At 56.5% G+C, this 57,671-nt stretch carries 38 protein-coding genes (1 of these 38 only partly in view); 4 read left to right on the forward strand and 34 right to left on the reverse strand.

Annotated features, from left to right (window positions below):
- Window positions 1–40: 40 nt before the first annotated feature.
- The 3 genes from ACFPOF_RS29805 to ACFPOF_RS29815 are packed head-to-tail and all read right to left on the reverse strand — an operon-like array spanning window position 41 to window position 6,424.
- Complete coding sequence (locus ACFPOF_RS29805) at window positions 41–3,088, reverse strand: HEAT repeat domain-containing protein (RefSeq protein WP_378139167.1); 3,048 nt, start codon at window positions 3,086–3,088, stop codon at window positions 41–43.
- 58 nt (window positions 3,089–3,146) lie between these two features.
- On the reverse strand, window positions 3,147–3,644 hold the full coding sequence (locus ACFPOF_RS29810; protein WP_378139169.1) for a GNAT family N-acetyltransferase: 498 nt from the start codon (window positions 3,642–3,644) through the stop codon (window positions 3,147–3,149).
- Window positions 3,645–3,676: 32 nt separating this feature from the next.
- Window positions 3,677–6,424 (reverse strand): HAMP domain-containing protein, encoded by a 2,748-nt coding sequence (locus ACFPOF_RS29815; protein WP_378139171.1) that lies wholly within the window; start codon window positions 6,422–6,424, stop codon window positions 3,677–3,679.
- A gap of 233 nt (window positions 6,425–6,657) precedes the next feature.
- Here ACFPOF_RS29815 and ACFPOF_RS29820 point away from each other — a divergent pair, with 233 nt between their 5' ends.
- The 3 genes from ACFPOF_RS29820 (at window position 6,658) to ACFPOF_RS29830 (ending at window position 9,550) form a co-directional block, all read left to right on the forward strand.
- On the forward strand, window positions 6,658–7,044 hold the full coding sequence (locus tag ACFPOF_RS29820; RefSeq protein WP_378139173.1) for a DUF4280 domain-containing protein: 387 nt from the start codon (window positions 6,658–6,660) through the stop codon (window positions 7,042–7,044).
- Window positions 7,045–8,883, forward strand: coding sequence for an MORN repeat-containing protein (locus ACFPOF_RS29825; protein WP_378139174.1), 1,839 nt, complete (start codon window positions 7,045–7,047; stop codon window positions 8,881–8,883).
- Window positions 8,884–9,232: 349 nt separating this feature from the next.
- Window positions 9,233–9,550: a hypothetical protein gene (locus tag ACFPOF_RS29830; RefSeq protein ID WP_378139176.1), complete on the forward strand. Its 318-nt coding sequence runs from the start codon at window positions 9,233–9,235 to the stop codon at window positions 9,548–9,550.
- A 95-nt stretch (window positions 9,551–9,645) separates the two neighbouring features.
- Here the strand turns inward: ACFPOF_RS29830 and ACFPOF_RS29835 are convergent, their stop codons facing one another.
- The 8 genes from ACFPOF_RS29835 to ACFPOF_RS29870 are packed head-to-tail and all read right to left on the reverse strand — an operon-like array spanning window position 9,646 to window position 21,829.
- Complete coding sequence (locus ACFPOF_RS29835) at window positions 9,646–11,316, reverse strand: hypothetical protein (RefSeq protein WP_378139178.1); 1,671 nt, start codon at window positions 11,314–11,316, stop codon at window positions 9,646–9,648.
- A 57-nt stretch (window positions 11,317–11,373) separates the two neighbouring features.
- Complete coding sequence (locus tag ACFPOF_RS29840) at window positions 11,374–13,497, reverse strand: phage tail protein (RefSeq protein WP_378139180.1); 2,124 nt, start codon at window positions 13,495–13,497, stop codon at window positions 11,374–11,376.
- Window positions 13,498–13,519: 22 nt separating this feature from the next.
- The gene (locus ACFPOF_RS29845) at window positions 13,520–15,754 is read right to left on the reverse strand and encodes a putative baseplate assembly protein (protein WP_378139182.1); all 2,235 of its coding nucleotides are present in this window, start codon (window positions 15,752–15,754) and stop codon (window positions 13,520–13,522) included.
- A gap of 52 nt (window positions 15,755–15,806) precedes the next feature.
- Window positions 15,807–18,905 (reverse strand): baseplate J/gp47 family protein, encoded by a 3,099-nt coding sequence (locus tag ACFPOF_RS29850; protein WP_378139184.1) that lies wholly within the window; start codon window positions 18,903–18,905, stop codon window positions 15,807–15,809.
- Window positions 18,906–18,922: 17 nt separating this feature from the next.
- Window positions 18,923–19,324, reverse strand: a complete 402-nt coding sequence (locus tag ACFPOF_RS29855; protein ID WP_378139186.1) for a GPW/gp25 family protein — start codon at window positions 19,322–19,324, stop codon at window positions 18,923–18,925.
- Between the two features lie 37 nt (window positions 19,325–19,361).
- Window positions 19,362–20,099, reverse strand: coding sequence for a phage baseplate assembly protein V (locus ACFPOF_RS29860; protein WP_378139188.1), 738 nt, complete (start codon window positions 20,097–20,099; stop codon window positions 19,362–19,364).
- A complete protein-coding gene (locus ACFPOF_RS29865) occupies window positions 20,099–21,199 on the reverse strand; it encodes a phage late control D family protein (protein WP_378139190.1) in 1,101 nt (366 codons plus the stop codon). The genes ACFPOF_RS29860 and ACFPOF_RS29865 overlap by 1 nt, the downstream gene beginning before the upstream one ends.
- A 6-nt stretch (window positions 21,200–21,205) precedes the next feature.
- On the reverse strand, window positions 21,206–21,829 hold the full coding sequence (locus tag ACFPOF_RS29870) for a CIS tube protein (protein WP_378139192.1): 624 nt from the start codon (window positions 21,827–21,829) through the stop codon (window positions 21,206–21,208).
- A 41-nt stretch (window positions 21,830–21,870) separates the two neighbouring features.
- On the opposite strand from ACFPOF_RS29870, the gene ACFPOF_RS29875 reads away from it, so the two are divergent.
- Window positions 21,871–22,299 (forward strand): hypothetical protein, encoded by a 429-nt coding sequence (locus ACFPOF_RS29875; protein ID WP_378139194.1) that lies wholly within the window; start codon window positions 21,871–21,873, stop codon window positions 22,297–22,299.
- A 179-nt stretch (window positions 22,300–22,478) separates the two neighbouring features.
- Here ACFPOF_RS29875 and ACFPOF_RS29880 read toward each other — a convergent pair whose 3' ends face one another.
- The 23 genes from ACFPOF_RS29880 to ACFPOF_RS29990 form a co-directional block, all read right to left on the reverse strand.
- On the reverse strand, window positions 22,479–26,231 hold the full coding sequence (locus ACFPOF_RS29880; protein WP_378139196.1) for a hypothetical protein: 3,753 nt from the start codon (window positions 26,229–26,231) through the stop codon (window positions 22,479–22,481).
- A 56-nt stretch (window positions 26,232–26,287) separates the two neighbouring features.
- A complete protein-coding gene (locus ACFPOF_RS29885) occupies window positions 26,288–26,734 on the reverse strand; it encodes a phage tail protein (RefSeq protein ID WP_378139198.1) in 447 nt (148 codons plus the stop codon).
- 9 nt (window positions 26,735–26,743) lie between these two features.
- The gene (locus ACFPOF_RS29890; protein WP_378139200.1) at window positions 26,744–27,004 is read right to left on the reverse strand and encodes a DUF6760 family protein; all 261 of its coding nucleotides are present in this window, start codon (window positions 27,002–27,004) and stop codon (window positions 26,744–26,746) included.
- Complete coding sequence (locus ACFPOF_RS29895) at window positions 26,935–27,315, reverse strand: phage tail assembly protein (RefSeq protein WP_378139202.1); 381 nt, start codon at window positions 27,313–27,315, stop codon at window positions 26,935–26,937. Before ACFPOF_RS29895 ends, ACFPOF_RS29890 begins: the two co-directional genes overlap by 70 nt.
- 278 nt (window positions 27,316–27,593) lie before the next feature.
- Window positions 27,594–28,028 carry a phage tail protein gene (locus tag ACFPOF_RS29900; protein WP_378139204.1) on the reverse strand — a complete coding sequence of 145 codons (435 nt, stop codon included), beginning with the start codon at window positions 28,026–28,028 and terminating at the stop codon, window positions 27,594–27,596.
- Window positions 28,029–28,148: 120 nt separating this feature from the next.
- Entirely contained in the window at window positions 28,149–29,861 is a 1,713-nt protein-coding gene (locus ACFPOF_RS29905) for a phage tail sheath family protein (protein WP_378140441.1), read from the reverse strand.
- 153 nt (window positions 29,862–30,014) lie between these two features.
- Complete coding sequence (locus ACFPOF_RS29910) at window positions 30,015–30,836, reverse strand: hypothetical protein (protein WP_378139206.1); 822 nt, start codon at window positions 30,834–30,836, stop codon at window positions 30,015–30,017.
- 5 nt (window positions 30,837–30,841) lie between these two features.
- Window positions 30,842–31,378, reverse strand: coding sequence for a Pvc16 family protein (locus tag ACFPOF_RS29915; protein WP_378139208.1), 537 nt, complete (start codon window positions 31,376–31,378; stop codon window positions 30,842–30,844).
- Window positions 31,379–31,511: 133 nt separating this feature from the next.
- Window positions 31,512–33,734, reverse strand: coding sequence for an ATP-binding protein (locus ACFPOF_RS29920; RefSeq protein WP_378139210.1), 2,223 nt, complete (start codon window positions 33,732–33,734; stop codon window positions 31,512–31,514).
- A 47-nt stretch (window positions 33,735–33,781) separates the two neighbouring features.
- Window positions 33,782–35,146: a PP2C family protein-serine/threonine phosphatase gene (locus ACFPOF_RS29925; RefSeq protein WP_378139211.1), complete on the reverse strand. Its 1,365-nt coding sequence runs from the start codon at window positions 35,144–35,146 to the stop codon at window positions 33,782–33,784.
- A 45-nt stretch (window positions 35,147–35,191) separates the two neighbouring features.
- Window positions 35,192–35,530, reverse strand: coding sequence for an STAS domain-containing protein (locus tag ACFPOF_RS29930; protein ID WP_378139213.1), 339 nt, complete (start codon window positions 35,528–35,530; stop codon window positions 35,192–35,194).
- Window positions 35,531–35,569: 39 nt separating this feature from the next.
- The gene (locus ACFPOF_RS29935; RefSeq protein ID WP_378139215.1) at window positions 35,570–36,010 is read right to left on the reverse strand and encodes an ATP-binding protein; all 441 of its coding nucleotides are present in this window, start codon (window positions 36,008–36,010) and stop codon (window positions 35,570–35,572) included.
- Between the two features lie 799 nt (window positions 36,011–36,809).
- The gene (hrpB, locus tag ACFPOF_RS29940; RefSeq protein ID WP_378139217.1) at window positions 36,810–39,353 is read right to left on the reverse strand and encodes an ATP-dependent helicase HrpB; all 2,544 of its coding nucleotides are present in this window, start codon (window positions 39,351–39,353) and stop codon (window positions 36,810–36,812) included.
- Between the two features lie 919 nt (window positions 39,354–40,272).
- Entirely contained in the window at window positions 40,273–41,160 is an 888-nt protein-coding gene (locus tag ACFPOF_RS29945; RefSeq protein WP_378139219.1) for an ABC transporter ATP-binding protein, read from the reverse strand.
- 3 nt (window positions 41,161–41,163) lie between these two features.
- Window positions 41,164–44,031: an ABC transporter permease gene (locus ACFPOF_RS29950; RefSeq protein ID WP_378139221.1), complete on the reverse strand. Its 2,868-nt coding sequence runs from the start codon at window positions 44,029–44,031 to the stop codon at window positions 41,164–41,166.
- A gap of 44 nt (window positions 44,032–44,075) precedes the next feature.
- Window positions 44,076–45,098 carry an efflux RND transporter periplasmic adaptor subunit gene (locus ACFPOF_RS29955; protein ID WP_465251476.1) on the reverse strand — a complete coding sequence of 341 codons (1,023 nt, stop codon included), beginning with the start codon at window positions 45,096–45,098 and terminating at the stop codon, window positions 44,076–44,078.
- Window positions 45,082–45,807 (reverse strand): ABC transporter ATP-binding protein, encoded by a 726-nt coding sequence (locus ACFPOF_RS29960; RefSeq protein ID WP_378139223.1) that lies wholly within the window; start codon window positions 45,805–45,807, stop codon window positions 45,082–45,084. Before ACFPOF_RS29960 ends, ACFPOF_RS29955 begins: the two co-directional genes overlap by 17 nt.
- A 34-nt stretch (window positions 45,808–45,841) precedes the next feature.
- The gene (locus tag ACFPOF_RS29965) at window positions 45,842–46,888 is read right to left on the reverse strand and encodes a LacI family DNA-binding transcriptional regulator (RefSeq protein WP_378139224.1); all 1,047 of its coding nucleotides are present in this window, start codon (window positions 46,886–46,888) and stop codon (window positions 45,842–45,844) included.
- Between the two features lie 303 nt (window positions 46,889–47,191).
- The gene (locus tag ACFPOF_RS29970) at window positions 47,192–49,609 is read right to left on the reverse strand and encodes an alpha-galactosidase (RefSeq protein WP_378139226.1); all 2,418 of its coding nucleotides are present in this window, start codon (window positions 49,607–49,609) and stop codon (window positions 47,192–47,194) included.
- A 27-nt stretch (window positions 49,610–49,636) separates the two neighbouring features.
- The gene (locus ACFPOF_RS29975; protein WP_378139228.1) at window positions 49,637–51,382 is read right to left on the reverse strand and encodes a DUF5107 domain-containing protein; all 1,746 of its coding nucleotides are present in this window, start codon (window positions 51,380–51,382) and stop codon (window positions 49,637–49,639) included.
- A 34-nt stretch (window positions 51,383–51,416) separates the two neighbouring features.
- Window positions 51,417–53,957, reverse strand: coding sequence for a glycoside hydrolase family 2 protein (locus tag ACFPOF_RS29980; protein ID WP_378139230.1), 2,541 nt, complete (start codon window positions 53,955–53,957; stop codon window positions 51,417–51,419).
- A gap of 93 nt (window positions 53,958–54,050) precedes the next feature.
- Window positions 54,051–57,608, reverse strand: a complete 3,558-nt coding sequence (locus ACFPOF_RS29985) for a hypothetical protein (protein ID WP_378139232.1) — start codon at window positions 57,606–57,608, stop codon at window positions 54,051–54,053.
- Between the two features lie 21 nt (window positions 57,609–57,629).
- Window positions 57,630–57,671 carry the end of a carbohydrate ABC transporter permease gene (locus ACFPOF_RS29990; protein WP_378139234.1) on the reverse strand. 780 nt of this gene lie beyond the right edge of the window, so the window shows 42 of its 822 coding nt (coding positions 781–822); the start codon falls outside the window, past its right edge; its stop codon occupies window positions 57,630–57,632.

The following is a 57,671-nucleotide window of genomic DNA, read 5'->3' on the forward strand; positions in this document are numbered from 1 at the left end:
CGTGCCTCCTCGCCTGCTCCGCTGTCCCAACCCCGACCAGCTACGAATCAAACTTCATCATCATCTCTTCGAGGAGACGTATGCGCGCCAGAGATGCGCGCAGCAGACCGATGCCGATCTCCGGGTATAGACGAACGAGCCGAGTGACGTCTTCGCATTGCAATGCCAGCGCTCGTACGTCGCCGAAAAACGCCTGCGCCGTCACGGACGAGGGCGACTCGTCGAGCGCCGAAGTCGCACCGCATACTTCGCCCGGACCCAGCACGCCAAGCGTCGCTTCCCACCCGGCCGCGGATACGCTCGTCAATTCCACATTCCCTTCGATGACGACAAACAACGCCGGATTCGATTCTCCCCGCTTTAGCAAGTAACTGCCGTCCGGGAACGCTTCTTCTGTCGCCGCACCCGCGATCAAGCCAAGCTCTTCGAGCGACAGGTCGGCGAAGAACGGCACTTTTTTCAAGAAAACAACTTTGTTAAGCCTGCCTAACATTCCGTGTTCTTCGATCATCGCCGTTCTCCTTTCGCCATTCGCAAGCTCAGCCGCCATCTCGCCCCACCAGTCATCCTGCGAAGAAGCGGCTGCTTCGACGGAAGCCCGCGCCGACTCCCACGTCAACCCGAACGTCCGGCCAGCCTCCGCTTGAAGTGCGGCTGCAAGTTTGTGAGACAGCTTGCGTTCGCCAACGCCTTCCGCCAGCACCTCCAAGCCGCCGCTTCTTGTCTCTTCGTCTTCGTCCGCGACCGTCTTGCGGATCGCCCCGACGACTTGTTCGTCGGTCAGCCGTTCAAGCATCGGCCATACGCCGGCGTACACCGTCGATTGAACATCCTTCTGCCTAAGCTCCGCGAGATCGGCGAGATCGGGGCGCCTCAGCAAGCGGAACGCCTCCGGCAGCTTCGCCGTCTCCTCGAGCTCGGCCAGCTTCGCGGCGCCTTGCTCGGCCAGCCAGCCACGAACTTCTTCGTCCGGCAACAAGTGAGCAAGTGCTTGAGCGATCGCGCTCCAGCTTTTGGGCGGAGCGACCGGCATCGTCTCTTTCAGCAAGCTGATGATGCCCTCTCCCATGTCTCTCAACGCCTGCGCTGTCACGCTGTGCAGTTCTTGATCGGCGGCAGGCAGACGCGAGAGCAGCACCGGCGCGACCGAAAGCTGCTTTAGAGCACCCAAGCTGACCGTCGCAGCGACGCGAACGGCCGGCCGCGAATCTTCCAGCAGCGCCTCGACCTGTTTCGCGAATCTGTCCAGACCTAGCTCCGCTACGACCCGACAGATATGGACGGCTTGCTCCCCGCCTTCCGTCAATATGCGCTCGATCACCTCATAACAAGCTTCGTAGCTTTGAGCGCTTTCCAGCAAGTACATCGCCTTCACCGCTTCCGCGACAACCATAGGAGAGCGATCAAGCAGTTTCATACGCAAAAAGAAAAACGCTTGAGATGGCATATGTTTCATCTGAGCAAGCTTGTGAACAACTTCCTTGCGCACGTCCGGTTCCGGATCTTCAAGCAACGCCGCGAGCTTCGCCATTGCTTCCAAATCCGCACCAGACAAGTTCATAGCTCGTAATGCGGCGATTTTCACCCTGACGCTGTCATCATCGAGCAAACGCAACAACAAAGGCAAATATTTCGCATCTTTACTGTTTCCGAGAATCGTAGCCCCGATTTCTCGGGCTTCTTCGCTGCCGCTTTTGAGAAGTGCCTGAACGGCCCCCATCGTACGAGCGTTGCGATAAAATTCCCGATAAGACTCCGCAAGCTCTCTGTCTCCGGAAAGTCCTAACAGCTGAACGCTTTGGACGAGCTCTTTCATATACGATTGCCTGACGAACCAGGACAGTACCAACAATAAGACAGCGCCAGCCGTTCCGATCGCTGCAAGATCAGGGAACCCCCACCCGAAGCCGGTATGCAGAAATTGCAGACCGGCACCGAGCACGATCCCCATGAATGATGCGATGCCTTGGGCAACGTATCTGAACCCGTCCCGCTGGGCCAGCGGCAACGTTTTATAGAAGAGTTGGTATGACGGCTCCGCCGAATAATAAATAAAAAGATAAGTGAGCATATACCCGCCAGACACCGCGGCCAGTGCCACAGGCGAATCAAGCAGCATCCACGACAGCGCGAACGAAAGCACATATACAGCCGATATGCCTGTCAACATGCCGCTTGCGCCTAGCCAAGCCATCAATTTGCCGGAAACAAGCTGCAAGAGAAACGCGAACGTGAACAGCAGCGTCGTCACAACCCCGAACATACGGCCGAATTCGGCCTCGTTCGGATAAGCCCCATGCGCAGTGTTCAAGAACACGTATTCCATCAGAAAGTAAAGCGCAGGCATCACCGTCATCATGCCGAGGACACCAAGCAGGAACGGCGACTTTAACGTCCGGCGGAAATACGCCATCGAGGAGAGCGGCTCCACTTGTCCGGCCGCGTCTCCCGTCCACTTGAGGGCAAGCGGTACGAGGTATACGGCGATCGCTTTGCGGTAGTTAACGGATGCTACGAGCAGGAACAAAGGTCCGATCACATACACAATATCAGGCCCGAACATAGGGCTGATGAGTTGCGTCAACAAACCGGCGACGACGCCCCCGAGCGTCGCTGCGGCGACGAAAGTCGGCATTAGCCTTTTGGCTTGCTGTGTCGGGCATAAGTCAACCGCGAGACTCCATAACAGAATCGTCTGCTGCCTTACGACGAAGCTCGATGATAGAAATAAAATCGGATAATAGAAACGAAAATCGACGTCGGCGACCCGCATTCCGATCAGAATAGCCGCATTCACCAGCACGATAGCCGTCATGATCGCGTACATCGCACGCATGAGGCCGGGTTTCGTCAGACGTCCTGCAAGCCATGCCATAAACCAAGCTTCAATCGGAAGAATGATTGCTTCCCCGATATAGATGTAAGGCAAATAAGCGCTGCCGAATCGTTGATTAAACAAAGTCATGAATCCGTTGTAATTCAGCGCCTCGGCAATGCCGCATAAAAGGAAAACCGGCGCCATCAGCCAAAGCTTGCGCCGGTCCTCCGATTTGATTCCGAGCCTGCGCATCCATTGTTGTAGGTCCATGGATTCTCTCTTTCTTGGAAAGGAAGTTCAAAAAGTTCGCTTTTGATCACGATGGTTTTCAGGAAATTTTGCGCCAGTAGATTAAGCGGTCTTCTCCGTCGAAGTAAAAGTCGGGAATTTGTCCGACCAGTTCAAACTGATTCCGCTCGAACAGCCTGCGAATGGTCTGATATTCCGGCAAGCTGCAGGTGTAAGTGATCAAGTATCTCGCGGATGCACCGCGCAGAAAGTCGATTAGCGTCTCGAGGAAGTACGCGGCAATGCCGCATCTCCTGTAATCGCGATGAACGACGATGTAATCCCAGCTGTAACCGCCCGTTCCCTGATCGTTCTCCGCGACGCAGCTCGCGCCGATAATATCGCCGGTTTCGTTGGTCGCGTACCAGAGGGCGACTTCGCCCACCAGCGCTCGATATGGCAAGCTTCGCAGCTGTTCCTCTTCACCCGGCGTAAAGCGCGTATCGTCGAACGACTGGCCGGAGAAGAAAAACGCGACCACTTCGCGAGCCCGCACGGCCGTATCCAGTCTGTGAATGGAAAAAGTGCCGATCTTCATCCCGTTTTCTTCCTCCCCTGTCGATCGAGGCACTATACCGCGAGCGTACCGTTCCAACCTGTTGAAGTTCCTTTTTGGTAATACTCATCGCATAAGTAGAAATAAAGCTTGGCCGCCTTATCCAGCCGATTCTGCTTGATGACTTCAACGAAAGTCTCTCTGGCGTCGAAGAAGCGACCTTCCTGGCATAACTGCAGCCCGCGTTGGAACAACGCTTTCGTACGTTCCTTCGCTTGACGCAAGTGCTCGGAATCGCCGTCGTAGACGTCGATCAGCTCGATCGAGACGTCCTGGCCTTCCGGTGTAATTCGTCCCAACGAACGATGGCGGAACCTCTCGGGGTCTCTCATTTGTTCGAAAAAATCTTTCGTTACGAGCACCGATGCGCCGAGTTCCTCCGACATTCTCTCCAGCATCGACGTCAAGTGCACATCGTCCGAAATAACGTTGCCTTCCCAGCGGCGTTCTTCGCCGATAATCCCCATCATCAGCGGCCCGCGATGAATCGCGATCCCTACGTCGACCGGCACGTACCCTGCACGGCGACGGCCTGCGTTATATTCATTCAATTCTTGGCGAATGGCGATCGCGGCGCGAAGCGCCTCTTCGGCATACCCCGGGAACAACGCCATGAAGCCGGCTCCCAAATATTTGCTAATAAGTCCGTCTTCCTTGCGTACGAGCGGACCGAACCTTTTCAGGAACGAGTTCATGAAATTAAAGTTTTCCATCGGCGTCAAAGACTGCGACAGCTTGCGGAATTCCCTCAAGTTCACGACCATAACCGACATGTTCTTCTGTACCTGGTCGCCGAGCCGGATGTCCAGAATCCCTTTCTTGCCTAACGAGTTGAAAATTTGCTGCGGAACGAATCGATAGGAAGCTTCGGAAAATTGCGTAATGTCCGCGATGTATTGGCGAATGTAACGAGCCATCCGATTGAACTGCTCGCCAAGATCGCCGACTTCGTCGCGGCTTTTGACGCGTACTTCCACGTCCCAATTGCCGTCCGCCATCTCCATAACGCTGCGGCGAAGCTTGCGCACCGTCGACAGCATAAAGAACGTACCGATGATAATGACGACAAGCAATATCGCCGTAATGATCGCGATGTCTTTCAGAACGGTGACGTATATTTTGTGATTCGCTTGATAGAGTACGCTCAAGTCGCGGCCCGTCTCGTAAATGCCGACGACCTCGTGCTTGCTGTTGTACACCGGGCCGATCGCGTACATCCATTTGCCGTTCGCATCTTCCCATTGGCCCGTTTGTATGAGTCCTTGCTTATGTACCTTTTCATTTTCCTCGTTCATTTCAAACGGTTTAAACATGTTTACGCCATCGTCGTCATCCATCAAAACATACAGTTGGCCATCTTCATACTTGTACAACGTGCTGTATAAACCTTGCCGATCCGCCGCCTGCTCTCCTTCGAACAGGAAATTCATTTTCGAGTGAATCGCTTGATAATCTTCGTTTCCGTAATCTTCCGGAGAATGCAGCTTCTCGAGCCGATCTCCATCGATTAGCTGCTGACCGTTGCGCGCCAGAATCGTCAGCTCCCGCTGCATCTCGTTTTCCATTCGTGCGGAGAAACTGTCGTAAAAGAAATTCGCGAGCAACACCATACATACGACCGTAACGGGGACAGTCACGATCAGTTGCTTGAAAAATAAAGAAAACTTCCGGTTCAATATGTGAACGTGAACGAGTCTGACCGCCGCGAGCAGCAGTAACGCCCCGGCCGCGAAAACTCCCCATAGGAGCCATTTTCGGAAAACGTCCGATCCACTGAATGTCACCTCGGATACGATCTTGGTCAATTGATTCTGCTGATCGTAGAAAAGAAGCCGATCGTTCAGAACGACGACGAAGCCCCCGTTCGCTGACGGAATCACGTCCATCATTTCCAGGCTTTCGGCGTCCGGCACCGACTTCAGAAGCGATTCTTCGTTCAGAAGAACGTTAAGCCCGTACGCCCCGGGCTTAAACGTCGTAACCGCGTTTAACAGCCTGTCGATGAATAGCAGCTTACCATTCGGAGCGACCGACAGCCTCTCGGGGAAGTTTTTCCGCGTCCGCTCCATGCTGTCCCGCGGATACACGATCTCGCTTGCGCCTTCCGCCGTCACGCGGAAAATCGCGCCCCGCTTCGTCGCGTAATAGATTTCGCCGGGAACCGTTCCCGTCGCTTCGGACAAGAAACGGTTGGGCGGAAGTTGAAAGACTTGCGCTTCTTTCGGTTGACCGCCGTTCAGCGGCAGTTCCATCAACGTTAACTTCTCGGGTACGGCTATGAAGAAGAACAGCGAATCGCCCTTTACCTGCAAACCTTTTATTTGGCCGATTCTTTTGCTTTTTCCGTCGCCTTTCCAATCGTACAGCACCTCGGGAGACTTACCCTTCCCATCGTAACGAATAATTTGCTCGTTCTGGACGATCAAGCCGTAGGCATCGAGCGTCGTATCCAGAACAATCACTCTTCCAGAGCCGTCGACGACCGCTTCCGTGAAGTCCTTCCGGGATGAATCCCCGGTGCCGTCGTGCGCGATCGTTTCCTCGATTCCGCCGGTTTCCGACAGCTTCAAGACGTTCTGCTTCGTGTTCCCGATGACGACGAGCGAAGACGCTTCCGCTTCCGTCGCGGACGACAAGTTCTGCAGCGCAACCCGGCTTTCCCAAGGCCCCGTCCCGAATCCTCCAGAAGATTGGAGCCGCATCGCGGACAACCCCGTTATGACGAGAGCAGCCAGCAGTAACGTGAGCGAAATCTTTTTCATCGGATTCAACCGTCTCTTTCCTATTAAATAGCTTCGGCAGAAGCGTTGCCCGTGCGTTCGTCTGTTATTTCCATCCTACTATACTTGGCGACAATTTACACCCTCTATCCTATATAAAATGACAATTTTCGGGTTATGTTGTAGTATGGAAAATAAGAGATTCGGATCGTGGAACGGACATCGACGGATGGATTGGATCAAGTGCCGGAAGGCGCTTACAGGAGGATGGATTCATGGGTCAGCTCGTTTGCGGCGGAGCAACGCTGCAATGCTCCTTCGGGATGGCACCCGGCGTTCTTAACGTATTGCCGGTTAATCGAACGATGACGGCAATGCCGATCGCCAATATTATGGACAACAAGCCGTTCGTCAATATTGCACCGTTCGGCATGTGCCAGTCGATGGCCAACCCGGCCGTCGCATCGGCGACCGCCGCCGCTCTGGGTGTACTGACCCCGATGCCCTGTACGCCTGTCGTTGCGGCTCCCTGGATGCCCGGCTCTCCGACGGTGCTTGTCGCGAACATGCCGGCTCTCAACAACTCCTCCAAGTGCATGTGCAACTTCGGCGGCGTCATCCAGATCGTCAATCCTGGCCAAGTTACGATACAGGTGCCCTAAATGATCGAGTCGATATTAAAGCCGTTCCTTAAACCGGTCAAAAAGCTGATCGTCGTCCCGATCAAAAAAGCGGCCATGCTCCCGAAGATGGCGCTGAAATGGCTCGTCAAGTGGATGAAGACCGTACTTGGCGGCAAACTTCGTTCGCTTGACAATTACTGGCGCATCGGCACATTTTACATTGCGAAGAAGCTGTTCGTTATCGTGCTGCTTCTCTCCCTTGTCATCATCTATTTCGGTTTCATTAATCCACCGAAATTCGTAGATAAGTGGTTCGCCCGCACGCCGACTTACGAAGCTTCGGCAGCGCTTGAGAAAGGCTTTACCGGGCAGGCGAAGATCGTCGATGCTGAAGGTAATCTCATCTACCAAGGTCCGCTGGAGAACGGCCAGTTCTCCGGAGCCGGCAAACAGTTCGCTCCAGATGGCACGCTGCTTTATATCGGGGAGTTCAGCCAAGGTCTGAAAGCCGGCCAAGGCGAACTCTACGGCGCGGATGGGGCGTTGCTTTACCGGGGGCAGTTCGCCGCCGACCAGTATGCCGGAACAGGCACGTTGTACCGCCCGGATGGTTCTGTGGAATATGAAGGGGCGTTCGCGGGCGGCAAGTTCGAAGGAGCGGGCACCCTTTACGCTTCGAAAGACGTGCTCCGCTACGCGGGTGCTTTCGTCGCGGGCGTCTATCAAGGCGATGGGAAGCTGTACGACAAAGCTGGCAAGCTTGTATACGAAGGCGGCTTCAACGCTGGGAAATACGAAGGCGCGGGCAAGCAATACTCGCCTGACGGAAAGCTAGCCGTCGAAGGGCAATATCTCGCGGGCGCGTTGTCCGGAGAAGGAATCGAATATTACCCTTCCGGCGTCGCCAAATACAAAGGCGCGTTTCTCCTTGGCGCTTACCACGGCGCAGGCACGCTGATGAATGAACAAGGAGTCGCGCTTTACGTCGGCAATTTCGTCGGCGGCAAGCGTGACGGTGACGGGCAAGCATTCAGCAACGACGGCGTCGCCTTGTACACCGGGAAGTTCAAAACCGACCGATACGACGGCGTCGGAAGTTTACTAGATGCCGACGGCGGTACGGTGTATAAAGGCTATTTCAAGAACGGCAGCATCGACCTGGCCGGATTCCTCGGCATTCCATTGCCAAAGTTGCAAGATTTGCTCGGAGCGCCGGATGCGCCGCCTCCTGCTGAAGAACCTGTAGAACTCCCTTCAGACGGAGGGACGACGGGGGGCGATACACCCGCAACGGGGGGAGCAACGACTGACGCGGGTGGAAATGCGAACGCGGGAGGAACTAGCGGCGGCTCGGGGAACGGGACAGGTACCGGCAGCGCGGGAAACAGCGGAAAAGAAACCGATGCAAGTTCCGGAGCGTCCGCCGGCAGCGAATCGAGCCCGCCCGCGTCGTCTTCTCCTGCACCCGATTCTACGCAAGACGCGGCCAAAACCGCCGCCAACGTTCGCGTCTCAGCGCTCGTCGCAACCCCGAACCCGGCCGGGACAGAGAGCGATACCGCGACGTCAACCGACAGCGGCGAACTATTGCCAGCTTCTCCCCTTGATCTCGCTTATGCGGCTCATCAGCTGTCGTTTAAGCTGAAAGTGGACGAAGACAACCCCGAAGCCTATGCCGTATCGGAAATCCGTACCTGGAACAAGACGGTTTTGCAGCAGCTCTCCGACGCGTTCAAATCGGGTAAGACAAAAGGCGTCAAAGAATCACTCGGCGGCAATAAATACGAGCTCGCATACTCGCTCGGTGGCGCATTGTACATCTTCACGTATAACAAAGACGTTCCGGTTCGATTGACGGTTAGCATCATCGCGGAGTAAATAGCCGGAAATCACCGATCAATCTGCCGAATCTGGCACCTTTCTTGGGAATCATTCTTTTTTCCTATCAAACCGTCCGATGCCCCTGTGGGAAATCGGGCGGTTTTATTGCATAAATCGAAACGGTCGGCAACGTTCCGACGGCATCCCCTTGGCTGCAACTCCGCTTTTCCCCATTCGACATCATAGGAACTTCTGACGTTATTTCCCGTATCCGCTCGACTGTCCCCGCTTTCGAGCAATGTTGTCAAAATCCTTCAAAATAACACCGTTGCCACTTTTTTGCTTTCGCTATACTTTGGAAATAGGGGATTGTCCCCACTCAATTGACCTCGGGAGGTAGTTCGAGATGGACCAACTGGATGCAGAAGAAGTAGTCGCGGTAGAAGGATTGGAAGCGTCTTCAGAATCGGAAGCGGAAGTCGTTGCCGAAGAATCGGTCGAAGCGGAAGCAGTTGCCGAAGAGGCTGTAGCTGAAGCAGTTGAAGCTGAAGAAACAAGTGATTCTGCAGCAGAAGAGGCAGTCGCCGAAGCCGTTGAAGAAACTTCAGAAGAAGAGCAGACCGCTGCGGTAGCCCAAGCGGAAGCGGACGAGCCTGCTCTCGCTGAAGTTGCGGCAGACGAGCCGGAAGCGGTTGCCGACGAAGCGGAATCGGTCGCGGACTAATCGCATCAAACCTATCCGGCACTCCATGTCTTAAACAAGTAGGACCTCAACTCCACCTAGAAGTGGGCTTGAGGTCCTTTTGCATGAACTTTGAATTATTGGTTACCGCGCTGTTCGACCGTCGCAGCCGCTTCCCGGGCCGACGACTTCGCGAACGAGATCGAAGCGGAGGAGACCCCATCGGCCAGCTTCTTGAACGCCCACCAGCGCACGCGCAGCGATGTCGCTGACATACCGCCGACTAGCTTCATGCCGATGCGGAAGCTGTTTTTGTCCGGATAAATAATCGTGCCGAACGTAATGTTCGGAAACTCCGCTTCGTACTCGGTATCCTTGAACACGTCCGCCGAGCCGTAATACACTTTAGCCCCGCCGGAGCCTACAGGCGCTTGCGGATCGGGAACTTCCTCCAGGCCGACGATGACCGTCACTTGCCCGTCTCCTAGCCCGTGCGCGATTTCATCGGTCACGTAATTCCGCTTGCCTCGGGAAAATAACCGGAGCCCCGACTTCTCCTGCGCATCGAGCGGAACGTCGACGATCCCTGTCGCCATTTCGTCGTTAATCGTCTGCGGCCGCGGGATGCCGATTTTAAAGTCGAAAGCGTTCCTCTCCGGATGATAGACGACATCCAGTTCCGGCTTGCTGTCGAAGCTCAGATCGAACGCCTGCGCTTCCGCGTAGAAACGGTGAAGCGATGAGGATCGTCCACTCTGGTTCATCCGATGCGACAGCGATGCATTCGGAATGTACTCGTCGAACGGCACGCGTTCCACTTTCTCAATCATATAAGTAGGACCGAGCTGAAGCAGGCCGATTTTGGCAAGACAGACGTTCTGCTCCGCATATCCTTCCGCCGCTTGATCGAGAGACCGCTCGTACCAATCTTTCATAATCCGTTCCGCTACCGGCTGCTCGACGATTTCCACCGAATGCGTCGCCGACTGATCGATCGGAACTCGATTGTCGCCGATATACAGTTCCAGCGCGCCAGCCGGAATCGATAACTTACCGACATGGCCGGGCCGATCCTGAACTTTCACGCTGTAAGTAAGCCGATGTTCCGTGTCCTGTTTGTCGCCTGGCTCCAGGAAACGGACGGCGTTGCCGTCTTTGCCGACCGGATCGAAGCCGTCGGCTTCGTAAGAGAACGAAAGCGACACTCGAGGCGTTTGCAACGTTTTCTCCACGACAAGCGTAACATCGACCACATCGTCCGGATTGGCGTATTTCGGCATGCGCTGGGTGACCCGAACGTCGTTGTCGTGGTACAAGGTGACGATATCTTCGAGCAATCCCGCATGTTCGAACGATAACGGAGACGGAGCCTCTTCCTTGACGTATAGCCGATAACTTTCGAGATAACGGTTGTATTCGCTCGTCTCTTCGCCCCGGACGGACGAATTGCCCACGGAGTGGACAGGCTCGCGTCCTTTCTCGTCATAAGCGACGTACAAGTAGACGTTTTTCTTGTACTCGTTGTTCGTAAAGCCGTCGATCATCGACAGTTTTAAAGTAACCGGAGATGAGATGACGATCTCCCTGCCCAAATAATCGAGCGCAACGCCCATCTCGACCGTAATCGTCTTGTCATCGACAGGCACGACTTGCATGCCGGCGACGACACCGCTTCCGAACAGCAGTCGATTGAGCAATCTTCTCTTGTCGTTAAAATACTTTTGCTCCGATTCGAAATCCCGCACGGTCAACAATTTTCCGTAAAAATACCTGTTTCTCTCGAAAGGAAACATCCTTGCCTTTTTCACCGAAAATCCTCCTCTTTGATCGTACGCGCAGCGCGTTCGCGTCTGCGGTCCGGCCTCTTATTCCAGTTCGGAATCCATTCCGAGACGCGTGTGCGCGTCCATTCTTCCGTCCATGTCCATGTCCACGATCAAAGTATCGTTCGGCATGTTGCGGTCCGCGTGCAACGTGAACAGGGACGGCTCGGCGAGCACCGTATTAACGCCAAGATAAGTGTGCAAATCAAGATACATCCACGGCTGCAGCCATACGAGGCGCGCTTCCGTATACGCCGGCTTATGTTCGTCGATCAATGCGCGCAGAAGCACGCGTTCCTTGTCCGACGACGCTTGCCCTTGCTCAAGCAACACGGTAAACGTGTGCGGATTGTCGCTGTACAACCGGTCGGTCAGCCAGCGCCATTCCGCGTTGTCACGCATCGCCTTATACTGGAACGGTTCGACGACGATCGGAGGCTTGCCCGTAAAAGTCTCGACCAGTTTCTCGATGCCCCGCCTCGTTCCTCTATACCTGTACAGCTCCGGCGCCGCCCGAATAAGCCTTCTGACCGTATCGTCCCGCCAATGCTCGTCGCTGTCGAAACCGAGCCAGGAGCCTAGCCACCTGAGTCGTCTGTCGGACACCAACTCCGGATCAAATTGCTTCGCCATGCCGTCGATTTGCTCCTCCACGCTGTCGAACAACGTTCCGAACAAGCTCAGATAGCGCCCGACGAAATCGCGGCTGCTTGGTTCTTCTTGATAGACGGCCGGCAAGTGGGAAAGCAGCGTTTCCCTCGGAAAATACACCCTCATCCTGCCTAGCTCCGGCGTGTGCCGCTCGCTGCCGATCCATTCGACTTTCAGCCACAGGTAACGCCCTTCCGCGCCGAAAAACAACGCGTCTTTCGGATTGACGACCGCCTGCGACCAGTACGGAGCAAGCGCATCCAGCTTATCCTGCAGCGAACGGTTCCGGTCGGCGATCCAATCGTCGACCTTCCATACCGACCCCTTCAGCGGTAAGAAAGGAGAATCCGCGGCAAAATAGCTGACCCGGATTTGCGTCCCGTCCGGAATGTCCGCACTCAGCGTGAACTTGTGCCACACCGTCTCGGCTGCCGCGCTGTCGAACGCTTTGGATAGCCACGCCGCTTCCGGGATGCCTCCTCCTTCCAGTCCGAGCGTCCGGGGCTGCAGTTCAAGCACCGTAACGGTGCCCGCTTCCGCGTTCCAGACGTACATCCGGTCTCTGCCGTCAATCGCGATGCCGCTCGCCTTTCCCCTGTAGCCGGGCAGCCGGTCGAGCAGTTCGCCGTTCTCGCCGAAATGGACGATAAATCGGTCGTCTTCGCCTTCTCCCCCGATTGCGCGGGAATCGCCCACGTAAATCTGGTTCTTGGAGTCGACGCCCAGCCCCGCGAAATATTCGGGAGGCATCAGATGCCGCTCCAATCCACCGTCTTCCCGTCGAACGACATAAAGCGCGCATGTGAACGTCTCTAGCACGTACCGGTCCCCGCCGGGAGACAAAGATAGAAACTGCGAGTCCCGCCAGCGGCTGACGTCTTCAGGGAGCTTGGCGGTAAATCGCTCATTCGCGTACACGTCCACGAGCGTTCCCGAGACGGAAAGCCGGATAAGCGCCAACTCCCGATATCCTCCCGCATCTGTCGCATGCGGATCGTCCGACGCTTTCCTCGTTGTCACTATGTGCAGGCCGTTTGAATCAGAAGCGAGCGCAAGCGGATAAAACGGCGTTTCGTCAAGCAGCTTGCCGGATCTTCGGAACCGAAGCTGCCCGTTCGTCAAGTCGTATGCCGCCACCGACGGTTCGATCGAATCGTTCCCGGCATCCGCCACGTACAAGACTTCTCCGGTAATCGCCAGTTTGGCAGCACCCGTGAACAGCTGATGGCCGGGCACGAACAGCCTTTCGTGAAGCCTGCTGCCCCGATCATACGTCCACAAGTCTCCTTCGCCGTCCAGCAACACCATCTGTCCGTGCGAGCTGACAGCGAAAGCGGTCACCTCTCCGACGCCTTCCAACTGGTCAAGCGCCAGCGTCTGCAACACGCCGTATTTCTCCCCGCGTCTGATCGCCATACCCGCTTCGGCCTCTTCGAGGTTACGGGAGACTCCCCTCCTAAGCCAATGCTCGGGCCGGTTTAACGAAAAATAATTCGTGCCGCCTTCCACCTTCATCCCCCTTCCGGGTCAATCATCGTCAAAGCTGAGCCCGGCTAATCAATTCGATCCGGTGATCGCCGGAATAGACGATGCCGTGCCCTTCGAGCAAGATGTCGCCTCCGGGGCTTTTCTTCGCGGCGCGTCCTTCCGCATCCATCCATAAATCCTGCACGTAAGCGACACCTTTGACAGCGCTGATCGCGCCGTAAATATCGCTCTTATGCACCGTTCGCCCGAACGGCCAGCCGAGAACGCCGTCCTTACCGTCGGTCGGGGCAAGCAGCCGCTTCAAGGCAGCGGCGATTCGTCGACTTTCGTCCATAAACTGCGGCTCCACGACAACGACGGCATGAACCGTCACCTTGACGTATTCGGGAGCGACGACGTGAACTTCAGTCGTCACGAGGCGTCTGTCGTCGAGATGTTTCGTCACGGTAGCCAGGAAGCCCGCGCTCGGCGCCGGCGTCTCTCCAAGTCCTTCGGGCACAACGACGACGGTGACGGAGCCCGGCGCGGGCTTCTCGCGTCCCGGAGCACGATTCGGAATAACATGGACACGAGATACCCGCAACCCCGGCGTCTCCATCGCAAGCCGAGCGTAATCATCGCTCGTTACGGCGACATACGGCGTCTGCCATTCCGCCTGCGCTCGTTCTAGGCACGCTTCGAGCGATTCTTCTTCGGCTCCGCCGAAGCCGTAGCCGGCGTTGTCGGACGTTAAGCCGAGCTCGCGCTCCTCCTCCTGCCGCCATTCGGTCAGCAGATGCGGCTTAATGTTGCCACGTTCTCCGCCGCCGAGCACGCAACCGATAAGCCGAATGTTAAACTCTTCGCTCGCTGCGGGAATGGCACCGTTCTCGTCGTTGCCGAAAGCGATCGTCCCCGTCCCGGGCTCGAACACATAATGGCGATCGAGCGGCCCCGATCGATCGAAGTCAGCCACCGGCTTCCAATCTTCCCACAGCATCTCCGCCCCGTCCTCGCTCGGGACACCAATTTGGAGCGCAAGGCCGTCCCGCCATTTGCATGGCAAATCATGCAGCATCACCTTCTGGTGCGGCAATCCGTTGCTTCGGCCGATCAGCGAAAGCGCGACAAACGATTTCTCGTAATGAATGCGACGTATGTTTCCCGTCCCCTCGGCAGGCATATCCCCCCGCTTGCCGTCGCCGAAGCGAACTTCCGACCAACCATCAGGTCCCGCTTCACGAGCAACAACGTAACACCGCCCGTCTCGGGCGATGTCGGCTTCGTCGAAGCTGCGCACTTCGCGCCAATCTCGCCAACTTCCGTCCGCTTCGCGCACTTGAACGAGAATGTCTCCGTATCGAGCGAGAAAACGGGCGGAGACGATCGCTTGGCCCGGCAAGCCGGTGCCGTCATAAACGAAATGTTCGCTCTTCGTGTCTTGCTGCCTCACTTTAACCGTGTTCAGCAATACGCGATCGATGCGGGGAGGCAGCTCGTAACCGGCATTCTCCAATGTGCAACTGATCCAGTACCTGGGCTTGTCCGCCGCGGGATGCACGATCACCTGGCGAACAGGCGCTTCGATTAGGAACGAGATTGTGCCGCTGTAGGTCAGATGAACGGTTTCATCCTCCATGACGGCGAGCGGCAGCCAGGACATTCCGCCTTCATCGTCTTCACCGTAAATTTTCCAGGCGACTTTCGCGGACGGAACAATTTTTTCATGCAACTCGGATGTCACGCCCTCATCGCCGTCCGCCAGCCTGACGTGCAACGCAATCGTCTCCCCGACGATCGGTTCCCGATCGAACGCGATGTACAGTCGGCTATCCGCAGCCGCTTCCTTGCCGAAAGCGTAAAACGCCACGTTGCCCCCTGTATTCGATGCGGAACGGTCGCTCGCTTCCCTCTCCGTCCGGGTAACGATCCGGTCGATCGAAAGCGGCAACAACCTTGCGCGCTCGATCGTCTCGAACGGCTGGTCTTCCGCTTGCAGCTTCGTGCCCGCCGGCAGCTCAATCGGCTTCGTGACGTTGCCGATCGACACTTCGGTTTCGGCCGCCGCCGCTTCCCGCGGCGCGATGCCTAGCAAAGAAAGAAACTTGCGCAAGTTGCGCTCGGGTATTCGACTCAAGTAATACTGCTGCATCTCGCTGAGCCACGAAAACATTTCCACAAACGTAATGCCGGGATCGTGCGCGTTCTCGTCTGTCCATTCCGGCAGCCGTTTCTGGATGCCTTTGCGGGCTTCCTGCACAATGCTGTCGAATGTGCGATCGTCGAGCGGTATTTTCGGCAGCATGCCGAACCGACCTCCCTTCTTATCCGTTATCGAACTGATGACCTGCCCCCGCTCACGGGAGCGTCACATTTAACCGATGCTGTTTGCCGTTGCATGCGATGCCATGCAGCACATGCCGTATGTCGTCGGGAAGCATCTCCTCCGAGAGGCTGTTCTCCGTGCGAATCGCCGTCAAATGTAACTGTTCGACTCGCTGAACACCCCTGACGGACTGCAGCAGCCCATAGAAAGCCGAGGCGTGTACCGGTTCTCCGATATCCCAGCCTCTTCCGTCGAGCTTGCCCTTTGTCGGATGGAGGAATTTCTCTAGCAATTCCAGGCATGCGGCTTCAACCGGCACGATCGATTCGGCAGCATCCACATATACAGTGGCGATAACCGAAATTTCGATTGATGCTGGTGCCACAACGGTCAGTTTATTGTCCGCGGCCACGAGATTCGCCGCGCGGGCGCGCAGCGCCGCCTCGAGCTTTTTCTTCGTCTCCGGGAACTGCGCCATCGCCGCCTCTCCGCCGGAAGGCAGAGCCACTACGGCCAGGGAACCCGGACTGTAAGCAAGCTTTGCATTGCGGTTCGGCAAACATTTGGCTTTCAGCACGCCGGGATCGATTTCCTTGACGAGCCATTCGACGTCAGAAGCCGATATCGCCCTGCCGCGATGCTTCAACTGCTGCGGACCACGCCGCAATGCTCCTTCAAGAGGTTCCGCGTCTCCGCCTCCAATGGCGGGCGTTGGATTGCTCACTCCGTTCACGAACGCCAGCGACTGCATGATGCCTGACACTTGACCGGCGCCGACGTTGCCTTTGGCACCGTTCGTCACCTGATAAGTGACGCGGATTTTATCGCCGCCCTGAAGCGGCGGCGCCATACCTCTCGAGCCGTTGCCGAACCGAATGATTCCCGCTGCCGGATCGATCGTATACCGTCTTGCATCGCCGCCAAGGCCAATGAGCGATTCCGCCGCTTCCCAGCGAACCCAGACACGTTGCAGCGCGCCTTCGCTGTCGCGATATATTTCATAGCGATCCGGCGCCGCATCCGCCAAGCGGCCAAGCTCGTGCTCCGCGATATGGCCGGTTTCGTCCACCCACACTTCCAGTCCAACGACCGGCGTCTGAGCGAGAACGTACCCCCCCTTGCCTTTCTCCGGATATTCGCCGGTCACCGTCCGCTGTTGCGCCGCTGCCACCGAATTGCGATAAATGGCCGCCACGGTCGGCAGCGAAGCTCCGGCCACGCCGTATCGTTTATCCCGATTGACCGCGCGCAGCCACACCCGTTCGAGGCCAAATAGCCGCGTTGGCGCTAGCCCAGCCGGGCCGACGAACTGCAGCGTCCCCGACTGGGAGAACCCTTGCGTGCCGTCGATCGTCTTGAGCGGCATCCATGCCCACTCGTTGCCAGTGCGGACAAGCCCTTCCCATTCGACCCACGGCGCCTGCTCCTCCGCCTCCGGCGCTTGGCCGAGCGCGAATTGCAGACGGATCGGTCCTTTGACCGGCGGCACATCGAATGCCGCATAAACCGCGGGAGCAGGACACGGAATCGGCAGAAACGGACGGAAAGTACCGCCTCCTTGCTTCACCGTAGCGGTCACGTCCGTCAACTCGGCGTTATTGAGCGTGTAAGCCGCATCCGCCCGAATTTCGGCGGTATCCGGATATGCGTATGTAAATGACATCCGTTCCAGTCTCGGACTCATATAGGCGACGATTGGCGCCGTAGGCGTGTCCGTCGCCGTCACTCGGACCCGAATCCACAAATCCTCTCGTCCGTTCACGAACGTCGTCGTCATATCTTCCGGGCAAGGAAAGTCGAGTACGACGTCCCGCTGTTCCTCCCCGAGTCCGGCGAACAACTCCTCGAATCCGGCGCTTTCCGGCAATCGAAGCCAGTTGTCGCCGCTCCAATACTCCCATTGCGTCTTGCGAATATAGAGGCGCGGCGGCGGATTTTTCTCGAAGTCGGCCGTTCTCATCACCATTTTCCAGCGAACTTCCGGGTCCGGCCCGATCCTTAGTTCGTTCGGCACGTTGTTTGCGCGGAAAGCCATCCGGATGCGGCTGCCCCTTTTGCTGAACGCCTCTCGGCACGACATATAAAACACCGAATACGGCATCGAGTGCTCCCCAAACGGGTAAAAACCGGCCGCTTTGTCCAATTCCGCATCATTGAAATAAAGCTCATCGGGAGCGATCCCGTCCGGATCGAGCGCCATGTCGTGCGATGCCCTCATCGTGACCCGGTCCATGTCCGGCATCGCGCCCAGCACCGCAGGGCCGGGCTCGCCGTCCGCTGACGGCTTCACTCTGCAACGTATCCAGCGCCCTTCCATCCCCCCGATTTCCGCTTCGCTGACGATACCGCGGGATTTTTTTCGCAACACGATTTCTTGGCCTCTCGCCTCGACCTCTTCGAATGGAATCCAGGTGTCGCCGGACGAATACGTCCATTCCAGCCAGTCGGCCCGCGCGAATGCGGCTGCCAGATCGCCTTCGACGTACCGCCGTTCCTCATTATGCCATTTCAACGTAATCGTTGCCGGATGATCAAGCCGGAACAATTCATCGTTGCGCAAATAGAAAATGTGATCCTGCAAGTTGTTCCCCGAGACGTCGAACAGCGACACTTCAGATGCAGTACCTGCAAGCAAGCTTTCATCGTATCGTTCGGCTGCCAGGGCAATCCGGTCGTTGTCCGGATGCACGTTAAACAGCTCTGTCAGCTTCGCAGGCGTAATGAGCAACGCGCTTTCGGTTTCGAACGGCAAATCGTCCCCGCCGTCTTCCGGTTTCGCCGTCAACATCGTGCCCGTCGGCACGAATACGGGTTCCCTGACGCCGTCGTTCAACGTGAACACGACTTGCGCGCGTGACGGACGAGCCGGCTGTAGCTTCACTTGCAACAAGTCTAGGAATGCTATGAAATGATTCAACGGCACTCGGTTTAATCGTTTGATGTTCTCCCCGAGCATATCCGCCGCCAAGTAGAACAGCGCAGTGCCCGCATCGGGATCTTCCGGCGAGAAGCGCCATTCCGGCGTATAATGAGGGACCATGGCCCGCATCTGTTCGACGAGGTCGTTCAAATCTCTCTCGTCGATCGCCGGCGCGCGGGCGATTCCGTCTTGCCATTGGCCTGATTTCATCCGATTCGTCGCTCCCGTTATTTCGTTCCTTCTTCAATGTAGAAGGGGTACACCTGATTAAACAGGTTGTTCGTCGACCGTACGACATACTTGATGCCTAGCAGCAACTTGCCGTTCTCCGTCTCATCGAGACGCGCTTCCACCTCGACGTCCGTCACGCGGGGCTCCCATACGGTTATTGCCTGGGTAATATCCGTCTCGAGCAAACGCAGCGTCGTCTCGTCCGTCGGTCCGAAGGCAAACTCCCGGAGCCCGCAGCCGAAGTCGGGACGCATGACGCGTTCGCCTTTGGCCGTCATCAGAATGATGCGGATCGCCTCCGCGATATCCTCTTCTCCTTCGGAAAGCAAAAACCGTCCCGTCGTTGCATCGACCGCGATCGGAAACTTCCATCCTCGTCCCAGAAACGATGCGCTCATCGCTTGTCCCCTCCTTCTGTGCGCGCCGCGAGTCGCGTCAGTTGATTTTGACCATTGCGCCTTTGATCGTAATCATCCCATCCGCCAGCAGGTCGAGCTTCGCGCCCGCTTTCACTTTCAGCGATGCAGTCGCTTCCAGATTGATTTGCGCGCTTTTGACCGTGACGGCTTTCGCCGACTCTATGCTGATATCGCCTTTGTTGTCGATCGTAATTTTATTGGAGCCCGATTTTACCGTAATCGTCCCGGCCGAACTTCCCGCCAGCACGACGGATTGGGCATCACCTTTTGTGCCGAGTGTAATTTTCTCGTTTGCGTCGTCGATCTCGAGCCTGATGCCTTTTTTCGTCTGCACCGTTACTTTCCCTTTGTTTTCCGTATCGTCGAAAATCAGTTCGTGACCGTCCCGGGAATGAATTTTGCGCAAATTGTTTTTCTCGTCTTTGGCGGGCGGCTTGGCATTGCTGTTCCATAAGGAACCAATGACGAACGGCTGGTCCAGATTGCCGAGATGGAACGCCACAAGCACCTCGTCTCCGACTTCCGGGACAAACAGCGTACCCCGGCTGCCGCCGGACATGAGAGACGCGACCGGCACCCAGTCGGTTTCGTGATTGTTTTCGCGCAGCGGAAATTTTATTTTCACCCGATTCAACCCGTCCGGGTCGCTGTTGTTCGTCACCTGAGCGATCATGACGCCACTCACGGTACCCGAGCCGCCCCCGAGCATTCCTCCCCCGGAACCGGAAGAGAATAAATCATTCATCGATGTCATTAGAACGCATTCCCTTCCGCACTGAATTGAGTCACGTAACCTTGGTCGTTGATGACATGCTTGACGGAGCTGAGCACGAGCGGTTGGTCGAACTTCGGCCCGAGTCCCTGCAGATTGATTTGACGCCCCGCCCTCATCTCCGGAATGCCGAGACACTCGCCGTCGCCGTCCACCATCTCCATCGCTCGTTCGTTCAGCATCGCGTTGGCGAGCGTCTGAGCTTCCGCCTGCGTCGTCACGTTGCTGTACACCGTCTCCACCAGATCGCCGGGCAGCGTAGCCATAATGTCTTTGCCGGTTCGGCCGTTGCGACCGACTTTATTAACCGTCTGCGACTTCGCCTGGAACGGCACGCGTGTCTTCGGATCAACGCCGCGAACGACGAATGCCGACACCTGCTTGGAAATGTCGACCGTTACCGAGTAGCTGTTCAAGTTTTTGCCGTACATGAGCGTAATCATCGGGCTGGCGCTCGGGTTCGGCTTGCGGAAATACAGCTTCTTCCCGATAACGAAAAACTCGTGGTTGTTTTCCTCCGCCAGTTTCTTCAGAAAAATAAAGTCGCTGTCCCCCATCTGCTCGATCGTTGGCTTCGGCGTCATCGTGTCATCCACCTGTAGTTGCAGCCCGTATTTACCGCCGATCTCCTTGACCACGTCGCTCACTTTCTTTTGCAGCCACAAATTCGATTTCGTGCTGCGCATCATGAGGAAGGAGCGGTCCATCCCCTTCACTTCGACGTACGGTATGCCGGAGGAAGGGTATTCCGCGGATACTTCGGTAATGATGCCGTCGAATACCATCTCAAGCTTGTCGGTATAGCCCATCGTAATCGTGATCGACTTGCCGACGTCTATTAACGGACCTACCCACTTGAAATGACGTGCCACGGCATCATACGCATTGTCGACGCGAAATTGGAAGGAGTCTGCCTTCGCTTCCGTCGTCGATTCCACTTTCAGGGAGGACACGGCGATGTTCTTGAGATTAAAGCTCTGTCCATCCACCTCGATGTCGAACGCCGGGGCGAAAAAGTTCCGATACTTCTTCTCCAGCGCGTCGAGCGTGTATGTGCTGTTGTCGAATTTAATGCTCGCCACTGGCGGTCACTCCAATCTGGGGATGATGAGCTTGCGCCCGACGGGCAGCTTACGGGGATTGTCGATGCTGTTCGCTTCCGCGATCGATCGCCACTGTCCCGGGTCTTCGTATTCTTCCGCCGCCAGCATCCAGAGCTGCTCGTCCTGCTTCAGCATTTTTTGCTTCGTCCGGTCGGCGCTTTGGCGGGGCACGTTCTGGTATTGCTCTGTCATCGACTGCATGCCGCGAAAAGTAACGTTTAACGTCGCTCTGACGGGAATGCCGGAATCGAGAAACATCGTAAACCGCTGCTGCACCTTCTCTACGACGCCTTTGAAGTCGAGCGACCCCCATACAAAACGGCATTGCGGCGGCGCGTGCAAATCGTTGTCAACGTCGAGCAGGCCGGATATTTTTTTCGTATGCTGCCTGACGTCGGTCCCGAGCTCGTATGTATCGAAAAACAGATCCATCGTCAGTGAAGTGCCTTCGCCGCTAATGAACTGGGCGATCGGCGCCTGGAGGCCGGGCACCGACTGCCAGGCGAACTGGTTACCGGATTGCAGCACGTATTCGTTCGGGTTAAACAACACGTTGACCGTTTCCTGCTTGTTCTTTAAGATGATTATCTTCGCTTTGGTCAGGGCCATTGTCGGCCTCCTTCTGTCGAGGGGTGCGCAGTTGCTAAGATGTGGGCGCCAGCCCCGGTTCGAGCCGTAGTAGCGATGCTGTAAGCGGGTTTTTCCGGCTTATTTCGCTTGATTCGGGCCGGCGCGGCGCTGTAAGCGGGTTTTTCCCGCTTATTTCGCTCGATTCGGGCCGGCGCGGCGCTGTAAGCGGGTTTTTCCCGCTTATTTCGCTTGGTTCGGGCCGGCGCGGCGCTGTAAGCGGGTTTTTCCGGCTTATTTCGCTTGGTTCGGGCCGGCGCGGCGCTGTTGGCGGGTTTTTCCCGCTTAATTCGCTCGGTTCGGGCCGGCGTGGAGCTGTAAGCGGGTTTTTCCTGCTTATTTCGCTTGGTTCGGGCCGGTACGGCGATGCAAGCGGGTTCTTCCCGCTTATTTCGCTTGATTCGGGCCGGAACGGCGCTATAAGCGGGTTTTGCCCGGTTATTTCGGATTAATTCGCCTCGTAGCCAACGGGTCCACATCGAGTGTTGCGTCGTATTTGGTGTTGGTCGATAAACTGTCTGCTTGGAGCCGCTGTCATGTATTCGATGTTCGAGTTTGTCTAACTAACAACCTGCTCTAAGGGACTGTGTGTCATATCCAAGTCTATGACCTCGCTCCCCGTCGTGCCGGGTTAGAAGCCGCGAAGCCGCTGCTCGAACTTCATTTTTTTCATAAGTGCTTTGTATACTTGGTCGGCAAGCTGATCGGGCTGCAATTGCGGAAGGGAGTTGACCGCCTGCTTCAACACTTCGGCGTCGATGCGCGGCGGCTCCGCCGGGACGTCCGCCTGTTTGGCCGAAGTCGCGATGGCGGCAGGCGCGTTGCGTCTCAGCTCCAACTGTGCGGATTCCGCAATTTCGGCATCTTCTTGATCTGGCCTCGCCGGCTTCGCGCGGCGATGAATCGCCGGACCTATCTGAGCCGTCGACACCGCAGCTTCCGGCGGCTCTGTCCCGAGGGTGTCGCCATCCTCGATCCGCGCGGCCGTTCTGTTCGAACGCCACAGCGCAAGGGAAGGCGTAGCGTTCCTGCGCTCCCCATCGAGGGTACTCATCGCCTCTTGAGTCGGGTTACCGAGCCTGCCGTACATCGCGCTCGCGGCAATTCCGGTTCTATTCAGATCTGATCGCCCCGGTAATATCATCGTCCCCGATGATGCATTGATGGGTTTGCCAGACTCTGGCGCTGGCGCTACGTGCCTGGAAGTTAAACCATTCTGCCTCGCGACAGTTGCTTTCGCCTTCCCTGCCAGGCGGACCGACCGGTTTACGAACACTGAAGACGTTTCGGCAACAGGTATAGGCGCATTTCCGAGTACGTTCGACCGTCTCGATATCAATGTTGACGTCTGCGCGCTCCCCGGCCTTGTTGAACGGTGGCCCCGCGGCTGCGCGAAAACTGAATTCGCGTTTTCTCCCGGTGCTCCAGACGTTCCACTCATCGCTGCTTCACGCGAATTCGCGGACGATGCTTCGAATAGCATCGTTACCGGCCCCCCGCGCAAACCCGCTGTCGAAGCTTCGGATGATTTTGCAGCTGAAGCTCTATGTGATCTTGCAAGCGAACTCGCTGTCGCTGGTCCAGTCGGATTCTTTACCGGTACTCCAAGCGCCCTCGCTGTCGATGGTCTCGGCAGTTTCGTTATCGGTGCCCATGTCAACGTTCCAGGTGACTTCTTGACAGAAGCCCTAGGTAAACTCACAAATGACACCTCAGACAGCTTCGTTGACGGCACCACTTGCGAACCCGCTGTCGACGCATCGGATGACCTCTTTACCGGAATCCCGCGCAAACTCGCAGCCGAAGCTTCGGAGGGCTTCGTCACCGATCCTCCAAGCGAACTTACAGTCAATGCCTCAGAGGGCTTCGTGGCTTGACTATCCTGCAAACTCCCATCCGGCACGACGGGCGACTTTGTCACCGGAACCCAGACTGAGCCTGTAGGCCGTGCTTCTCGTTCGGTCATCGTAGTGGCCCTATTCGACTCCACCGGATGCGGGCCCCGTTTCGTTCGGCGAAGGACGATTGGCACTGCCGAATCCGGAATATTTGATCTTGAACCACCGGACTGCGCGGTAGGCCTCGCGACGCTGGCAGCAACATCTTCTCCGTAAATGGACGGAGCTGGTTGCGTCGATGGACGATCAGCCGGTCTTGGCTTTACCCCCGCTCTAACCGATGAGTTCCCTTGAAGCGCACTGGGTCTGCGAAACACGAACTTGCTTTGCCGGAGAGCGGCCTCTTCCGCAAATTGCGCGGAAAACACAGCGCTTCTGATCGGCAATGGCCATGGAGGCGTGATACCGTTAGGCCGAATCGTCCTAGCAACAGACGGCATAGGACCGCCAAATCCCATCATACCGCTGGTGTCGTCTTTTGACCTTTCGTTTCGAAGGTGCCCTCGCGCGGCTGTATCTTCACTTGAGCGACGCATTGGTGACGCATCCACAGATAAGTTAGTCGCAGCAGTGCGATGCGTCATTTGCGTATCGACTTTCCTTTTGTCCGCAAGCGCTTCTTCGATCCAACGGGCGGACAAGCGAAGGGATCCCCGCTTCAGCTTTAACTCGTTCTCCAGCGCAATGTGCTCAAGAACCGTCATTTCGCTAGAACCGTAAGGTTGCGCAGTTGGAAGCTGCTCGTCAATTGCCCCAACTGAAATCTCAGCTTTGCTTGGCAGCTCGCGTGAATCCGACTCACCAGCACCCTCATGCAACGGTTCGGTTGATGCCGTTACAACCGAATCGCGTCTGACGATGATCGGCCTACCATTGTTGACGCCCACACGCCGAACAACGAGTTGTTGCTCTCCATGCTCATCGGACGGCTTATCGAATCGCCCGAGATTCGAATGTCGAAGCCGCCAACGAATCGGCCCCGTTGCCGACCTCGGCGATAAATCTTCTTCCACTTCAGGGTTAGCCACTGCCTCTTTGTTGAACGCATTCTCCGGCACATCCGCCGTATCTACCGATTCCCGAAGACGCGACTGTCCAATTGAGAAGTCCTCCACAGCCCGTTTCGGACCGCTCGCCGGAGAAATACGTATGCCCCGAAACGTCCCTGCATCAAGGGGCATATCGTTAATCGTCAGTGTATCCGCCTGCGGAAGCTTCGATGGGGGAATATTTATCGGCGTCTGCGATTCGGGAGATGGACTCGTTTGCGTCTTAGACGCCGATACGCGAGCTCGAGGCGAGCTACCCGTCGGTTCCGACTCGACCGTCCCCGGTTGGCCGGATTCCGCAATATATGATGCGGATCGCTTCACCTCTGTCGGATGGGAATCTAGCATTTCTCTAACTTTCTTGCGGTTCAGGAAAATAAAAGACTTGCCTTCGTGCGGCTTTGGCTTCTTCGCATCGGCGTGAGGAGTAGTTACCGCATCTGCTTTGCGTTTGCGCCCGCCCTTGCGACCACCCTTTCGATCGGGCGCCGCTTCCTCCTTCCGCGAATGCGGTAGCAGGGAAGCGGTCCTCTTCAGCTCGCTGGTCGATTGCGGTTTAGCGCTGAGCGGCCACTCCATCCGACGCGACAAAGCCGCCGCGAAAGAAGCGTGCCTGGAAAGCGAAGAAAACTCGGCATGTCCGCTATCTTGGTTCATTTCGTCCATCCGACCAAGGCTCCCCGTCTCCGCTATCGGCGCGACAGCTTGCAACGAATCCTCATACACAGACCCGCGCTCTTGCTTTCCCGGAAACGCCGACTCATTTGCGGAAGTTGGTGAGAGCTCCTGGTCCGCCGGTTTTCGTCCGCGCGATGCCTGAAAGGCGGGAGCCTTGCCCGGCTGCCGCTGCGAAGATTGATCCGATGTCTTACTTCCGGATTTCGTCTTCTCATTCTTTGATGAGGTCGATAAGTCCCTTCCAGCCTCGCCAAGTGGAGCGGTTGAAGACTGACTGCTATCGGATGTTCCTGCCTCAGCCTCGCGGGCACGCGCTTTCCCATCCGCAGCCGTAGACGGCGGTGTTCCGAGCACGGCTTGTTCTCGCAACAGCCGCTGCTCTATGATTATTCGCTGCACTTCGCGAGTATCCGGAATACGGCGCTCGACGATTTTCTCTCGTTCGACTATCCGTTCTACGATCCGTTCGCGTTCGACGACGACCCGCTCCTTGGCGGGCTGAATCGGCGGCTGAACGGCGGGCTGGCGGACGGGGGGCGAGAAAGGAACCCTCGGACGAACAGGGTCGACTGCGGAAACTTTACGCATCGATTTCTTGTCTTCTTTTTTCGCCGATCGGAAAACAAGCGGCCCGCCGCCTTTCTCCTCACGCCGAGTCGCTCGGTACTTGTCCATCACATCGCTTGCGAACCGGCCACTCAATGCCCCCGTTACGCCCATGTCGACGGCCGGCATTTTCATCTCCGCGTTCCTTCTCATCCTTTGCCCCCCTTTCCGCCGCAGCTTCCCGGTCCTCCTGCTTACGCCTCGATCGACTACGGTTTAAAGATTGCCTTAATGCCGTTGTGCGCCAGTTCGATCGTCTCGATCGCGACGTCGCTCGAAGCCGCGTTTAACGATGGACCGCTCCACTTGGTCGGATAGGCATCGAAGAAATTCCATCTGCACAATTCCGAGCCGTCCTGCTTGTACAAAATAATCGAACCGCTCTTGCGGGTCACCTTGCCGAGGGTCGCTTGCGAGTACCAGCTCCATAACTCTTGCGAAGAAGACAATCCTCGCTTCAGCACGATGGAGGAATTCCTTACGCCTTTTGGCAACCGATGCACGTACCCATTCACGCCGCCTTCGCGGATCTCTTCGTATTCGATCTGCGTCTCCAATCCGAACACTTCGGAGAATCCGGCGACGAGCATATTGTCGAGTTCGACGACGAAGCGGAAAGCTCCATTCACTTTATGATTCATCGCGGCTACTGTCACGTTCCGTCGTCACCTCTTTCCGAATACGTCGAAGACGTTTTGTTTGTCCGGCTCATCGTTCAGCTTGCGGTTGATTTTCGAAATCTCATCGCACCATCTGCGGCGTTCCCGATGTTCCATGTTCATAATGTCATCATGGGCCCAATGGAAATAATAGGCGATAAAGCCGACTTCCTCGTAGATTCGCTCAGGCGAATGAGCTACGAGAGGCCCTCCGTTACGGATAAAAAATCGACTTCCACCTCGAACTCGTGATCGCATTTCGGGCATGCGGTGTGCAACTTCGGCGATTCCAGGTCATTGATCTGGCGGTACAAGTTCTGCAAATAAGCCAAGTCTGCCGTAAACAGCTTCTCGATGACTTTCGTGTCCACGTGTTTCAAATCGCCAAGTCTCGTCACGACGCGCGCCAGCAAAATAACCGTCAAGTATCCCTGATTCTGCTGCACGCGAGGATCGCGCATCGGCAAAATCTCGTCGGCCGCCGTAGCTAGCCTCATTACCCCGCGTTTGTGCAGCGTTCCGCTGTCATCGATATAACCGCGCGGCAGTTCAAATTCGTATTCCGTCTGGAAAGCCATTTCCGCCATCACTCCTTTAACCCTGTTTATAAAAAAGGAAAACAAGAGAGAGGGCCTCCCTTGTCGGTGTTCATCATTTGGTTGTCGAGATTGGATTGCCGGGCGACGCGTCGCCCTTCATTCAATAACGTTACGGCATATCGTTATTCCGCACATGTTCACTAAGTCTGTTCGAATAACGTCATCCCCTAACGTTATTGCTTTGTTTCTCGCATTAAGCACCCGACCGGGCGGGAATAACGCAGCTCGGCAGCGCTATTCCCTTCCGCAATCCTTCATTAAGCCGTACGTGTCATACCTTCGTGCGCGAGCTCGAGCAGCTCGATAGCCACCTCTGCGCCGGAACCGTTAAAGCCCGGAGCGGTGTAACGTACAGGCCAAGCTTCGATGACTTGCCACGTCGCGACGTCGCCGCCTTCTTCGTCGATGGCGATAATCGTCACCGTCTTGCGCTCTACCGTGCCGTTGATGCATTCTTGGAGCCAATCGTATAGTTCGACCGAATCCGTAGCGCCCCACTTCAAAGTAATATTGCCGTAACGAGCGAGACCCGGCAGCTTACGCGGGGTAATGACTTCGTTGCCTTCACGGTATTGCACGACGTCGAAAGAAGCGTCGAAACCCGCTACTTCGCTGAAGCCGGCTTGCTCCAATCCTTCGATCTCCACACGGAACCTAAAATTGCGGTACGGATCATTGCGTTCTCCTGGCATGGGTATCCCCTTCCGTTCAAATTATCGAATAATGGCTTCAGGCTACGGGACTGTTACGAAATAACCGTTGACAAAATCCTACGGGAATCCTTCACGTTAATTCGCAACAGTCCCTATGACTTATTCGGATCCTGTTTTCTGCGTAATCCGGAAGACGACGAATTCGGCCGGTTTAACCGGAGCGACGCCGATAACACAGATGAGTCTGCCGTTGTCGATATCGTCCTGCGTCATCGTGCTGCGACCGATATCGATGTAGAACGCTTCTTGCGCGCTGCTGCCCATAAGAGCGCCGTCGCGCCAAATGCGCGTCAGGAAAGCGTCGATCGTCCGCTGTACGCGAGCCCACAATTGTTCCGTGTTCGGTTCGAAGACGACCCAGTTCGTGCCGCCCTTGATCGACTCTTCCAGGAAAATGAACAGGCGACGTACGTTGACGTATTTCCAAAGCGTGTTCGAGGAGGCTGTTCTTGCTCCCCACACGCGAATGCCTTGGCCCGTGAACGAACGGATCAGGTTGACGCCTTGCGGGTTAAGGATGTCTTGCTCGCCTTTGTTATATTGCACATCGAGTCCGACGACGCCGCGAAGCACTTCGTTGGCCGGCGCTTTCTGAACGCCGCGGGAAGTGTCGGAACGGGAGTAGATGCCCGCGATCGTGCCGGAAGGAGGAACGAAAATATTCCGTTTGTCAAGCGGATCGAATACAGACAGCCACGGATTGTAAAGCGCGCAGTAGCTGGAGTCGAACAAGTTGCGGTGCGTCATGACGTCCGCGACTTTTGTTTTCTCGCGTGGAATGTCCAGTATCGCGAATCGGCTGCCCAAGTTCTCGCAGTGCGCGACGAGCGACAATTGCACGTTCGCGTCCGTCACGCCCGGAATCGCCATAATGCTGACGACATCGTTATCGATGAACGCTTGAATGCCCGTACGGCGCCCTGGACCGCGATCTTCGCCGATGAAATCAGAAGCCGAGATGCCGGATACGGAACCGTCCGATCCGCCCGCAAGGACGAATTCGACTTTGCCGGCTTCGCCTGCTCCGGTAACCTCCGCGAACGGATGAGTTGCATCGGTCGATGTCGTAAGAGCGCTCACGTGAACGAGGTTGGAACGTGCAGCCGCTTTCTCGACGAAAGTCGGCGCTTCCGGATTCAAGGAAACTTTCTCGAAGCTTTCCACTTCGTCGCCGAATACGACATGAAGGGAAAACTCGCAAGTGGAGAGAATTTTGACAGGGAGCAGTGCGTCGTCGACGACATCGCCGGACAGCGCGTCGGCAAGTTCGATCACATTGCCTTGCACGCTGATCACTCGGCTGTATTGCGTCTCGCCGCCGTCGTTAAACGCTACGACGTCGCCCGCGTAGAAACCGCCTGCGTTTTTGACCCGGTACCGCTTGTCGGTTACTTCGTAGATTTGCGTTTTCGCTTTGCTCGCATCGGTCAGAACGACTTTTACGAGATTGCCCCAAGCACCCGGATTTTTGGTCGTAATGCTCAGCTTCTCGGAAACCGGGCCCGTGTTGGAAGCGGTGACCGCATCCGACGGAGCGACGCGCATCACGTAGCAACGGGAGCCGCCGTTCGTGAAAAACTGGTCAACCGCATAAGCCAAGTAACGATAGCTGCCGAACGCACTCTCCGACAAATAAGAACCGAAGTTACGCTGAAAATCGGCCGGGCTCGTAATGAGCAGCGGCAACCCTTCTACTGCGCCGCGCTGCGCGAGGCCGATAAAGCCGGCCGTGCTCGTGCTCACGCCTTCAAGCGGCTTGGAGCCGCTCTCGAATTCCTCCACATATACCCCAGGCGACAAATACTCTGCCATGTTCCCCGGTTTCTCCGCATCTGCTTCTTGCTGGTCGCTCATGCTGTTCGCAGAGGGATAACCAGTTCCTCCTCTCATATTGGGTTTATCTTTTCGTTAACCGGAATCGCTCTGCCTTGCGGCATTCCGCCCAATCAACGCCACACACAACTTTTAAGATTTGCCTTTGCTTCGCTTCCTGGCTTCCAGGTTGACCGACCTTAATCTTACGACGCTGCCGCATACCGCTTCCCAAGTACCTTCGTATGTAAGTTGTCCGCATTCAATCACTGCTCGGACTTGACAAGCGGCAGGCAAAAGCCCGCGGAACGGAATAACGGCAATGCCGCTTGCGTCGCTTGATGTTCGCACGGCGGGCAGCAATCGGGCCCCTCTGCTCCATTTGTTCGCGAGTGGACTTTCCAGCCTTAACGCCGCCGGATCGTCGTCGAGGTCGGCGACGAATCCCCATTCGAGCGCTCCGCCATCCCTCTCACGAATAACGAACGAGTCGCCTGGCTTTAGCTTGCCATTGCCCGCCGAGACGCGAATGCGAGTCTCTCCGGTCGTGCCGGACTCCTCGGACAGACGCCCCCGCACTGCCGCTTCACCGTCTGCATACACCGACAGGCGTGCTCCTGCTAACGGACGCCCTTCTTCATCGCATACTTCAACGACAAAACCGGAAGCGCCGGGAGGTGGCGGATAGACGGCGTTAGGCAGTAAAGCGACGGTAACGATCGTCGGAAATCCCCCTTCGAGGGATACGGGCAACCGTACTTCCGAATAGAAGGCCGAAGCGATGATCAACGTGCAAGCACCGCCTTCGACGTCCATGAAAGCATAATAACCGTCCGTCGTCCGTATCGGCTTGGCAAGGCTTTCCGCGATCGACACCCGGATCGAAGATGCCCTGGGAGCTTGTCCCGTCCAAATATCGATCGGCTTCACCACGAAAGAGCAGCGGGTCGTAAACGTTCTTTCCGCGCGGCTCACCGGCTTCAGCCTCCCTTGTCGCGCAGCGTGATGTTGCGCTCCAATACCCGCGTAACGGGTTTCACCCGATTGGATTCAAGCAGCACCGGACCGACTCGGTACGCGAGCGACAGCTTGTACGGGTTATCCCCGAATTGCCATAGCTGCGTTAACTGTTCGGAGCTGTAGTTCTCGCTCGTAATTCGAAGCTCTTCGTTGCTCTCGGCCAGCGAGCCTTCCAGATAAGCGCCTCGCAAGACGGAATTATCGTAAAGCGCTTGCATAGCCTTGCCAAGAACGCGATGCTCGTCCAGCGTTCGCGTGTGCAAATCCGCCGTAGAATGCGCCGTCAGCAAATATTGCAGATCGACCGCCAGCGGCGGAAACTTGAGAGTGCCGCCTTGCGGCTGCAGCTCGTTCCGTCTCGCCTCGCCATTCTCTCGAATGCTGCACAAGTAGAGAGATAGGACAAGATCGCCCTTATCGACCGGCGATGCCATGCCGATCAGGTCCGGCCTTGGCACGGGATCTGGAGATAACTGTTCGCGAAGCAACTTCAGCATACTGGCGCCGACGTCCGCGATTACGGTGTATCCTCCGATGTGAGCTCCTCCTTCCCGCAATGTGGCAAAAACCGATATGATCAGTCTGTTTTCGCCACAATAATCTCATTATAACTGTAAAAAATCTGGCTGACTATCCAAATGTTTCGTTCAAATCGACATCATACGGGGAAAATGCATCTTTCACGAGAATTTTCCCCATTTTCCGCAATTCTTGCCTCGCCGCACGCACGAAATGCGTCATGCCGATCGGCTGTTTGTCGGTCGCGGCCAGGAACGCGGCGGCCAGAACGACGTTCTTGATATAGCCGCCGGAAACGTCGAGCCGAGCGGCCAGAAACGCGAGATCCAAGTCGTCCGACAACGGAGAACTTGCCGGCAAATGCGCGCGGAAAATCATTTCCCGCTCTGCCGGTCCCGGGAACGGGAACTTGACGACGAAGCCCATTCTTCGGATAAGAGCCTCGTCCATGTTCTGGATCAAATTCGTCGCCAGTATCGACACGCCGTCATAAGCTTCGATTCTTTGCAGCAAATATGCCGCTTCGAGATTCGCGTACTTGTCATGCGCGTCCTTTACTTCGGTTCGTTTACCGAACAAAGCGTCGCCTTCGTCGAAGAACAGAATCGCCCCGCTATTCTCCGCCTCCGCGAACAGTTCGCTCAGCCGCTGCTCCGTCTCACCGATATATTTGCTGACGATTCGGGACAGATCGATGCGATAAAGCTCGAGCCCGAGCTCCCCGGCGATAATCTCCGCCGCCATCGTCTTGCCCGTGCCCGGCGGGCCTGCGAACAGCAAGCTGAGTCCTTTACCGTAAGGAAGCTTGCGGCCGAACCCCCAACGTTCAAACACCGTCTCCCGGTGCAGGAACCGGTTGCACGCTTCGCGAATGAGCGAGGCCGGCTCCGGCGAGAGCACGAGATCGTCCCACGTTCTCGCGGGAACGATCCGGTCGGCCAACTGGGCGAGTCGGTGCCGGAACTGCCCTCTGCTGGCCGTGTCCAACTGCTGTCTGCCAGGCGTCGGCTCGCCCCTTCCTTCTGCCAACGCCGCCGCTTGCCGCCATGCGTTCCCGATCTGCCCTGCCGTGAACCGATACTTGTCCGCAAGCTCCAGCCAAGTCGAATCCGAGAAAGCATCGGCAGACAGCCCTGCCGCCGCTTGCCAATAACTTGCGCGGGCGCCAGCGTCAGGAACGCTCGTCTCGCCGTGGACCCAACCTGCTCCGGCCGGCACGGGAAGCTCTGATGGCTGCCGCTTCGCATGCGACGTCCAAGCGATCAGCGGCCGGCGAACGTACCGCACGTAATCGCCGAGCGCCCAAGTTAAGCTCTCCATGTGAGGAATGTCGGAACCGACGGCAACATGTTCCTCGCTTAGGACGAGCGCGGCGTCCGTCAACACCGCCTCCCGAACGATTCTCGTCAGGGCGACGGCGGCGCGATCCAAATCGGCCGGCAGCCCCTTCAACGAGACGATAAGCAGCCGTTGCCGTCTCGCCGCCGCCAAATGACGAAGACGCAGCTTCTTCCCGCTGCCCGGCGGCCCGGACAAATGGATAAAAGGCACCTGAACCTCGCTCTCCGCGAATCCGCCGATCGCAGCCATCGCTTCGTCTCCCTGCGGAAGCTCAGGCAGCGACGACGTCCGATTGAGGGCGTGCGCTTCTACGAAACTAGCGATTCTCGCATCCATATTTTCCGTCTGAAGCAGAAAACTGACCGTACGCTCGTCAAGCTTCAACGCTGTCTTTAACGTCGGCCGAACGAGCGCGCCGAGTCCTGGCGAAGCGTAAGCGTCCGCCGTATCCAGTAAAATTCCGCGCAATGCGCCGCTTCCTGAAAGCGATCTGCGCGCTCTCGGCACATCGTCGGGAGAGTCGCACAGCAGCCGATAAGCAAGGTCGGGCGTCGGCGCCCGACAAGTGACATCGTCGTTGAAATACGCGAGCCACTTCTCGTATTTGCGGTTCAGCTCTGCTGATAGGCAGAGAACAATGAAACGCCTCTCCCATACGGTCAGGCGCAGCCTGCCGCACAATTGCGAGAGCGGCAAAGCGATGCCTTCCCGCATCGCCGCTTCGGCGGAAGCGGCGATGTTCCGTTCGCGCGCCCGCCGTTCCGTGACGTATCGCTGCCATCCTTCCGACGCCCCCGTATGCTCGTCTTCCGAAGATTCGAGAAGCTCGGACGCGGATACCGCAAGTCCTCTCATCCCCGCTTGGGGATTGGCGAACGGATTGCCGCCCCCTAGCTCGAGCAGCGTCCTGAAACCCGCTTCCAGCCACTCGAGTTCATCGTTCAGTTGCTGCAGTCCGTTCGCGTACGGCACCGCCTTTGCTTCCGCTTGCACGCCCGACGCGCCCCCTCTTTAGCATCTTCTCATTTTTGCCCGTTCCTCTATTTCCGCTGCAGTGTCAGTACCGCTATATCGTCCGACTGCGGCGCTCCATCCGCGAACATAAATACGTGCATCAGCAAGGCGTCGATCGTCTCCGCGCTGGACATACCCGGCGTCATCTCGAGAAATTGCTGCAATCGCGCCGGAGAATATTGCTCCTGAGCCGCGTTCTCCGCTTCCGTAATGCCGTCCGTGTAGAGCAGCAGCCGGTCGCCGTGGCCGAGCGTCAGATTGCCGTCGTGGTACACCGCGTCTTCCATCGCCGCCAGCGGCAAGCTTTTCCTCAGCTTAATCGGCTCGATCTCCCCGGTCGCCCGGACGACGTACGGCGTGCAATGCCCGCCTTCGCTCATGACGACTTCACCCGTCTTGCAGTCAAAAATACCGCACACGATCGTCGCGAACACGAGCGGATTGTCGCGCGCCAGCTCGTCGTTAACCATCGTGAGCAATTCGCCTGGGGATACGCCGGGTTCCATCTTTCCTTTAATAAGCGTTAACGTGACCGCCATAAACAGCGCTGCGGGAATGCCTTTGTCCGAGACGTCCCCCAGCGCGAAGAACAGGTGGTCCTCGTCGATTTTGAAGAAATTGTAGAAGTCGCCGCCGACCTCCTTCGCTGACTTCAGCAGAGCGCATACGTCGTAAGGTTCGTGAGACGACGGCATCGTTCTCGGCAAGAAACTCATCTGGATCGTGCCGGCGACTTGAAGCTCGCTCTCTAGCCGCTCCTTGATCGCCGTCGTGTTGCGCAGCGCTGCGAGCGATTCCTCGGCTTGCGCATACAGTCGGGCGTTCTCTAGCGCGACTGCCATCGGCCGGGCAACGTTCTCGAGCAATTGCCGGTCTTTTTTCGTAAAACCGGATTTCCCGATTCGATTAATGACTTGCAGCACGCCTTCTACGCGCCCCCGGTTCAAGATCGGCACAGTGAGCAAATTGCGCGTGACGAACCCTGTCCGTTCGGCGACGCGATTCGACCATCTCGGATCGCTGCCTGCGTCGTTAACGATGACGCTTTGACCCGACGACGCGACGTGGCCCGCTATGCCTTCTCCGTGCTGCAGTCGGATTTCTCGCACCTGTTCGCCTTTGTCGCCTTGCGCCAGCTCGAAAAACAGCTCGTTCGTCGACGGATCGACGAGCAGGACGGAAGCCGCTTCGACGGGCAGCACTCTTTTCGCCGTGTTCATGATCAGCTCCATCTGCTCCCTGCGGTTCAGCGTGGAGTTCAACTGCATGCTGATGTCGAACAGCGCCTCCGCTCTTCTGGCTCTGCCTCGCCCCCAGCCGTACATGGCCGCTAGTCCGATCGCCGCTCCCGTAGCGACGCCGCAAACGAGCCCCGTCCATAGTCCGCCCATTCCTGTTAGCCTCCCTTCCGTCCGCTCCCGTCGCGGCTTCACTCGTTACGAGGTCATTTTCCCAAGTGCCTCTTCCGTCGTCTCGGCCGTCTCAAGGATGCTCAGAAACCCGGACATCTCGAAAACGTCGCGCACTTGCTCGGTCATCCCCGCACAGATCATTCTGCCTTGCATACTGCGTACTTTCTTCGCCGCTACGAGCACGACCCGCAAACCCGCGCTGCTAATGTAAGTCATGTCCGAGAAATCGAACACGAACCGGGAACGTCCTTCCCCCGCCAGCGCCGAGAATGTCGCCTCCGCCGCCTGGGCATGGTTGCCGTCCAGCCTGCCTTCTATTCTCAATACCGTCGCTCCATCACGCTCAGTCGTTACGATGTTCATCTATATTTCCTCCCGAATAACTTGAAGTAGGCGATCCTTTTATAACCTTTTGCGCAGGACGATCCGGTTGCCGGTTTCCGTCCGTTCGTATGTCGCCTCGTTCACCATCCGTTTGACGAGAAATACGCCGAGCCCGCCGACCTCCCTCTCGTCGATGCCGAGTCCGACGTCCGGTTCGTCCGTCTCCAACGGATTAAAGGGCAATGCTTCGTCCTCCAGACACACTTCGACCGAATCCGCATGCGCGCGTACGGCCACTCGAATATAACGGCTGCCCGCCTCGCTATCCGGGTAACCGTAAGAAATCGTATTCGTTACGAGTTCCTCGCACGATAGGACCAAATCCCATTTCAAACGGTCGGGCCACCCTGAACGAATGCCGATTTCATCGAAAAAAACGTGCAGACGTTCCAACTCGTCCAGCCGGTTCGCCAATTGAACGACCGCCACTTCCGGGTGTCCATTCCTTTCATTCGTCACGCGCGCACCCCGCTTTCATTCGCCGAGTTCCGAGTCTTTTTGCCAAAATTATCATACCACAGGAGAAGGGCAGGAATAGAGCGAAATTTGGCGAGAAAGCTCGCAAAAAAAACTACGGCTGACCAATGAACTAACACCCATGTTGCTGCCGACAAAAACTGTACCGCTTCTCGTCACTCTAAGTGGGTTTCGCCTAACTGCAGCCCGACGCACGCTCGTTTCTCGTCGCTCTAAGTGGGTTTCGCCTGACTGCAGCCCGACGCACGCCGTTTCTCGTCGCTCTAAGTGGGCTTCGCCTGACTGCAGCCCGACGCACGCCGTTTCTCGTCGCTCTAAGTGGGTTTCGCCTGACTGCAGCCCACCGCGTTCCCGCTTCTCGTCACTCTAAGTGGGTTTCGCCTAACTGCAGCCCACCGCGTTTCCGCTTCTCGTCACTCTAAGTGGGTTTCGCCTAACTGCAGCCCGACGCACGCCGTTTCTCGTCGCTCTAAGTGGGCTTCGCCTGACTGCAGCCCGACGCACGCCGTTTCTCGTCGCTCTAAGTGGGCTTCGCCTGACTGCAGCCCGACGCACGCCGTTTCTCGTCGCTCTAAGTGGGTTTCGCCTGACTGCAGCCCGACGCACGCCGTTTCTCGTCGCTCTACTACCGCCGGGCGGCGGCTGATTTCGCATTTACGCGCTCCAACCGTTACAACATTCAACAATTGTGTCTTAGCAGTTATGTTTCTGGTTAGTGAATTGTGCCGTTGTAGAAAAAAAAGCCCTGCCGCCCCAGAGGGGCAGGCAAGGAGTCAACGACTTATTTCCCCGGCGGCTTCGCCCGGCGGGTCGCTTCCGCTTCGAGCGGGTTGTCCGGCCAGTAGTGCTTCGGATAACGGCCTTTCAAATCTTTACGCACTTCGAAGTAGGTATTGCGCCAGAAATTGGCCAAGTCTCGCGTGACCTGAACCGGCCGCTGCGCCGGTGACAGCAACTGAAGCGTAAGCGGCACGCGACCGCCCGCGATACGCGGCGTCTCCGGCAAGCCAAACAGCTCTTGCAGCCGGACGGCGACGGAAGGAGCATCCATATCCGAATAGTCGATCGGAATACGCGATCCAGTCGGCACCGTCCAATGCGTCGGCGCTTCGGCGTCAAGAGCCCGGCGTTGCTCCCATGTCAACTGGTTTTCCAGCAAATCTTTCATATTCAAGCGTTGAAGATCCCCGCGGCTCTTCATCCCTTCGGCATAACCGCCAAGCCACGACTCGAGCGATCCCAACAATGCCGCGTCAGACAAATCCGGCCACGCCGTATCGTGCCGTCGTGCGAACACTGTTCGTTCCTGCAACTGCCTCGCCGCTTTCGTCCAAGGCAGAAGATCAAGTCCTTCCGCGCGAATGCCGGCAAGCAGCGTGCGCAGCACCCGATCAACCGGCGGTTTGTGCAGCGGCGTCTCCTCGAGCACGATCGCTCCTAGTCTCTTACGGCTGCGTCCGCGCACTGCCTTCGCTTCCCCGTCCCAATACAGGTCCGCCTCGGATACGATCTCTTCCGGCATCACTGCGGCAAGCCGGGCGAAATCGACGGGCGCCGCCAACCTTATTCGGCTGTCCGCTCCAGTGTCGTCCACATCGGCCGCGACAATCCATTCCTCATGCGTGAGCGGCTGACCTGGACCAAATGCCGCCCCCCGGCCTCCGCTAAGCAAAAACTTGCCGCTGTCTCTTCTGCGCCCGATCCGGTCGGGATAAGCGAAAGCAAGCAGCAATCCGCAGTCGCCGGGCATTTCCGCCTGCGTGCTTCGGTCGGCGGACACGCCAAGCTCGTTCTGCGTCCTTCTGTCCGCGGATACTCCAAGCTCGAGCCTGGTTCGACGAGTCTCTTCGATTAGTCTCCGCCTAACGAAATCGTCTATCGCTCCCGCGTAAGGCCCTTGCCCGCGCAAAGCTTCGAGCCGAACGCGGACGTCCGCGTTCGGCGGCTGCCCGCCGGATGCCCGGACGATGTCCCGCTCGCCGAGAAGCGGTGCCAACTCGCAGGCAAGTCCGCCGAGGCCGATCTCCTTGGCGCGGATCAACATATGCGAGATGCGCGGATGTTTGCCCAGTTCGGCCATCGCCCGGCCATGCGGCGTCGCCGCGTTGCCTTGCAAAGCGCCAAGCTGGGCGAGCAGTTCCCGCGCCTGCTGCAGGGCCGGGGCGGGCGGTGCATCGAGCCAGTCGAGCTCCGCAGGTTCGCCCGCACCCCAGACGGCAAGTTCCAGCAGCAGCGGCGCCAAGTCCGCTTCCATGATCTCTGGCGTCGTTCTGGAAGCAAGACCGCTCTGTTCCTCCCGGCTCCATAACCGGTAACACGTCCCCGCCGTCAGCCGACCCGCGCGCCCGCGCCGTTGATCCGCGGATGCCGCAGACACGGCGATCGTCTCCAGCCGGCTCATGCCCGTTCGCGGCGAGAATTGGGAGACGCGACTGAGGCCGCTGTCGATGACGACCGTGACGCCTTCTACCGTCAAACTCGTTTCCGCCACCGACGTGGCAAGCACGACTTTGCGCTGTCCGGCAGCGAGCGGCGCGAGCGCCCGATCTTGCGCTTCGGCGGTCATGCCGCCATACAACGGACTTATTACCGCATCGCTCCACGGCGTGCCGCTCAGCTTCGTCCGCAGCTTGCCTTCCGTTGAACGGATTTCGCCGATCCCCGGCAAAAAAACAAGGATGTCCCCGTCGTGAGCCCGAAGTGCGTCCAACGCCGCGTTCGCCACAACATCGTCCAAATACGCGCTTGCCGGATTGGGCCGATACTCGGTTGCGACCGGGAAGCTTCGCCCTTCGCTCCTTACGATCGGAGCATTCCCAAGCAAAGCCGCCACCGGCTCTGCCTCGATCGTCGCACTCATAACAAGCAGCTTCAAATCTTCGCGGAGCAGCGCCTGCGCCTGCAAACATAAAGCCAGGCCTAGATCCGCATTTAAACTCCGTTCGTGGAACTCGTCGAATATGACAAGGCCGATACCTTCAAGCGCAGGATCGGCCTGCAGCATTCTCGTCAGCACGCCTTCCGTTACGACTTCGAGCCTCGTTCGCGGTCCGACTTTCGTATCCAGCTTGACGCGGTACCCGACCGTACCGCCGACCTCTTCGCCGAGCGTCTTCGCCATGAAAGCAGCCGCGCTCCGGGCAGCTAATCTGCGTGGCTCCAGCATGACGATTTTCCGTCCGGCCAACCATGACTCGTCCAGCAGCGCGAGCGGCACGCGTGTCGTCTTCCCCGCCCCGGGAGCGGCGACGAGCACCGCATTCGAATGCGAGCGCACAGCGCTCTTTAATTCGTCCAACACTTCATCTATAGGGAGAGTGGCCATCGGCTTCCTCGCGTCTCCTTCCAAATCCGGCAACGTTGTTCGTTGAACAGCTTACCATGATCGGCGGCGCGAAAAAACCTCCATTCCCGACAATCGTCATGGAAATGGAGGTTTGCGCTTTATTTCAAGAAATTCCGGTCCAAATGCCGTTGCAAAAAGTACGATCGCCGCTTCCAACGTCAAGTTGCAACTTTGTCCGAAGTTCGCAAACGTGTGTGGAGGCTGCGAGGGCATTATTTCGGCGAAAACTGAGCTGGCGAGCGATTTAGTGGTCTGCGGGAACGTTAGTTCGACGAATCCTGGGCAGTCAAGCGATTTAGTGGTCTGCGTGAACGTTTGTTAGACGAAAACTGAGCTGGCGAGCGATTTAGTGGTCTGCGGGAACGTTTGTTAGACGAATGCTGGCCAGGCGAGCGATTTAGTGGTCTGCAGGAACGTTAGTTTGACGAAAACTGAGCTGGCGAGCGATTTAGTGGTCTGCGGGAATGTTAGTTAGACGAAAGCTGGGCGGGCGAGCGATTTAGCGTCTGCGGGAACGTTAGTTCGACGAATCCTGGGCAGTCAAGCGATTTAGTGGTCTGCGGGAACGTTAGTTTGATGAATGCTGGGCGCGCGAGCGATTTAGTGATCCACGGGAACGTTAGTTAGACGAAAGCTGGGCAGTCAAGCGATTTAGTGGTCTGCGGGAACGTTAGTTTGATGAATGCTGGGCACGAGCGATTTAGTGGTCTGCGGGAATGTTAGTTAGACGAAAGCTGGGCGGGGGGGCGAGGGATTTAGTGGTCTGCGAGAGCATTATTTCGACGAATGCTAGGCAGGCACGCGATTTAGCGATCTACGAGAACATTAGTTCGGCGAAAATTTCTACGAAAAAAAGCATCTCCAGGCGTGATAGCACGCCGAGAGATGCTTTTTCGCTTTACGAAGCTTCCTCCGGCGACGTCAGTACGATTTTGCCGTCGGCGAGCTCCAGCTTGACTTTGTTTGTATCCTTGACGCCGATCGATTCAAGATACGCTGCCGGCACCTGCAGCCTGCCCGCTTTGTCGAGAACGGCGTATTCGACATGCGAATCTTCCTCCGCTTGCGCGATGCCCTGATCGATCTCCGCGAGTTCTTCGGCGTACGATTTGCGCCGTAACATTTCCGAGGAAATTTTACCGTCGCGGATGGCGACGACACGATCGACCTTCTTCGCGAGCAGCGGGTCGTGGGTGACGATGACGACCGTGATGCCGATCGTCCGGTTCAGTTCCCGGAACAAGTCGAGAATCTGGTCAGCCATCTTCGAATCGACGGAACCGGTCGGTTCGTCCGCGAGCAGCAGCTTCGGATGGTTTGCCAGCGCGATGGCGATGGCGACGCGCTGCTGCTCGCCTCCGGACAATTGATGAAGCTTGTTGTGCTTCCGATGCCCGAGGCCGACGGCTTCAAGCAATTCGAGCGCGCGAAGCCGCTTGCGACGGCCTTTCAGCAGTATCGGCAGCTCGACGTTCTCAAGCGCCGTCAAGTATGGAATCAAGTTGCGGGCATTATTCTGCCAGACGAACCCGACGCTCTCGCGCTTGTAACGGACGAGATCCCGTTCGCTCATCTTCAGCATGTTTTTGCCGTCGATCTCGAGCATGCCCGCGGACGGACGGTCCAGTCCGCCGAGCATGTTGAGCAAAGTCGACTTGCCGCTTCCGCTGTTGCCGATAATCGCCATCAGCTCGCCCGTCTCGATATGCAGATCGAGCCCTTGAAGCGCGAACACTTCGAGATCGGCGGCTTTGTATATTTTGACTAAACCTTCGCAATGGATCATCGGTTAGTCCTCCCCCAGCTTAAGCGCTTGATGGACGCGGATTCGGGAGAGCATGAACGACAAGATGCCGAGCCCGAGCGCGATCATGATGAAGACGACGGCATACAGGCGGACGAAGTCGATAGCTGCGAAAACAACTTTGAACGGCGGCACGAGGCTGCTCGGATTAAACGCGATCTGGAAGTTCGGCACGAACAGTTCGCTTGCGAAGTTACCGATTAGCACGCCGATCACAATCGCGACGCCCGACGTGAGCAGTTGTTCGAGCGCAAGCATGCCGATCAATTGCCGGAGCGACAAGCCGATCGCTCTCATAATGCCGTTCTGCAGCGTGCGCCCTTTAAGCGACAGTATCCAATAGAGCAGGAAACCGACGAAGCTAATCAAAATCGAAATGATGAACCCGAGCGTAAGGACGCCGTTTAGCGCAAGCAGAAACGGGTCGTTCTTCGCTTTGATCAAATCCTCTTTCGTATTGACAAAGCTCGTAAGCGGAAGCTCCTTCTTCTTAATGCTTTCGTAGAACGCGGCCGTAGATGCCTCCGGCTTCATTTTCAGCCACACCTGATAAGGCTCTAGCGCAAGTTGGAACTGAATCCGGCTCAAATTGCCGACGATCAGCATCGGAGCGTTAGCCTTGCTGGCGTCGTCGGACGCATCGACGGATCCGACCGGCGGGTTCGGGTTAAACGTCGGAAAGTATTTGATGATGCCGTACACGACGAACGGCTGAGAGTCGACGCCATCCCATCCGACATTAATCGTATCGCCGACTTTCACATTGCGCTGATCCGCGAGGGATTTGGATATGAGCACCGCCCTCGAATCGGCCGCCATCAGATTCAAATATTCGTAATACGGATAGTCGAGCAGATGATTCGGCAGCCAGGCGGTCAGACCGAACTCGTCGGAATCGATGCCGATAAGCGTCGCCATGCCCGTCTGCTGTCCGGTTCCGAACGATGCCCTCTCCTTGATGAACACTTTCGCCGCATGCTCGACGCCATCCAGCTTCGTGAACGGATCGAACGAGGGCTCGAGGTAATGGATGACTTTCGGCGCCGGCGTCGCCGGTTGCGGAGCCCCCGGTGCCGGAGGCGGCGGCGCATCGTTCATCCAGCGGGATTGCAGCACGAAGTCGGCCCCGTGGCTGTAGCGGATCCGCTCTTCCGTGTTGTTGTTCAGCGTACGGGCCGCACCCGCGCTGAACACGCCGACCGCAATCGTCATAATAAGGAAAATCATCAGGAACTGATATTGGCCGCTGGACCGTCCGACCTGGATAAGCGTCGCGTACAAAGACGGCGGCCACCATTTGCGACCGGCCCAGTACACGAGCTTTAGCGCATAGGGGTACAATCGAAGCAGTAACAGCCCTCCGCCCACGACGAATAACGCAGGCATGACGAATTGCAGCGGATCGATCGTCAGATCGTCCGATTTTAATCCGAGCGCTTTCAAATCTTTGAGCCGCTTGTCGAACGTATACAGGCCGTAGATGGACACCGCCAAACAGATGACGTCGAGAAACGCTTTGTGCCAAAACGGCATTCTCTGTGACCGTGCAAGCTGGCGTTTATGGTCGACGATAGATACGCGAGTCGCCAGCAGTACCGGAACGAGCGTCATAACGAATGCGGTCAATGCCGCGATACCTCCGAAGACAAACGCGTCTTTATTGAGGCGAACGGTCATGTTAGCCCGCTGCACAAATTCGAGGAACCCGTTGGACGCGCCCAATACTTTCGTCAATCCGAGACCGATGAAAGGACCGAGTATCCATGCGATCCCGCACAGCACGATTCCTTCGGCGGCGAACGACAGCACGATCTGCAGCCGCGAAGCGCCGCGGCTCCTCAGAATGGCGATCTCGTTTTTCTGCCTGTCGACGATCAGGTTCGATACCATGAACATATAGAATCCGAGCATAATGAGCACCGGCACGTTCAGTGACCACATCAGCTTGTTCAATTGTTTCGAACGTTCGAAATATTTGTTGATCGTACCTAGCGCCGGCACGCTGAAATCGGACTGGAAAGCGGCGACTCTGGTTTTCACCTTCTCGCGGATCGCCTTGTCCGTGTTCATGAAATTTTCGACGTTGCCGATGTTCAGTTTCGTATAATCAAGCACGAAGAACCACCCGCTGCCCGTTACCGGAACTTCGTTGCCCCGTATGAACGCGCTGTCGAACAGCTCGGAATCGATGACAAAAGAACTGTTCAAATCGGAAAGATTCGTGCTGCGGAAATACGGATCGTCGTCGTTTTTCTTGCTGAAAATACCGACAGGTTTGATGGTCACCGTGCCTTTGATTTTATCGTCCTGCAGCGTCAGCTCCTGATCGAGCACGATTCTGAAGCTGCTAAGCGCCTGTGAAGTGAGAAGCACTTCGTACACGCCGTTAACCGCCTTCTTCGCAGGCAATCTACCATCCTCGATCTTGATATGATTGTCCAGATCGCTGTAAGAGCGAATGGTGGCGGTCGAGTTTTTCTTGATCGTCTGCCGGCCGGTCGCGACAAGCTTCACTGATTTCGTGCGCCGCTCCTTGACGAGTTCCAACGTCGGAATGCCGAAGCCCGGCTTGGCGACACGCTCCATGTACGCGTCCATCTCATCGATAGCCCTGTTCCGTTTGTCGGGCGCTTCATTGTAGAAACCCATTAATGTCCAATGCGTTCCCGGATACGTCTGGCTGTCCGTCTGATAAGTTTCCAGGTCTTTGACGAGCATGCGAGACAAAATCGCTTCCGAATAAATCGGCATCGTACCCACAAGCGCCACCGTCATCAATATCCCGAAAAACATGCTGGAGACGAGCCATTTATTTTGAACCATTTTACGGATGATCATGACGAATAAGGCCACTTCAAAGCCTCCCTAACCCAAAGGAATACAATAAGCGCTTAGCCTTATTGAAGGACGATCGTCTGGTCTGCTTGCAAGCCGCTTACGATCTCGACTTCCGTCGCTCCGACAAGCCCAGGCTCGACGTCAACTTCGCGAAGGCGTTTGCCGTCTTCGAGAACACGCACGAAATTCCGTCCCAAGTACGACCGCAGTCCGCTTCGCGGAATTTTGACGATACCGTCGCGCTGCTTCGTAATGATTTTGACATCGGCGAGCGATCCGATCTCCGCGCCTTGAGGCAACTTCGGCACTTCGATGTAAAGAGTCGAAGCGTACTTCTCGGCCAACTGCTTGTTCAGCGTCTCAGGCGATGAAGAAGGCGTCTGCACGACTTTGCCTTCGACTGTGATGTTTTTCAGCGTAACGTCCGCTTTGGTGCCCACTTGCACGTCCTTAATCGCTTGCGCATCATCCACGCGAAGAGCGATACGCAACCGGGTTGGGTCGGCGACGATGACGAGCGTCTGATAAGCGTCTACGAAATCGCCTTCCTTAAGCGTCTCGGCGAAGACGACTTCTCCGTCGATGCCGGCTATGAGCTGTTTGCTCGCGAGCTGCTTCGCCAGCCGATCGTATTTGCTTTGTTCGATTTCAAGCTGCAGTCCGGCGATTTTGTAAAGAGCTTCGTCGCCGCCGCGCGCTTGCCGGTACGCATATTTGGCCCGCTCTAGCGCAAGTTCTTGTTCTTTAAGCTGAATGTCCTGGCCGTCGAGAATGAGACGAACGAGCGAGTCGCCTTTCTTTACTTTATCACCCGACTTCACGAGAATTTGATCGATTCTGCCGCCTTGTCCCGTGAACTGGGCGACATCGGTATGAACGGATTCGAACGTGCCGCTGCCATTGATCGCTTTAACGATCGACCCTGTGGACGCTTTCGCCGTCGAATAGTTTTCCTGTGCGGGCTTGATAAGCGGCGGCTTCAGCGCTGCTTCCTCTTTCGGGAGTAACGAGCAGCCCGCCAGCATTCCGCCGAGAATGACCGTTAATCCGAGCGTAACAGCTTGTTTAGACATGCGCGACAATTTGTCCATCCTCCAGTTCGTATACGTGATCGACAATTTCCATAATGGCAGGATCATGGGTCGTCAAAACGATCGTTATACCGCTACGCTCCACAAGATCCCGAAAAACTTTCATAATGTGCAATCCTGTACGGCTGTCGAGCTCCGCAGTCGGCTCGTCGGCCAGAATCAACTTCGGCTTGTGTGCAATCGCCCGCGCGATCGCCGTTCTTTGCTGTTCGCCTCCGGACATCTCGAACGGGCGATGGTGCATGCGGGGTTTGAGCCCAACAAGGTCAAGCGCTTCGATGGCCGCCGCTTTGCGTTCCCACGTAGGAATCTCTGCAATGCGGAGAACAAACTCGACGTTCTCGTAAGCCGACATTAGTGGAATAAGGGCGAACGATTGGAAAATGAGCCCCATCTCAGTCCGGCGGACATGATCTCGCTGTTTGTTCGAAAGCGCTGTCAACTCTTTACCGTCGAAAACGATTTGTCCTTCCGACGGGCTGTCCAGCGCGCTGAGCAAATTAATCAAAGTCGTCTTGCCGGAGCCTGACCGACCTTTGAGGGCGACGAGCTTGCCGGCGGGCAGTTCAATGTCTACGCCTTTAAGGACGGTGACGGCGCCCGTTCCTTTGCCGAACACTCGCTTAATGCCTCTGGCCTGGATAATCGGTCGCTGCGGTGCGGCTGGTGTCATGGCGTTTTCCTCGGAAACAACATTCATCGCCGTTATTCCCCTTCTTAACATGATTTTGGCGTTATTCCCCAGCTCCCGGCCAAGGTCCGGCGACCGACTGACGGTCGATTAGACTCGGGCTGATCGCGTCTCTTCTCCCGAGCTCGCCGTTTAGCAATTCCATCATCATTGCGGCCGCGCGTTCTCCGACCGACTCCCGGTCGTGACGGATCGTCGTGAGCGGAGGCGTCGCATAGGCGGTGAACGGATCGCCGTCATACCCAACGACGGAAACGCGCTGCGGTACCGCAATACCTCGTCCGGCTAGTGCCATCATCGCGCCCATCGCCATTAGATCGTTCGCGCAGAATAGCGCGGTTATGCCGGGATTCGCTTGCAACAGGCCGATCGCCGCTTCCGCACCGCTTGCGCCGGAGAAATCTCCGACCGCTACGTATTCCGGTCGATGCGTGATGCCCGCATCCGCAAGCGCCTCGACGAAACCCGCGTACCGGGATTTGCATATCCTCAGGTGCTGAGGGCCGTTAATATAGCCGATGTTCCGGTGCCCCGCTTCCGCAAGCTTGCGCCCGGCCAATCGGCCGCCTTCCTTGTCGTCCGAGATGACCGAAGACATTCTCGGACCGACGACGTCTTCGAAGTTCACGCAAGGCACTTGGATTCGAGACGCTTCTTCGACGATCGGATGAGATGCGGAGAACGCGGGAAACAACACAACCCCTTCCAAACTTCGCGATCCGACGCATTCGGTCAGCCGCTGGGGCTCATAATTCAGGAAAGGGATGGAGAAAAACATCGCATCCCTATCATAATGTTTAAGCGCCCGCTGCAGCGGCGAGAACATCTCGACGAACCCCGAACTCGCCTCGAATTCGAACTGCGGCACGAACAAGCCGATTAGTCGACTGCTCTTGCCGACGAGTTGTTTGGCACCGAGGTGTGGTACGTAGCCCATTTCCTTCGCCTTCTCATGAATGAGCATGCGAGTAGTCGGATTAACCCCGTATTTGCCATTCAAACCGCGCGATACGGTGCTCGGCGATAGGCCCAGCGCTTTGGCGATCTCTTTGATTCCGGTGTCTGCAGCCGCAAGTCTTCTACTGCTCAAAATCGATCACTTCCACGCGATCCAAACGCATAGCGCGAGTCTCCCTTTTTATTTTCGCAAACGTTTGCAATAATTGATTTCACTATACGATCAGAGTAAAATTCTGTCAATAAAAATGCACAATGTACGGCAGCTGTACGGGTGATCGAAAAGTTTTCTAGAGGGGATGGAGTGTGAAGCGAAGCAGGAATGTGCGCTAAAAAACAGCTTCGATTACGAGCAGAGGAACGGGGGCGGAGACAGACGCCAACCGTTCCTCCTATTTCCGATTGTTACGGGTCGACCAACATAGCGGAGAGTTGTTTACCGATCCGGTTCAGGCGCCTTGTACTCGAACAACCTGCGTGCACTGAGCGACAGCCTCTCGGGCTCCGGCAGCGCATTGGGATAGACAGCAGCAGTCCGTGCACCCGGTCTGGTCGCCCATACCCATATCGACACCTCGTTCGCGGACGACGCCATCGGCCATTCGATCTCGACACGGCTTTGGCCGGCAACGAGCGGCGCCTTCAAGATGCACCAATCTTCCTTTTTAGGAATCCAGGAATGCGCCCATCCCGCTTCGGACGTCTCTACTTCTACTTCGCTATCGACGCCGTTGATCTTGACGGACTGATCGGCTCCGGCAACCGGCGCCGTCCCCTGTCCATCGAACAGCACGATCAGCTCCGCGTCTGGGGTGGAAATGTCTAGCAGCGCCTCGAACGATAATGCCGCAGGGGTCAGTTCACTGCGCTCTATATCGGCTTGAATATACGACTTTATCACTTCGTCGGCAAAGTTCAGCTCTGTTACGGATTGGTTCGGCCCGATCGACAATAATACCGTTTCATAGGGGGCGAGCGGTACGTCCAGCGTCTGGCCTTGGAGAATCTCCCGGCCGTACACGCGCGTTTCCGGATAAAGACTGACCGCATTCAACGTCACGGCCGACAAAGCCAAGTCGGCAGGTATTTCCAGACGGTACGATCCCGGACGAATCCAGGGATTGCGAATGACGATCAGACCGCCGCCCTCCCCCCAATGTGCGTAACCGTAAGGCTCCCGGGGCATCATGACATCGTTGGAGAAGGCGGGCACGCCGCCATCCGTCCAGGATACGGGCAGCAGCGGTTCCGTATTCGCCAATGCGGTTTCATTAGCGCGCGCCCATTTCAGCAGATCCGCGAATTGTTTCCAGCGGTCGGCATTCATTACATTCGGATTCATGTACACGGGAAAAAACTTGTGTCCGCGCATAATCGTCATGATTCCGTCGTTCAATAGCGGATCTTGCGTCTGATGAACGAAACCGAGCACTTCCTTCGATTCTTCCGGAACGACCGATTTCATCGAGCCTTGAAGGTTGAAGAAATCCCGCGCCGAGGTGTAGCTCTCGCGATAGACGGGAGCCGGAACCCGTCCGAACGGAACGTCGTCGCCGTGCGTGCCCAGTACGGAATTGACGTAGAACAGCCACCACGGACTCGGATTCCACCCGAAACAGGTCGTCTCGAACCACACTTCCGGTTGAACCTTGTGCAGTTCGACGAACACGTCGATGATTCCTTCGGCAATCGCTTCCGTCGACAGATTGCCGACAGCATGTCCATGGTCGGGCTCTTGACACTCCAGCATGCAGCCGTCGAATTTGATATGGCGAATCCGATAGCGCCGAACGAGATCGATCAGTCTTTCTTTCAATTTGGCCTGGTACGAGGGGTCGCCCAAACAAACGTAGCGTATCGTATGTTCGCCAGACCATTCCACGGACGACGTTCCGTAGCCCTGTTCCTTGGCCCAGTCTTTGTCAAGCGCGTCCATATAACAAGCCGTGGGGGAAATCCATAAACCGAGACTGCTATTCATCGCGGCAGCCGCTTGTTCCAGCTTGGCGAATCCTTCCGGAAACAGCCGCTCGTTAATCTCCCATATGCTATGCGGATTTGACCACCCCATGTCGATGCAGAACGTATCGAAGGATATCCCGTGAGGATCGTAGAGGTTTTCTTTGAACGCCCGCATAATCCCTAAAATGTCGTCTTCCGAATAAGGAACCGGAGAAGTATACCAGCTGTTATAGTTAAAATGGAAATGTTCGGGAGTCACGCTATGGGCACGCACATAGGCCTGGAATGCGGCTTTCTCCCCGCCGGCGGCGGCAAGGCCGTACACGACCTTTTTCGTTTCCGCCCACGCTTCCGCCTGCAGCTTGACTCCGGGCCGGTGAGCGACAATTAGCCTCCCTTCTTCCAGCCTGGTGCTTGCGACCGGAAACTCGATTCCCGCGAAAAAGCCCTGAAAAAAAGCCGGCTGGCTTTGGCTGGCATGTCCCCCGAGACCGGTTCCGAGCTCAATGGAAAGGAAACGGTTTGTCTCGGTGTCGAGCTGTTCCAGAACGACTTCTTGCAGAACAGTTCCAGCCAAGAGAGCGTCCGCCTTGTAACGGGCCCATTTGCGCCACACGCCCTCGGCCGGAAACCACTGAACATTCAGCTCGATCTCCAGCAAGCCGTCCGTCCCCGGAAAGGCGGCTTGGAATTTCCGCTTGACCGGCGAGCCGCTTGCAACGGCTTTCGCGGATGCGGCTTCAGCTTCGGCTTCAGCGGCGGGAACCGTACGGGCGGCTCCTTGATCCGTAATGAACAGAGGACAACTTAGGGAAATATGCATGCCGCTGCCGTTCTGGCCGACCTCAATGCCAGTCGCGCTCACACTCGCTTGTGTTGAAAATAACTTCATCGCCTTTTCCCCCTTATTCCGTCCGATTTATTCTTCTTCCTGATATTCCCGATAGGCTCCGAACGCGAATAAATCGTCTTCCCCAAGCTGGCCCGGCGCTTCCGAATGCTCCAAATCCAACCGCTGCATAATCGCCCGCCACAGCTTCGTTCTGGCATATCGTTGATGAATAAGCTGAAAAGACGTGCTCTCCAATAATTGTTTCGCTTCGGCGAACCGGCCTTGATCGAATAGCAAAGCCGCGCGGCGTTCGATCAGCCATTCATCCGTCAGCGCCTGAGTTTCATGCAGCCAATGCTCTCTTTCCGCCAGAAAAGAAGGACCCAGTTTCTCCAATGCGAGATCTCTCTCAAACACGATCTGGGGATGGAGCGCAAAGGCGGCGGATGATATTTTCCGATAGCAGGCTGCAGCGGCTGCATGATCGCGTTTGATTCTGCGATACAATCTTCCGGCCAACGCCTTCGCACGATCGTCGCCGGACACGTCCAGCCGGATTAGCGCTTCGTCGATCTCATCGTTCCCGGCAAACCAAGCCCCCGCTTGGAAGAGCCAAGCATCTTTGCTCTCCCCCTCCGTCTCGCGGCAAGCCCATTCCAGTGCCGCTCCCAGCCGTTCCATGCCGCTCGGCGCCCAGCGGTTGTCCGCAGTGCCGGGAGGAAGCGGCATCTCATGGACGGCCATTCGTTCATGGCTGGACAGGAGCTGCTGCCACAGGTGAACCTCTCGTTTCCTCGCGAATCCGAAGAGGGGAATGCGGGCGACCGGCAGCAGCTTGACAAGCGGCAGCTCCAGCTCGTGGATATCGAGCGGCCGGTCGGAAGGAATCCAGAACTCCTCGTGGACATGCGTCTCTCCCGGATTCAGTACCTGCTTAATGGACTGGTCGATCAGAGGACCCGCCTGGATTTCGAGGCACTGTTCATCGTTCAGCGTCCATTGAGTGACGAAAGCCTGATGCTCCCCGACCCCATCCGTCCATAGCTTGATGCCCGGCGTCTGAGCGGGGTCGGCAATGTGATACAACCCGCAGCCCAGGCTGGGCGTATACGCCCCGAACGCGCAGCAATCGGGCTCCCGCCAGAAAAAGCCGGCCATTCGTTTCATATCCTTTTGACGTCTTGGGCCTTCCCGACGCCAATCGATCGTTTTCATTTCCTCTCCGTGATAGAGCACCGGTCCGCCCGGAAAATGGAACTCTGTATCGTCGCGCGCAGGAATTCCCGCATTGCTCCAGGACATCCAGGGATGGGATCGGGTCGTTGGATTATGAAAAAAAGTGCGCTGCGTCAGGAAAGCGTCATTCACACCAAGCGAATATTCCACCGTCCACTGCATGCCGAACCGCAGTTCCGTTTCGCCGCACCAGATATAAACCCGATCCGCTAGCTCCTTCGTCTTGAACGAGACCGGAACCGCTTGTACCGGAGAATGGGAGATCGGAAAGCTAACCTCGATTCCGCCTCCGATATAGAATTGCCTGGGAAGAATTCGCACGGGCCTCACGATGGGAGCTGTATACAACGCTTCCTTGCCCGAGGCTTTATGGGTAATCGAGTATACTTTGCCTCCCAAGTCGGGGCAAACCACGACCCGAATGGCCTCGTTCTCCATCGCGATCATTTGAAACGACTTCAGCTCCGGTCGTCGGCTCGTTTCGCTATAACTCTCGTAAGGATAGACGCCGTCGGGGTCCTGTGCCGTAGGAATGGGACCACTGGGTGTGATAGGGTTATTTAATAAAGTATCGAAGAACCGTTCCATGACCAGCATCGGCCTGTCTCCTGCCTCCCCGCAATAACTGCTCTCACTTGTTCCATGCGACAAATTCAACTTCAGGCGGGTCGGCTTGCCTTTCGGACATCGGACAGCGGACGATGAACAACCGTTCTTCTTCCGGAAGCAGGATGGAGTAATTCTGCAGACAGAACACCGGGTCATCCGCGGGCCGGATCGTTTCCGCCGTTACATAAAGCGCCACGGCTTCCCCGATATTGCGAACCAGAAACTTCCTCACGCATTCTCCCGTCTCCGAATAGGCGGTTTCCTTCAGCGTTGCCTGCAGGATCGGCTGCGGAGCGTGCAGCAGCGCCTTTAGATAATCCTTCCGCAGTGTCGAGAAGAAATAAACGTTCGGCTCGAGCCCCTCGATTTGAACCCTTACGGCGAAAACTTCCGGGGTCGAACAATCGATGTCCATCGCAAATTCCGCCAATCTGATCGTCGCATTGCCTGGCACCGACCGTTCTCCGCTTTCCCGCCACAGCATCGCTCCGCTCAAATCGAAGCATTCGGCCCGCCACTTCACAAGCCCGGCGTCCATACTGTTCTGGACGTAGCATTCCGCTGCGAACCTCTCCCCCGGGCGAACAAGCAGAGAATCGTATTTCAAGGACAGGTGAATCGGCGCATACGCTTTGCGAACCCAGAAATAGGCCATTTTCGGCAAGCCGTAATAATCGACCAGACTCGTGCACGACACGTTCGGCCACGGTTCGTTAAACTGCCAGACTATGCTGCCGCTGTTTCGGTACTTCCGCCTCCGGTTCGCCTCCAGCGCATATCGGATTCCCTCTGCCTGCACCCACTGACTTGCCGCGACTAGCCCGGAAAGCGTGGCGATGTCGCCGAAGAACTCTCGGCTCCGCTCTAACGTGTCCCACCATTCTCCATGATGCCGCCAAACCTGATTATCCCGCACCGAAGTGACCTCCCGGTCCTCTTCGCCGAGAAACTTCTCCATGGATCGCACCGCACAGCAGCCGTCCACGCCGAACTCGCTATGCAGCATGCTATCGGAATGATTGAACATGTAATAATGATTCGTTGCTCCGCCGTATTTCCATGGCCCGTGCACATCGTAATTGGTGCCGGGTTCGTCTACGGCCAGGAACTCTCTCGGTCCCGACGCCGACGTCGGAAGGAACAAGCGATGCGGATCATACTGTCTAACCAAGTCTCTCAGCATCGCAATGTTCTCGTCATCGTACGTAACCGGTACGCCGTTATCGTCCGTCAGTTCGTTGCCCCCGCTCCAGCAGGCGAGCGAAACATGATTGCGCTTAACCTTGATGGCAGCGGTCGCTGTTTCTCGCAGCAGCTCCAAGAAGCGAGGATCCTTGGACGGAACATTGTCAATGCCGGAGCTGGACTGAATAAATTCCTGCCAGATCATAATCCCGTGCCGGTCGCACAGCTCGTAGAAGATTTCCTTCTCGATCACGCCTCCTCCCCAAACCCGGACGAGGTTGATATGAGCTTCTTTCAATTCTTGCACGAAACGCCGGTAGCGTTCTTCGGTTACATTGCCGTACAGAACATCCAGCGGAGTGATATTCGCGCCTTTGATGTAGACCTTCCGGCCATTTACAACCATCGTATACGGCAGCGCATCATCCGGAGCTCCTTCGCTCCTCTCCCAAGTCAGACTCCTGAACCCCGTTCTGCCCTCCCACCGATCGGACAGGCTGTCATTCTCCCAAAGCTGTATTTCTACCTCATACAGCGGTTGCGCCCCCGTTCCGTTCGGATACCAAAGCTCTGGCTTTTCAACCGAGAGCTTCGTCTCCAAGAACGTGGAACTTTCAACTGGACTATCGATCCATCGTTCCGCGCTTGCCGCTATCTCCCCCTCAAACCGCACCTCTACTTTGTATTTCAGCATGCAAGGTTCGGCAGACTTACCGCCACTGCCGCTCCGAGCAACGATACCAGATACGTTCAGCACGCCCTCTTGTGCCAACGGTTGGAGCCAAATATCCCGCAACAGATGATGGCCTTTCCGCTGCAAGAGCACTTCATCCCAGAAGCCGAGCGGAACCAAACGCGCCGAGAAATCCCATTTGTATGGGAACCGGCTTTTCAGCGATTTCGTCTCCGACGTGTAGCCGATCTGACCCATGATATCAGGAGCGTGCTCGAACACGACGGTCAGTTCGTTGCCTCCCGATCGAAGCATTTCCGTCACGTCCAGTGACAGGGGAACGAACATTCCCTCGTGCGTGCCAAGCGGCCTTTGATTCAGGAAAAGATGCGCCTTATAATCCAATCCTTGAAAACAAAGGTGAATTGTCCTCATCTGGTCGGGCTCGAAATCGAATGTCGTCCGATATACCCACCAACGATTCTCCACCCATTCGCAATGGATGCTGTTCATGCCGTGATAAGGATCCGCAATGATGTCGGCCTTCCATAAATCATGCTGGACGCTGCCCGGTACCGTGGCCGCAATCCAGTCGGTAACGCCAAGCGGTTCTCCCCCCGTCTCCGGAGTCTTGCCCAGAAACGGCACATAGGGGTAATACCCTTTCAGCTCCCATTTCCCTAATCGTATGTTTCTTTCTGCCATCCGCTCCACCTCTGCCGCGATACGATATGTTTCTACGATTAAAGCTTGTAAGATTGCAGGGAGAAGTGCGGCCGAATCTCCCTGCAACCGGTACTAAAACTTGCGAACGATATAGACCATGTCGATGCTTAATCCTGCAGAACTGTAATCGGATAACCGCAGGTTGTACGTTCCGTCATAGTCGATATCCATGACGTAATGGTCCTCATAATCCGTTGGACTGTTAATTGTGGAAGTTACGAGTTTAACCGTAGAGCTCGTATCTTCGTTTACCTGATAATGATTCAGAGTGCCCGTTCCTTTGACCGTCACATAGACGCTGTACGTCCCCGCCGGCATGCTTTTCCCGAGCGCCCACCACGTATATACGCCGGGCGAAGACAAGGTCATGACTTTGCCGCCGACGACGGCCGGGTTGGCGTCAATCGTATTTCCGACGTCCAGGTAAGAGAGCATTTCGTCTTTTTTCGGCACGACGGCGTAATAGTCCATGTAGCCGCCGGTCGAACCGAAATCGGTCAGGAGCAGGTTGTAGCTGTTGTTATAATTGAAGCTGCCCGCATAGTAGTCGGCGTAAGCGTTGTTCGTATCCGCCGTATACGTCTTGAGATACTGGTTCACGTTCGTGTCCGAATTATAGACGCCGAACGTATGCGCAATCGACGCGCCTCTCGCGCGGGCATAGAAGTTGTATAGATTCGGAAGCAATCTGCGCTCCATCGGACCCCAGGTGTAATTCCCGCTCGCATCCGCCGCTTTGACATGCCCCATCAGACTCTTCGAATCCGCCGGATCGTCGATGTAGTTGCCCCATACGATCTGAGGGCTCATCGGGAAATTCGTGTAATGGGGCTCCAGATGAATCGTATCGATGCTTAATCCCGCAGGACTGTAGTCGGACAAGCGCAAATTGTAGCTGCCGTCGAAAGAGAAGAAGCCGACGAAATATTCCTTGTACTCCGTTGAATTAATGGCCGCAGACATGGATTTGACGGTAGTCCCGGTATCGGCGTTCACCTGCAGCAAGTTAAACTTACCGTTTCCTTTCGCCCTGACGTAAACTCTGTAATTGTCCGGGTAAATCGATTTGTCCAGCCCCCACCACACATAGCTGCCCGGGGTGCTTCGCGTAGCCGCTTGTCCGCCGACCGCTTTGGCATCTGCCGTTCCGCCGAGGTCGCTGTATCGATAACCCTCGTAAGTGGGAACCAAATACACTTCGTCCATCTGGATCGAGCCATTGCTCCAATCCGACAAACGCAAATTGTAAGATCCGTCGTAATCGATCGTCCCCAGATAATAGTCCTGAAGGGTGTAATATCTCGTGTCGTTGCTGTTGACCACGCCATTTAACGTCTTGACGGTAGCGCCCGTGTCGATATTGGTTTGGTTCAGGCTGACGTTCCGGTTATAGCCGTGCGCGCGGACGAATACTTTGTAGCTCCCTGCCGGCAACGTTTTATTCAAATTCCACCACATATAATTGCCGTCTGTCGAACGGGTAGCGACCTGACCGCCGACGGCGTCGGGATATACCGTTCCTTGCAGATCGTAAGTATACGTAGGAAGCGTTGATAACAACTGATGGGCGATATCGATATTCCTCGTCCCGTCTTCCACGGTCCGGTTGAGATTGCCGCCCTCATGCATTTCATTCCAGTTGCTGAGATCGATCATTTTGCGTCCTGCATACAGTGCGCCCTTCAATTGAGCGGTGAGGCGATCCCCGTTCGGGTCCGGGATAATGATCGGATGGCCCGCCGAGTTAACGGCCGTCGCCGTGTTGTTCGCGGCCGACCCCACGCCCGCAATCGAAGTGTCGAGTCCGCCGAATCCTTTTACGTTGTTGGCGGAGCCCCAGTAATCGTGGGCATCGTGAAGCATGCTGCTGTCATAGCCCCATGTGCTTTCCGGCGCGATATAGAGATGCAGCCCGAAATCCTGCTGAAAGCGATTGTCGACATACTGGAAGACGTTCGCAAAATCGATCGGCGTCAGAAAACCTTGATCGTACGTGTTAAACCAGACTTTCCCGTCGACTCTCGCCCAATATTTCGGGGGAATCATCGAATAGAAATCTTTGATCATCTTGTACATGTTCTCCAGCTCGTACTCCGTCGTCAGTCCGGTCTGCGGCCCTCCCCTGGAGTAGTAACCCGGGTAATCCAGCCCCAGGGAGTTGGTATCGAGGAACAAGCCGATTTTGGGCGGCGTTTGGCCTGCCGCGGTCATCGTATCGAGCGCCGTAACGAGAGCGGGCAGTCCGACCGTGCTCCAAATATCCATCTCCGATTGCGAGCCCCAATAGTTGAGCCCGGCAATGTTGACCCCCGCATAGATCATGTCGGTCAGCTCATGTTGCCAAAATGCAGGATCGAAATTGCTATAGGAAGAAAGAATGGATGCAGGCGGGTGATTCGTTAAAATGTCTTTGCCGCTGTCGAGGAAATGGGACCAGCTATAGCGATCGTACCAGTAGAACAGCGTGGTATACACAATCCGGTCCGTCGCCGATTGAAACGTGCTGCCGCTGAAATCGGTCGTATAAGGCTTCACATATTGTCCCGGCGTAACCATGACGTTGACGCGATGGATGTTGACGTTGCCGGTCGTCTTCTTGGCCACGATCCGGAAATCGGAGCCGGCGTTCTGCGAATTGTTGAAATTCGCGTCGCTGATCGGAATCGTGTAAACCTTCCATGTATTCGAACCGGTGCCGACTACTGTCGCGGTCTCTTTGTAGCTTCCACCTGACGTGGAACTGTACTGAACGGCAAACAAATCGCCGGCGGCATCGTCGTAATATTCCGCCAGAATCCGGACGTCCCGGACGCTCGCCGCCGTCCAGGCGTAATTATTCAGCACGTCGAAGTACATATATGGCGTTGCCGCCGAATCCCGGCTGACATAACGAGCGCTCTGGGACAATCCGCTCGCCGTCGGGGCCGTTCCGTCGGTGTACGTATCCAGCGATATTTTATCCTGCACATTGGGAGTCCCCAGAATGGAAGACGCGGTATGGGACTGCGGCGGGATAAGCGCCGTAACCTGATGGATGTACACGTGCTTGCCCGGCGTCGTGCTTCCGATGCGGAAATCCGCTCCGGCGTTCTCGCTGTTGTTGAACTTGTGATCCTTCAACTGGATTACTTGATTTTTCCACAGGTTCGACCCTTGCTTGACGATTGTACCAGCCAGTTTATAGGCGCCGCCGCTGTTCGAATCGTATTGCACGAAAAACGTGTCCCCCGCAGTTCCGTCGTCATAGTACCAGACGTTCAGGTAGACAGCGGGACGTTCGATCCAAGTTTTCGATTTAGCAGCGAACGTGTCGTCCAGGTTAAAATACATGTAATTCTGGGCGGCGTTGTCTCCCGTCACCAGCCGCGCGGGTTTCCCGCCGATATTGCCGTAGTATGCCGGGTTGCCATCCGTATAGGTAACTTGGGAAAGCAGCGAATTCGTGTTGGGATTCCCAACCGTGACGTAAGCGGAGTAGTTGGCCGGATAATATTCTTCGAAGCTTCTTGGCCCCCCGCCGGTATACGGCGTCGCGCTCGCCATGCTCGCCGCCGCGAACAGCAGACTCAGCAGTACGAACGTGATCATGATGGAGAGGCGAATCAAATGCTTTTCCAATACCGTTGCCATAATCTCATCTCCTCTGTGTCGTTAACCTTTTATCGCGCCGCTCGTCACCCCTGAAACGATAAA

The organism is Cohnella soli (assembly GCF_042655525.1).
GTDB lineage: Bacteria > Bacillota > Bacilli > Paenibacillales > Paenibacillaceae > Cohnella > Cohnella soli.

What these genes read in the sequence shown, in the direction of transcription:
- ACFPOF_RS29805 (WP_378139167.1), bottom strand. Translation starts at nt 3,088, where the DNA reads ATGGACCTACAACAATGGATGCGCAGGCTCGGAATCAAATCGGAGGAC.
- ACFPOF_RS29810 (WP_378139169.1), bottom strand. Translation starts at nt 3,644, where the DNA reads ATGAAGATCGGCACTTTTTCCATTCACAGACTGGATACGGCCGTGCGG.
- ACFPOF_RS29815 (WP_378139171.1), bottom strand. Translation starts at nt 6,424, where the DNA reads ATGAAAAAGATTTCGCTCACGTTACTGCTGGCTGCTCTCGTCATAACG.
- ACFPOF_RS29820 (WP_378139173.1), top strand. Translation starts at nt 6,658, where the DNA reads ATGGGTCAGCTCGTTTGCGGCGGAGCAACGCTGCAATGCTCCTTCGGG.
- ACFPOF_RS29825 (WP_378139174.1), top strand. Translation starts at nt 7,045, where the DNA reads ATGATCGAGTCGATATTAAAGCCGTTCCTTAAACCGGTCAAAAAGCTG.
- ACFPOF_RS29830 (WP_378139176.1), top strand. Translation starts at nt 9,233, where the DNA reads ATGGACCAACTGGATGCAGAAGAAGTAGTCGCGGTAGAAGGATTGGAA.
- ACFPOF_RS29840 (WP_378139180.1), bottom strand. Translation starts at nt 13,497, where the DNA reads ATGAAGGTGGAAGGCGGCACGAATTATTTTTCGTTAAACCGGCCCGAG.
- ACFPOF_RS29845 (WP_378139182.1), bottom strand. Translation starts at nt 15,754, where the DNA reads ATGCTGCCGAAAATACCGCTCGACGATCGCACATTCGACAGCATTGTG.
- ACFPOF_RS29850 (WP_378139184.1), bottom strand. Translation starts at nt 18,905, where the DNA reads ATGAAATCAGGCCAATGGCAAGACGGAATCGCCCGCGCGCCGGCGATC.
- ACFPOF_RS29855 (WP_378139186.1), bottom strand. Translation starts at nt 19,324, where the DNA reads ATGAGCGCATCGTTTCTGGGACGAGGATGGAAGTTTCCGATCGCGGTC.
- ACFPOF_RS29860 (WP_378139188.1), bottom strand. Translation starts at nt 20,099, where the DNA reads ATGACATCGATGAATGATTTATTCTCTTCCGGTTCCGGGGGAGGAATG.
- ACFPOF_RS29870 (WP_378139192.1), bottom strand. Translation starts at nt 21,829, where the DNA reads ATGGCCCTGACCAAAGCGAAGATAATCATCTTAAAGAACAAGCAGGAA.
- ACFPOF_RS29880 (WP_378139196.1), bottom strand. Translation starts at nt 26,231, where the DNA reads ATGAGAAGGAACGCGGAGATGAAAATGCCGGCCGTCGACATGGGCGTA.
- ACFPOF_RS29890 (WP_378139200.1), bottom strand. Translation starts at nt 27,004, where the DNA reads ATGCCCGAAATGCGATCACGAGTTCGAGGTGGAAGTCGATTTTTTATC.
- ACFPOF_RS29895 (WP_378139202.1), bottom strand. Translation starts at nt 27,315, where the DNA reads ATGGCTTTCCAGACGGAATACGAATTTGAACTGCCGCGCGGTTATATC.
- ACFPOF_RS29900 (WP_378139204.1), bottom strand. Translation starts at nt 28,028, where the DNA reads ATGCCAGGAGAACGCAATGATCCGTACCGCAATTTTAGGTTCCGTGTG.
- ACFPOF_RS29905 (WP_378140441.1), bottom strand. Translation starts at nt 29,861, where the DNA reads ATGGCAGAGTATTTGTCGCCTGGGGTATATGTGGAGGAATTCGAGAGC.
- ACFPOF_RS29915 (WP_378139208.1), bottom strand. Translation starts at nt 31,378, where the DNA reads ATGCTGAAGTTGCTTCGCGAACAGTTATCTCCAGATCCCGTGCCAAGG.
- ACFPOF_RS29925 (WP_378139211.1), bottom strand. Translation starts at nt 35,146, where the DNA reads ATGGGCGGACTATGGACGGGGCTCGTTTGCGGCGTCGCTACGGGAGCG.
- ACFPOF_RS29930 (WP_378139213.1), bottom strand. Translation starts at nt 35,530, where the DNA reads ATGAACATCGTAACGACTGAGCGTGATGGAGCGACGGTATTGAGAATA.
- hrpB (WP_378139217.1), bottom strand. Translation starts at nt 39,353, where the DNA reads ATGGCCACTCTCCCTATAGATGAAGTGTTGGACGAATTAAAGAGCGCT.
- ACFPOF_RS29945 (WP_378139219.1), bottom strand. Translation starts at nt 41,160, where the DNA reads ATGATCCATTGCGAAGGTTTAGTCAAAATATACAAAGCCGCCGATCTC.
- ACFPOF_RS29960 (WP_378139223.1), bottom strand. Translation starts at nt 45,807, where the DNA reads ATGAATGTTGTTTCCGAGGAAAACGCCATGACACCAGCCGCACCGCAG.
- ACFPOF_RS29970 (WP_378139226.1), bottom strand. Translation starts at nt 49,609, where the DNA reads ATGAAGTTATTTTCAACACAAGCGAGTGTGAGCGCGACTGGCATTGAG.
- ACFPOF_RS29975 (WP_378139228.1), bottom strand. Translation starts at nt 51,382, where the DNA reads ATGCTGGTCATGGAACGGTTCTTCGATACTTTATTAAATAACCCTATC.
- ACFPOF_RS29980 (WP_378139230.1), bottom strand. Translation starts at nt 53,957, where the DNA reads ATGGCAGAAAGAAACATACGATTAGGGAAATGGGAGCTGAAAGGGTAT.
- ACFPOF_RS29985 (WP_378139232.1), bottom strand. Translation starts at nt 57,608, where the DNA reads ATGGCAACGGTATTGGAAAAGCATTTGATTCGCCTCTCCATCATGATC.